The 47,661-nt window shown below is 69.8% G+C and carries 43 protein-coding genes and 3 pseudogenes; 17 read left to right on the top strand and 29 right to left on the bottom strand.

What is annotated here, in order from left to right; genetic code table 11:
- The 4 genes from AAW14_RS33795 to AAW14_RS33780 form a co-directional block, all read right to left on the bottom strand.
- Window positions 1-313 (bottom strand): 2-oxoglutarate dehydrogenase E1 subunit family protein (locus AAW14_RS33795; RefSeq protein WP_265568258.1); only part of this gene is annotated, 313 nt, incomplete at its 3' end.
- 282 nt (window positions 314-595) lie between these two features.
- A complete protein-coding gene (locus AAW14_RS33790; protein ID WP_265568254.1) occupies window positions 596-1,702 on the bottom strand; it encodes a HAMP domain-containing sensor histidine kinase in 1,107 nt (368 codons plus the stop codon).
- The gene (locus AAW14_RS33785; protein ID WP_265568253.1) at window positions 1,699-2,436 is read right to left on the bottom strand and encodes a response regulator transcription factor; all 738 of its coding nucleotides are present in this window, start codon (window positions 2,434-2,436) and stop codon (window positions 1,699-1,701) included. Before AAW14_RS33785 ends, AAW14_RS33790 begins: the two co-directional genes overlap by 4 nt.
- Before the next feature lie 112 nt (window positions 2,437-2,548).
- A complete protein-coding gene (locus AAW14_RS33780) occupies window positions 2,549-3,235 on the bottom strand; it encodes a spermidine synthase (protein ID WP_265568252.1) in 687 nt (228 codons plus the stop codon).
- Between the two features lie 223 nt (window positions 3,236-3,458).
- Between AAW14_RS33780 and AAW14_RS33775 the strand changes: the two genes are divergently transcribed.
- Both AAW14_RS33775 and lon read left to right on the top strand, forming a co-directional pair.
- Window positions 3,459-4,241, top strand: coding sequence for a rhomboid-like protein (locus tag AAW14_RS33775; protein ID WP_265568251.1), 783 nt, complete (start codon window positions 3,459-3,461; stop codon window positions 4,239-4,241).
- Window positions 4,242-4,671: 430 nt separating this feature from the next.
- Window positions 4,672-7,089, top strand: a complete 2,418-nt coding sequence (lon, locus tag AAW14_RS33770; RefSeq protein WP_265568250.1) for an endopeptidase La — start codon at window positions 4,672-4,674, stop codon at window positions 7,087-7,089.
- 185 nt (window positions 7,090-7,274) lie between these two features.
- On the opposite strand, the gene AAW14_RS33765 is transcribed toward lon, so the two are convergent.
- On the bottom strand, window positions 7,275-8,093 hold the full coding sequence (locus AAW14_RS33765; protein WP_265568249.1) for a lysozyme: 819 nt from the start codon (window positions 8,091-8,093) through the stop codon (window positions 7,275-7,277).
- Between the two features lie 283 nt (window positions 8,094-8,376).
- Here AAW14_RS33765 and AAW14_RS33760 point away from each other — a divergent pair, with 283 nt between their 5' ends.
- Entirely contained in the window at window positions 8,377-8,928 is a 552-nt protein-coding gene (locus AAW14_RS33760) for a MarR family winged helix-turn-helix transcriptional regulator (RefSeq protein WP_416223418.1), read from the top strand.
- A 23-nt stretch (window positions 8,929-8,951) separates the two neighbouring features.
- Here the strand turns inward: AAW14_RS33760 and AAW14_RS33755 are convergent, their stop codons facing one another.
- A complete protein-coding gene (locus AAW14_RS33755; protein ID WP_265568247.1) occupies window positions 8,952-9,740 on the bottom strand; it encodes a protein phosphatase 2C domain-containing protein in 789 nt (262 codons plus the stop codon).
- A gap of 359 nt (window positions 9,741-10,099) precedes the next feature.
- On the opposite strand from AAW14_RS33755, the gene AAW14_RS33750 reads away from it, so the two are divergent.
- From AAW14_RS33750 to AAW14_RS33730, 5 genes are read left to right on the top strand one after another with little or no spacing between them, the layout of a single operon-like run.
- A complete protein-coding gene (locus AAW14_RS33750) occupies window positions 10,100-13,081 on the top strand; it encodes a nitrate- and nitrite sensing domain-containing protein (protein ID WP_265568246.1) in 2,982 nt (993 codons plus the stop codon).
- Entirely contained in the window at window positions 13,078-13,581 is a 504-nt protein-coding gene (locus AAW14_RS33745; RefSeq protein ID WP_265568245.1) for a roadblock/LC7 domain-containing protein, read from the top strand. The genes AAW14_RS33750 and AAW14_RS33745 overlap by 4 nt, the downstream gene beginning before the upstream one ends.
- Entirely contained in the window at window positions 13,578-13,976 is a 399-nt protein-coding gene (locus AAW14_RS33740) for a DUF742 domain-containing protein (protein ID WP_265568244.1), read from the top strand. Before AAW14_RS33745 ends, AAW14_RS33740 begins: the two co-directional genes overlap by 4 nt.
- Window positions 13,957-14,604 (top strand): GTP-binding protein, encoded by a 648-nt coding sequence (locus tag AAW14_RS33735; protein ID WP_265568243.1) that lies wholly within the window; start codon window positions 13,957-13,959, stop codon window positions 14,602-14,604. Before AAW14_RS33740 ends, AAW14_RS33735 begins: the two co-directional genes overlap by 20 nt.
- Window positions 14,605-14,627: 23 nt before the next feature.
- A complete protein-coding gene (locus AAW14_RS33730; protein WP_265568242.1) occupies window positions 14,628-15,881 on the top strand; it encodes a styrene monooxygenase/indole monooxygenase family protein in 1,254 nt (417 codons plus the stop codon).
- Here the strand turns inward: AAW14_RS33730 and AAW14_RS33725 are convergent.
- The 4 genes from AAW14_RS33725 to AAW14_RS33710 form a co-directional block, all read right to left on the bottom strand.
- Window positions 15,854-17,038 (bottom strand): C40 family peptidase, encoded by a 1,185-nt coding sequence (locus AAW14_RS33725; RefSeq protein WP_265568241.1) that lies wholly within the window; start codon window positions 17,036-17,038, stop codon window positions 15,854-15,856. The two genes, AAW14_RS33730 and AAW14_RS33725, sit on opposite strands and share 28 nt — an antisense overlap.
- Window positions 17,039-17,140: 102 nt before the next feature.
- On the bottom strand, window positions 17,141-17,455 hold the full coding sequence (locus AAW14_RS33720) for a hypothetical protein (protein WP_265568240.1): 315 nt from the start codon (window positions 17,453-17,455) through the stop codon (window positions 17,141-17,143).
- A gap of 48 nt (window positions 17,456-17,503) precedes the next feature.
- Window positions 17,504-18,238 (bottom strand): TetR/AcrR family transcriptional regulator, encoded by a 735-nt coding sequence (locus tag AAW14_RS33715; RefSeq protein WP_265568239.1) that lies wholly within the window; start codon window positions 18,236-18,238, stop codon window positions 17,504-17,506.
- A gap of 244 nt (window positions 18,239-18,482) precedes the next feature.
- Entirely contained in the window at window positions 18,483-19,412 is a 930-nt protein-coding gene (locus AAW14_RS33710) for an AurF N-oxygenase family protein (protein WP_265568238.1), read from the bottom strand.
- A gap of 137 nt (window positions 19,413-19,549) precedes the next feature.
- On the opposite strand from AAW14_RS33710, the gene AAW14_RS33705 reads away from it, so the two are divergent.
- Window positions 19,550-20,656: a ferritin-like domain-containing protein gene (locus AAW14_RS33705; protein ID WP_265568237.1), complete on the top strand. Its 1,107-nt coding sequence runs from the start codon at window positions 19,550-19,552 to the stop codon at window positions 20,654-20,656.
- Window positions 20,657-20,691: 35 nt separating this feature from the next.
- Here the strand turns inward: AAW14_RS33705 and AAW14_RS33700 are convergent, their stop codons facing one another.
- The 4 genes from AAW14_RS33700 to AAW14_RS33685 all read right to left on the bottom strand — a co-directional run bounded on the left by AAW14_RS33700 (window position 20,692) and on the right by AAW14_RS33685 (window position 24,881).
- Window positions 20,692-21,243: a DUF3291 domain-containing protein gene (locus AAW14_RS33700; protein WP_265568236.1), complete on the bottom strand. Its 552-nt coding sequence runs from the start codon at window positions 21,241-21,243 to the stop codon at window positions 20,692-20,694.
- 119 nt (window positions 21,244-21,362) lie between these two features.
- Window positions 21,363-22,838 (bottom strand): penicillin-binding transpeptidase domain-containing protein, encoded by a 1,476-nt coding sequence (locus tag AAW14_RS33695; protein ID WP_265568235.1) that lies wholly within the window; start codon window positions 22,836-22,838, stop codon window positions 21,363-21,365.
- Window positions 22,835-24,202 carry an FtsW/RodA/SpoVE family cell cycle protein gene (locus AAW14_RS33690; RefSeq protein ID WP_265568234.1) on the bottom strand — a complete coding sequence of 456 codons (1,368 nt, stop codon included), beginning with the start codon at window positions 24,200-24,202 and terminating at the stop codon, window positions 22,835-22,837. The genes AAW14_RS33695 and AAW14_RS33690 overlap by 4 nt, the downstream gene beginning before the upstream one ends.
- A gap of 172 nt (window positions 24,203-24,374) precedes the next feature.
- A complete protein-coding gene (locus tag AAW14_RS33685) occupies window positions 24,375-24,881 on the bottom strand; it encodes a protein-tyrosine phosphatase family protein (protein ID WP_265568233.1) in 507 nt (168 codons plus the stop codon).
- 96 nt (window positions 24,882-24,977) lie between these two features.
- Between AAW14_RS33685 and AAW14_RS33680 the strand changes: the two genes are divergently transcribed.
- Entirely contained in the window at window positions 24,978-25,781 is an 804-nt protein-coding gene (locus AAW14_RS33680) for a nuclease-related domain-containing protein (RefSeq protein ID WP_265568232.1), read from the top strand.
- A gap of 76 nt (window positions 25,782-25,857) precedes the next feature.
- Here AAW14_RS33680 and ligD read toward each other — a convergent pair whose 3' ends face one another.
- Window positions 25,858-26,739 carry a non-homologous end-joining DNA ligase gene (gene ligD / locus AAW14_RS33675; protein ID WP_265568231.1) on the bottom strand — a complete coding sequence of 294 codons (882 nt, stop codon included), beginning with the start codon at window positions 26,737-26,739 and terminating at the stop codon, window positions 25,858-25,860.
- A gap of 51 nt (window positions 26,740-26,790) precedes the next feature.
- Between ligD and AAW14_RS33670 the strand changes: the two genes are divergently transcribed.
- On the top strand, window positions 26,791-27,981 hold the full coding sequence (locus AAW14_RS33670; protein ID WP_416223417.1) for a Ku protein: 1,191 nt from the start codon (window positions 26,791-26,793) through the stop codon (window positions 27,979-27,981).
- Between the two features lie 149 nt (window positions 27,982-28,130).
- On the opposite strand, the gene AAW14_RS33665 is transcribed toward AAW14_RS33670, so the two are convergent.
- Entirely contained in the window at window positions 28,131-29,891 is a 1,761-nt protein-coding gene (locus tag AAW14_RS33665; RefSeq protein ID WP_265568230.1) for a beta-ketoacyl-[acyl-carrier-protein] synthase family protein, read from the bottom strand.
- Window positions 29,892-30,331: 440 nt separating this feature from the next.
- On the opposite strand from AAW14_RS33665, the gene AAW14_RS33660 reads away from it, so the two are divergent.
- Both AAW14_RS33660 and AAW14_RS33655 read left to right on the top strand, forming a co-directional pair.
- Window positions 30,332-30,646, top strand: coding sequence for a putative quinol monooxygenase (locus tag AAW14_RS33660; RefSeq protein WP_265568229.1), 315 nt, complete (start codon window positions 30,332-30,334; stop codon window positions 30,644-30,646).
- 565 nt (window positions 30,647-31,211) lie between these two features.
- On the top strand, window positions 31,212-31,844 hold the full coding sequence (locus tag AAW14_RS33655) for a response regulator transcription factor (protein ID WP_265568228.1): 633 nt from the start codon (window positions 31,212-31,214) through the stop codon (window positions 31,842-31,844).
- A 365-nt stretch (window positions 31,845-32,209) separates the two neighbouring features.
- Here the strand turns inward: AAW14_RS33655 and AAW14_RS33650 are convergent, their stop codons facing one another.
- The 3 genes from AAW14_RS33650 to AAW14_RS33640 all read right to left on the bottom strand — a co-directional run bounded on the left by AAW14_RS33650 (window position 32,210) and on the right by AAW14_RS33640 (window position 34,348).
- Window positions 32,210-32,884 (bottom strand): hypothetical protein, encoded by a 675-nt coding sequence (locus AAW14_RS33650; RefSeq protein WP_265568227.1) that lies wholly within the window; start codon window positions 32,882-32,884, stop codon window positions 32,210-32,212.
- Between the two features lie 186 nt (window positions 32,885-33,070).
- Window positions 33,071-33,613, bottom strand: a complete 543-nt coding sequence (locus AAW14_RS33645) for a DoxX family protein (RefSeq protein ID WP_265568226.1) — start codon at window positions 33,611-33,613, stop codon at window positions 33,071-33,073.
- A gap of 33 nt (window positions 33,614-33,646) precedes the next feature.
- A complete protein-coding gene (locus tag AAW14_RS33640) occupies window positions 33,647-34,348 on the bottom strand; it encodes an NAD(P)-dependent oxidoreductase (RefSeq protein WP_265568225.1) in 702 nt (233 codons plus the stop codon).
- A 491-nt stretch (window positions 34,349-34,839) separates the two neighbouring features.
- Here AAW14_RS33640 and AAW14_RS33635 point away from each other — a divergent pair, with 491 nt between their 5' ends.
- Window positions 34,840-35,103 (top strand): hypothetical protein, encoded by a 264-nt coding sequence (locus AAW14_RS33635; protein WP_265568224.1) that lies wholly within the window; start codon window positions 34,840-34,842, stop codon window positions 35,101-35,103.
- Between the two features lie 150 nt (window positions 35,104-35,253).
- Here the strand turns inward: AAW14_RS33635 and sigJ are convergent, their stop codons facing one another.
- Together sigJ and AAW14_RS33625 are read right to left on the bottom strand one after the other, a co-directional pair.
- A complete protein-coding gene (gene sigJ, locus AAW14_RS33630) occupies window positions 35,254-36,135 on the bottom strand; it encodes an RNA polymerase sigma factor SigJ (RefSeq protein ID WP_322741149.1) in 882 nt (293 codons plus the stop codon).
- Between the two features lie 102 nt (window positions 36,136-36,237).
- A complete protein-coding gene (locus AAW14_RS33625) occupies window positions 36,238-36,408 on the bottom strand; it encodes a hypothetical protein (RefSeq protein ID WP_265568223.1) in 171 nt (56 codons plus the stop codon).
- A gap of 711 nt (window positions 36,409-37,119) precedes the next feature.
- On the opposite strand from AAW14_RS33625, the gene AAW14_RS33620 reads away from it, so the two are divergent.
- On the top strand, window positions 37,120-38,799 hold the full coding sequence (locus AAW14_RS33620; protein ID WP_265568255.1) for an SWIM zinc finger family protein: 1,680 nt from the start codon (window positions 37,120-37,122) through the stop codon (window positions 38,797-38,799).
- 700 nt (window positions 38,800-39,499) lie between these two features.
- Here AAW14_RS33620 and AAW14_RS33615 read toward each other — a convergent pair.
- The 3 genes and pseudogenes from AAW14_RS33615 to AAW14_RS39920 form a co-directional block, all read right to left on the bottom strand.
- The gene (locus tag AAW14_RS33615; RefSeq protein ID WP_265568259.1) at window positions 39,500-40,597 is read right to left on the bottom strand and encodes a hypothetical protein; all 1,098 of its coding nucleotides are present in this window, start codon (window positions 40,595-40,597) and stop codon (window positions 39,500-39,502) included.
- 424 nt (window positions 40,598-41,021) lie between these two features.
- Window positions 41,022-41,171, bottom strand: a pseudogene (locus AAW14_RS39925) (IS110 family transposase); the annotation flags it as partial.
- Window positions 41,172-41,178: 7 nt separating this feature from the next.
- Window positions 41,179-41,292 (bottom strand): annotated as a pseudogene (locus tag AAW14_RS39920) (IS110 family transposase); the annotation flags it as partial.
- Here AAW14_RS39920 and AAW14_RS33605 point away from each other — a divergent pair.
- Window positions 41,285-41,449 (top strand): hypothetical protein, encoded by a 165-nt coding sequence (locus tag AAW14_RS33605; RefSeq protein WP_265568222.1) that lies wholly within the window; start codon window positions 41,285-41,287, stop codon window positions 41,447-41,449. The pseudogene AAW14_RS39920 and the gene AAW14_RS33605 overlap by 8 nt on opposite strands.
- A gap of 600 nt (window positions 41,450-42,049) precedes the next feature.
- On the opposite strand, the gene AAW14_RS33600 is transcribed toward AAW14_RS33605, so the two are convergent.
- On the bottom strand, window positions 42,050-43,594 hold the full coding sequence (locus AAW14_RS33600; RefSeq protein WP_265568221.1) for a hypothetical protein: 1,545 nt from the start codon (window positions 43,592-43,594) through the stop codon (window positions 42,050-42,052).
- A 450-nt stretch (window positions 43,595-44,044) separates the two neighbouring features.
- Here AAW14_RS33600 and AAW14_RS33595 point away from each other — a divergent pair.
- Window positions 44,045-44,182, top strand: a pseudogene (locus AAW14_RS33595) (IS5/IS1182 family transposase); the annotation flags it as partial.
- 202 nt (window positions 44,183-44,384) lie between these two features.
- Here the strand turns inward: AAW14_RS33595 and AAW14_RS33590 are convergent.
- The 4 genes from AAW14_RS33590 to AAW14_RS33575 all read right to left on the bottom strand — a co-directional run bounded on the left by AAW14_RS33590 (window position 44,385) and on the right by AAW14_RS33575 (window position 47,341).
- Entirely contained in the window at window positions 44,385-44,894 is a 510-nt protein-coding gene (locus AAW14_RS33590) for a hypothetical protein (RefSeq protein WP_265568220.1), read from the bottom strand.
- Between the two features lie 62 nt (window positions 44,895-44,956).
- Window positions 44,957-45,454, bottom strand: coding sequence for a hypothetical protein (locus tag AAW14_RS33585; RefSeq protein ID WP_265568219.1), 498 nt, complete (start codon window positions 45,452-45,454; stop codon window positions 44,957-44,959).
- A 29-nt stretch (window positions 45,455-45,483) separates the two neighbouring features.
- Entirely contained in the window at window positions 45,484-46,809 is a 1,326-nt protein-coding gene (locus tag AAW14_RS33580) for a hypothetical protein (protein WP_265568218.1), read from the bottom strand.
- Window positions 46,810-46,876: 67 nt separating this feature from the next.
- On the bottom strand, window positions 46,877-47,341 hold the full coding sequence (locus AAW14_RS33575) for a hypothetical protein (protein ID WP_265568217.1): 465 nt from the start codon (window positions 47,339-47,341) through the stop codon (window positions 46,877-46,879).
- Window positions 47,342-47,661: the final 320 nt, after the last annotated feature.

Here is a 47,661-nt window from a genome sequence, read left to right as displayed (position 1 = left end):
CGGCCGACGCCTGCGGCGCCGCGGGAGCCGCAGGAGCGGCAGGCGCCGCGGCGGCGGGAGCGGCCTGGGTCGGCGTGGTGGTCTCTGCGGCCCCCGCGGCCGCAGTACCCGCCGGAGCCGAGGAGGCAGCCGCCCCCGGCTTGTAGTCGGCGAAGAAGTCCCACCAGGCGCGGTCTACCGAATTCGGGTCCTGGAGGTACTGCTGATAGATCTCGTCGACGAGCCACTCGTTCGGACCGAACGCAGCTGCGGGGTTCTTCCCGGCTTGGTCGTCGGTCGAGATGCTCGAGTTACTGGGGGACTGTGGCGACACGGCGGCAACCGCCCTCTTCCGCTTCACAAGGTGATTGGACAGCGGGAATAAAGGCTACGCCTCCCCGGCGGTGAAGGTCAGGTCGGGCCGGTTCATCGTCGCGTAAGTCACATCGGAGGGCGTGTTTCGGGGGTGGAAATGGCGGGAAACAAGCGAGGTTCCGTTGTGAAAGGGGTACGACGGCCACGACCCGGCGCGGGGGATGCGCGGGCCTCTGCCTGATCACACGTGTCCACCGGTGCGGACACGCATGGATCTTGTTGCTCCGCTTCGAACTTTACGTCAACTCGACAGGGATGGCTCTCCCGGAAGGGTGACCTGGATCCGGCAGCCGCGCGCGGATTCGGCCACGCCGATCCGGCCACCGTGCAGGTCCACCGCCCACCGGGCGATCGCCAGGCCCAGACCGGTTCCGCCGTCGCTGCCCGGCCCGTGCGGCGCGCTCACGGCGCCGCGGTTGAACCGCTCGAAGACCCGGTGCCACTCCGACTGGGGGATGCCCGGGCCCTCGTCCAGCACCTCGAGCTCCAGGGACTCCGCGGCGGTACCGCGCCGGGCCTTCACGGTGACCCGCCCGTGCGGCGGGCTGTGCTTGACCGCGTTGTCGATCAGATTGGCGACGACCTGGTGGATGCGCTCCGGGTCCGCGTGTGCGGTCAGCTCCGGCGGGGAGACGTCCAGGTGCAGATGGACGTCCGTGCGCGTGTGGCTGCCGGAGCCGGAGGCGATGCCCGCGCGCGCGGTGGACACCATCTGGGCCTCCTTGAGGACGCCCGAGAGGTACGGCCACACCTCGAAGCGGCGCTTCTTCAGCGGGACCACGCCGTTGTCCAGGCGGGAGAGGTCCAGCAGGGTCTCCACCAGACGCCCGAGGCGCTCCGTCTGCTTCAGCGCCGTGCGCATGGTCTCGGGGTCGGCCTCCGTGACGCCGTCCACGATGTTCTCCAGCACGGCGCGCAGGCCCGCGATGGGCGTGCGCAGCTCGTGCGAGACGTTCGCCACCAGCTCCTTGCGCTGATGGTCCTGGGCCGCCAGTTCGTCGGCCATCAAGTTGATCGTGTGGGCCAGGTCACCCAGCTCGTCCCGGCGGTTGTCCCGCACCCGGCGGGTGTAGTCGCCGTGCGATATGGACCGGGCCACCGTGTTCATCTCGTCCAGCGGGGCGGTGAGCGAATGGGCCACGAACTGCGTTATCAACAGTGTGGCAATCATCGAGAAGACCGTGATGAAGCGCAGTTCCGTCGCGGTGCGCACCGCGATCATCAGCAGACCCGTGGTGATCAGCACCGAGATGATGACCAGCGCACCCAGCTTGGTCTTGATCGAGAACGGGCGTACGCCGCCCCAGGGCTCCCCGGGACCTCTGCGTGGGGCCTGCCCGCCGCTCATGGCGTCGGGGTCTCCAGCGCGTAGCCGACGCCGTGCACGGTACGGATGCGCTCCGCGCCGATCTTCCGCCGAAGGGCCTTGATATGGCTGTCCACGGTGCGCGTGCCGGACGCGTCCGCCCAGTCCCACACCTCCGCGAGCAGCTGCTCGCGCGAGAGCACGGCGCGCGGTGTGTTCGCCAGGCAGACGAGCAGATCGAACTCGGTGGGCGTCAGATGGACGTCCTCGCTGCGCACCCGCACCCGGCGCTGTGCGTGGTCGATCTCCAGTTCACCGAGGCGCAGGATGCCGCTGCGGGGCGTCGCGGCCGCCAGCGCGGCCCGCTCCACCCGGCGCAGCAGCACGTGCACCCGGGCCGCCAGCTCGCGCATGGAGAACGGCTTGGTCATGTAGTCGTCGGCGCCGACGCCGAGCCCGACCAGCATGTCCGTCTCGTCGTCCCGCGCGGTGAGCATCAGCACCGGCACCGGGCGCTGCGCCTGCACGCGACGGCAGACCTCCAGGCCGTCGAAGCCCGGCAGCATGATGTCGAGGATCAGCAGGTCCGGCTGCCAGGCCTCGGCCGTGTCGACGGCCGCCGGTCCGTCGCCAGCCGTTTGCACGAGGAATCCCTCGGCTCGCAGGCGGGCGGCGATGGCGTCGACGATCGTCTGGTCGTCCTCGACCACCAGAACCCGCCGCTGAGCGCCCGGGGTCGCCGTCGTGCCGTTGTGCGAGGTGTGTGTCTGCTCCATCGCCCGCCCCTGGGGTTGCTTTCCGGAATCCGTGGGGTGATCCCATGACTGCGTTTGACGCTTGAATGATCCGCGCCAGGGAAGCAGGGTACGGGGAGTTACCGCCGGTCGGCTATCCAGGTCCGACCGCGAGGTGCACGACGTCGGGAACGCCCCGGGCAACGGGCACCTCTTCGGTACGCACCCTCTGGAACCCGGCATTCCGGAGGGTTCCTTCAAATTCCGGAGAGGGCTGCGCCGACCATAGCGCGAGCACTCCACCGGGCCTCAACACCCTTGCGCAGCTTGCGAGTCCGGCCGCCGAGTACAGGCTGTCGTTGTCCTCCGTGACGGTCCAGCCAGGTCCGTTGTCGATGTCGAGGCACAGCGCGTCGTACGTGTCCGATGTCTCATTGACGTGCACGACGAGGTCGGCTGCGAGGATGCGGGTCCGCGGGTCGGCGAGCGCGTCCGCGGACAGCGCGGACAGGGGGCCGTCGAGGTGCCAGTCGATGACGGCCTGCTCCCGTTCCACGACGGTGATGCGGCCCCAGCGCGTGTTCACCGCGGCGTGCGCCAGCGAGAAGCCGACGCCCAGTCCGCCGATCAGCACACTCGGCTCCGGGCGCCCGTCCAGAGCGTCGTACGCGGCGTCGACGAGCAGCCGCTCCGAGCGACCGTCGGAGGTGTCCATCAGGAAGCAGCCGTTGGCGATGATCTGCAGCAGTTCACCGTGGCGCCGCAGGACGACCTCGCCGTGCGGGCCCTCGCGACGGTCCAGGACCTCGGGGGTGCCGTGAGTGTCGTACGGATGAGGCATGGACCACATTCTGATGACGAACCGCGCCATGGACGAAGGGTTTTCGCCGGGGGCAAACGTTCGGCCCGGGTGGCACGAGTCGTTACCATCCCCTCACGCCCCGACCCCCGGACGCGCCCAACACCTAGGAAGTTGCTGTGAATCGCGTCTCCCGGGGCGTCGGTCGTAGACAGCGCCCCCGCTCGCAGCGAAGGGTGGAACGTGACGGAAGGAGTGCCGCGCTTTGGAACGTACGGTCTCGGCGGCTGACGCCACGCTCACGGCCCCCGAGACGGGCGCGCCACTCCTGGACGGCATGCCCCGCCAGCGCACGGTGGCCGCCCGTCCCGTCCCGGCCGCCCTCGTCGCCCCGGCCCCCGCGTGCAGGACCGGCCCGCCGCCCTGGCTGCTGCTGCCGACCCCGACGGGCACGCCGTTCACCTTCGGGTACGCCGTCCTCCTCACCCTGACGTCGCTGTTCGCCGACTTCGCCGATCCGTCGCTCCTGCAGGCCCTGTACCAGGGGTCCAGCACCGATGTGGTGCACCTGGCGAGCAGCCCGGTGCTGGTGCTGGTCGCCAGCGCGCTGTGGATCGCGGGCGGGCTGATGTCGTCGTACTCGCTCGTCTTCCTGGTGGTGCTCACGGCGCTGGAGCGACGGATAGGCGGCGCGCGCACGGCCGGTGTCTTCCTGCTCGGCCATGTGCTCGCGACCCTGGCCACCGAGATCCCGGTCGGCCTCGCGGTGCTCGCGGGTGATCTGCCCGACGCCTCCCTGCACCGACTCGACTACGGGATCAGCTTCGGCGTCGCCGCGAGCCTCGGCGCGCTGGCGGGTCTGCTGCGGCCCTGGCTGCGCTGGATGACGCTCATCGTGTTCGGCGGGCTCCTGCTCCAGGACCTGGTCGCGTACCTGGACCCGCTGAGCAACTGGGGCCATCTGCTGTCCCTGGCCATCGGCATCGGGACATGGCCGCTGGTACGGCGCTGGCAGCGGACCGGCTCCGAGGTGCCGACAGCCGCGTAACTGCGGTCGTCCGCGGCGCGGTTGGGTCAGGGGTGCGTACGGCGTCGTCGTGGCCGCCGCCCGGAAGCGCGGAAGGCCTCCTCGTCCTCGTCCTCGTCCTTTCCTCGTCCTCGTCCGTGTCGTGTCGTGGACGACCTTCTCGTCCGCACTCGTGCGCGCCGCCGGGCGGTCGGCCGGTCGGGCTTCGGCCCGGGAAGTCCCGGGCCCTTCGGAGTGTTGGGTCGGCAAGGAAGTCGGCAAGGGAGTCGGCAACGGAGTCGGCAACGGTGCGGACGGCGGGCTGCCCGTGCAATACGGCTCATCGCCGCTCACCGACATCTCGCCAACACCCCCGCGTGTGATCGCTCAGAGCGAACGCATCGCGGGGAACAATCGCTTCTCCCCAGGCATTGAGTCGATGTAGCTCAACTTGACTGCCGAAGGGGAGATCATGGCTTCGACGTCCACACCGCTCAGCCTGCCCGTGCTGCCGCTCGACGGCGAGGTCGTGCTGCCGGGGATGGTGGTTCCTCTGGACCTGAGCGACTCCGAGGTGCGCGCTGCGGTGGAGGCTGCCCAGGCCGCCGCCCGGTCGGAGCCCGGCAAGCCCAGGGTTCTTCTGGTGCCGCGCATCGACGGGACCTACGCGAGCACTGCTGTGCTCGGCACGGTCGAGCAGGTCGGCCGGCTGGCCGACGGTGACCCGGGCGCCCTGATCCGCGGCCGCGGCCGCGTCAGGATCGGCGCCGGGACCACGGGCCCGGGCGCGGCGCTGTGGGTCGAGGGCACGAGGATCGACGAGAGCGTTCCCGATCCGCTGCCCGGCCATGTCGCCGAACTCGTCAAGGAGTACAAGGCGCTCGCCACCAGCTGGCTGAGGAAGCGCGGCGCGTGGCAGGTCGTGGACCGCGTCCAGGCGATCGAAGACGTGTCCGCGCTCGCCGACAACTCCGGCTACTCGCCCTTCCTGACCACCGAGCAGAAGGTCGAGCTCCTGGAGACCGCCGACCCGGTGGCCCGGCTGAAGCTCGCCACCCAGCAGCTGCGCAACCACCTCGCCGAGCAGGACGTCGCCGAGTCCATCGCCAAGGACGTCCAGGAGGGCGTCGACAAGCAGCAGCGCGAGTTCCTGCTGCGCCGTCAGCTGGAAGCCGTCCGCAAGGAGCTGCGTCAGCTGAACGGCGACACCAAGGAGGGCGAGGAGTCCGACGACTACCGGGCCCGCGTCGAGGCCGCGGACCTGCCCGAGAAGGTGCGCGAGGCCGCCCTCAAGGAGGTCGACAAGCTGGAGCGGTCGAGCGACCAGTCGCCCGAGGGGTCCTGGATCCGCACCTGGCTCGACACCGTGCTCGAGCTGCCGTGGAACGAACGCACCGAGGACGCCTACGACATTCGCGGCGCCAAGGCCGTCCTCGACGCCGAGCACGCGGGTCTCGAGGACGTCAAGGAGCGGATCACCGAATACCTGGCGGTGCGCAAGCGGCGCGCCGACCGGGGCCTGGGCGTGGTCGGCGGGCGGCGCGGCGGTGCCGTGCTCGCGCTCGTCGGGCCGCCGGGCGTGGGCAAGACGAGCCTCGGCGAGTCCGTCGCGCACGCCATGGGGCGGAAGTTCGTCCGGGTCGCGCTCGGCGGTGTCCGCGACGAGGCCGAGATCCGCGGCCACCGGCGTACGTACGTCGGCGCGCTGCCCGGCCGGATCGTCCGTGCCGTCAAGGAGGCCGGTTCGATGAACCCGGTCGTCCTGCTCGACGAGATCGACAAGGTGGGCTCGGACTTCCGGGGCGACCCGGCCGCGGCCCTGCTGGAGGTCCTCGACCCGGCCCAGAACCACACCTTCCGGGACCACTACCTGGAGGTCGAACTCGACCTGTCCGACGTCGTGTTCCTGGCGACGGCGAACGTCCTGGAAGCCATCCCAGAGGCCCTGCTCGACCGTATGGAGCTGGTCCGCCTGGACGGCTACACCGAGGACGAGAAGGTCGTCATCGCCCGCGACCACCTGCTTCCGCGGCAGCTGGAGCGCGCGGGGCTGGCCGGGGACGAGGTCACGCTCGACGAGAGCGCGCTGCGCAAGCTCGCCGGGGAGTACACGCGGGAGGCGGGCGTACGGAATCTGGAGCGGCAGATCGCGCGTCTGCTCCGCAAGGTTGCGGCCCAGCACGAACTGGACGAGAAGGAGCTGCCGTTCACCGTGCGGGACGAGGACCTGCGCGGGCTGATCGGGCGTCCGCACCATGTGCCCGAGTCCGCCCAGGACCCGGCCGAGCGGCGTACGGCCGTCCCCGGTGTGGCGACCGGTCTCGCGGTCACCGGCGCCGGTGGTGACGTCCTGTACGTGGAGGCGTCGCTCGCGGACCCGGAGACGGGCGCGGCGGGTCTGACCCTCACCGGTCAGCTCGGCGACGTGATGAAGGAGTCGGCGCAGATCGCGCTGAGCTTCCTGCGCTCCCACGGCGCAGAACTGGAGCTGCCCGTCGGCGACCTCAAGGACCGCGGCGTGCACATCCACTTCCCGGCGGGCGCGGTCCCGAAGGACGGCCCGAGCGCGGGCATCACGATGACGACCGCGCTTGCCTCGCTCCTGTCGGGCCGTCTGGTCTGTACGGACGTGGCGATGACGGGAGAGGTCTCGCTGACCGGCCGCGTCCTGCCCATCGGCGGGGTGAAGCAGAAGCTGCTGGCCGCCCACCGGGCGGGCGTGACGACCGTCATCATCCCCAAGCGCAACGAGCCGGACCTCGACGACGTGCCCGCCGAGGTGCTGGACAGGCTGGACGTCCACGCCGTCACGGACGTCCGCCAGGTCCTGGAGCTGGCACTCGCGCCGGCCGTGAACGGCGCGGCGCCGGAGGTTCCGGCGGCGGCGTGACGGACGCTGCCGGATGAGGGGAGGCCCGGGTTCCGTGAGGGAGGCCCGGGCCTTCGCCTTGCGTCACGCGAGCACCCACGTCACCTAAGCACCCACGTCACCTAAGCACCCACGTCACCTAAGCACCCACGTCATGTGAGCACCGCGTCACATGAGCACCCGCGTCACGCGTCGGTGAGCGGGCACTAGCCGTTCGCCAATGCCTGCACCCGGTCGAGCGCGCCGTTGAACTTGTCGTGGTCCCCGACCGTCGGACCGGACGACGTGTACTGCCACATCGTGTAGTAGCCCCAGCCGGCCGGCAGCGTTCCGGGGTCGGCGGCGTACCGTGCGATCCACAGGGGGCTGGCGGAGGCGAAGCCGCCGTAGTTGCCGGTGCACTGGGTCCACCAGCTGCTGGCCGTGTAGATCACAGCGTCCCGTCCGGTGCGCGCCCGGTAGGTGTTCAGGAAGTCGGTGATCCAGCCGACCATTGCGCTCCGGGACCTGCCGTAGCAGGCGGCCCCGTACGGGTTCCACTCGATGTCCAGCGCGCCCGGCAGCGTCCTGCCGTCGCGGGACCAGCCGCCGCCGTGGTCGACGAAGTAGTTGGCCTGTGTGGCTCCGCTCGTGGTGTCCGGGGTCGCGAAGTGATACGCGCCGCGGATCATCCCGACGTTGTACGGGCCGTTGTACTGCTGGGCGAAGTAGGGGTTGGTGTAGTACGTCCCTTCGGTCGCCTTCGTGTAGGCCCATCTGACCCCGCTGCCCCACAGGGTCGACCAGGCGACGTTGCCCTGGTAGCCGGCGACGTCCACGCCTTCCGTCTGCGTGGCGAGGGTGCCGGCCGGCGTGCCGTGCCGGCCGTCGTGCGCGAGGACGCCCATGCCCATGTAGGCGGTGCCGCGGACGGGCGTGCCCACGGCGCGGGCCGGGAGGGTGAACAGGAGGGAGAACGCGACGAGCAGGATTCCGGCCGCGAACAGACGCGGGCGCCGGACCGATTCGGGTCTGTGCACGGGCATACGTGCCTCCGAAAGGCTCGGTGGAGCTCCGGGGAGCTCGGTGGGGGGATCGCTCGGACACGCCCGTGCCGGGTGTGGGGGGTGCGGGAGACTGTCGGCTCCGTGGATGGCGTGGGCATGCCAGTGGTTGCCTGAAAAGGAAGCTACGCACGTAGAACGAGGCTGGGAAGGGGGGCCGGGGGCTGCCGTTGGTCTACGCCTGCGAAATACTGGCGGAGCTGCGGCAAATGGCGAGGTTTGGCAGAAACTTTCAGGATCGGGAAACCGGGTCAGGGGTGCTGACGTGCACGAGGGCGAAAACGGCGAGGAGCGTTCGGTCGAATCCGGCGCACCCGGAAATGGTATGAACCAGTCCGGGAGGGTGCCGAGCAGTGCCGCAGGGGAGGCCGCGCCCGCGGGCGGCGCGAATCAGGAGTTCCTGTCGCTGGAACGGGAGCTGACCGTGTTCCTGCGGCGCGCCCGCGCCAGCCAGGGCGAGATGGCCCGTGAGGTCCACCCGGACCTGGAGTCCGCCGCGTACGGCCTCCTCGTCCGGCTCGACGAGTGCGGCCGGCAGCGCGCCACGGAGCTCGCCTCCTACATCGGCGTCGGCAAGGCCACCATGTCCCGCCAGCTGCGCGCCCTGGAAGAACTCGGCCTGGTCGCCCGGGAACCCGACCCGGCCGACGGCCGCGCCTGGCTCGTCCACCTCACCGAGGAGGGCCGCGGCCGCGTCGGCCGCGTCCGTGACGCCCGCCGCAACCGCTATGTGAGCCAGCTCGCCCACTGGGACCCGCGCGAGGTCGCGGAACTGGCCCGGTTGCTGCACCAGTTGAACCGGGGCATGGAGAAGTAGCGGTACGGCCGCCCGCCCCGCCCTCACGGCTCCACGTAGGCCACCGTCGCGTCGTCGTGCGTTTTGCTGCGGCCCAGGAAGATCCGCTCCTCACGGTCGGCGCTCTCCAGCACCCGTACGCGCTCCACCAGTGCGGCCGCCCCCTCCTTGCGCACGAACGTGAACAGGTCCGTCCAGTCGCCCTGGCGGAACTTCTCCGTCCAGCGCGTCGCGCCGTCCGTCAGGGCGACGAGGGTGCGCACCGCCGAGCGTGGCAGTTCGCCCGTGACCGCGCGTGCCGCCACCGACGGGTCCGCCGCCGCCGTGAAGAAGCCGCCCTCCTTGTTGCGCACCGTCGTGTCCGCGATCGCGTCCGTCGCCAGGCTCGCGCGCGGAATCCGCGCGAGGCGGTCGTCCAGGAGGGCGCTGACCGCGCCGTCGGGGGCCTCGGCCAGGAGGACGGAGTCCGAGAGGACCAGATACTCCACGGCGGCCTCGGACCAGCGGGCGAGGACCACGGTGGCCTGCGGGGTGCGCGGGTGAGAAAGGTCACAGGTAGTCGCGTGCGCGTCGGCGGTGTGAAGGATGGCGCGGGAAAGGGCCTCCGGCAGCGACAGATCCTGGCGGGAAACCGACAGTTCGGTCAGCGCGCCGCCGAGCCGGGCGCAGAACCAGGGGACCGAGTGAAGACAGCCGTCGTCACCTGGGGGCGGAGTCACTCCGTCCAGGACGACCAGTGCCCCTCCCTGTCCTGAAGCAGGAAGGGCGAGCGCGGCGAAGTCCTCGTTGGGGCGAGCCGGATCCCCCGGTTCGGAAATCAGTTCAGTGCGCATTCGGCCAGTCTGCACGACCCCTTCACAAGGTCCACGAAAGGCTGGCAACGGTTGCCGAATCGGTGCGACAGGCCAGGTCAGGCGCCTGATTTGACCTGGAATGCTGGGTTCCGATGAGGCGTGGTGGCGAATACTGTCAAAGTGCGTCGCCGACGTCCAACCGGCCCGCCGTACAAGCCACCCGCACGGGTCACAGGAACTTGCCCGCCAACTCCCCGCCAGGGTTCACTCCTTCGGGTGGCGGGTCAGGCGAAGCGGGACCTCTGCCCACCGGCACTGGGAGGGTCGGAAGCCGCCGTACCGGGACGACACTCCAGTTGACGGACCGTCACCCGGGCCCATGGGTACACGAGTGAGGAATGCGAGCACCGGTGCAAAAGACGCGGCCTCGGCGTACAGGCAAGCAGACGGCTCCCGAACGAGGGCCCTCCTCCGAGTCCGCGGGCAGCGGCCGTCCCGCCCATGTCCGCAACCGACTGATCGTCGCGGTGGCCGTGGTCGCCGCCGCGATCGCCGGCGCCGGTGCGCCCGGCATCGTCGCCGCCTCGGGTCAGCTGAGCGAATCGCAGAACCTGGTGACGCTCACCGAGCAGACCCAGGACGCCCTCAGCCTCGCCCATGCGCTGGCGGACGAGCGCGACGGCGTCACCTCGTACGTGGCCGCCGGCCGCCCCAAGTCCAAGGCGCCCGACGAGCAGCAGAGCGCGCGCGTCGACCGGCAGATCGACGAACTGCGCACCAATCCGGACATCTCCGGCGGTCTCCGCCAGGACCTCGACGACGTGGACGCCGTACGGAGAGCGGCGCTCACCGGGAAGAGCAGCGCCCTCGAGGCGCACCAGGCGTACTCCACCGTCATCACGGAACTCCACGCCCTCGCCGACCAGCTGGCCGAGAAGATGCCGCCCCGCGCGGGCTCCGGCGCCTACGCCCTCGCCCAGCTCGACAACGCCGTGCAGCAGTCGGCCGCCGCCCGCGGGCTGCTCCTCGCGGCCCTGAACGTTCCGCGCACCACCCAGACCGTCATCAGCCCGGTCACCGGCCTGCCGATCACCACCGGCAGTTCCTCTTCCGCCGACACCAAACAGCGCGACGCGCTCAGCGCCGCCGCCCAGCAGGCCGCCGTGCGCTCGGACGCGGCCGTCGCCGACTTCCGCGACAACGCACCCACGGCGGCCAAGACCTCGTACGACTCCACGGTCACCGGCCCCGAGGTCACCTCCGCCGAGAAGTACCTCAAGGCCCTCACCGACCAGCCCACCCTCTCCGACAGCGACCTCGGCTTCAGCACCAAGAAGGTCGACGCCTCCCTCTCGGCCCGCGTGGACCTGATGCGCGGCGTCGAGTCCTCCCTCTACGAGAGCCGCGACAAGGACCTCACGCGGCTGCGTGACGACGACGTCACCGCGCTGGAGATCCGCATCGCCGTCCTGGGCGCGCTCATGCTCGTCGCCGTCGGCATTGCCATGGCCGTGGCTCGCAGCCTCACCCGCCCGCTCGCGGTCCTCCGCCTCGGGTCGGCCCGTGTGGCAGCCGATCCGGGCGCCGAGGAACCGGTGAAGTTCACCGGCCGCAACGACGAGTTCGCGCAGGTCGTCCGCTCCGTCAACGCGCTGCACGCGCACGCCGTCGCCCTCCAGGAGCGTCTGTCGACGCTGGAGACCGACCGCAAGCACCTCGTCGGCCAGCGTCAGACGATGGCCGACGAGCGCGCCGCGCTGCGCGCCGAACTGGCTGAGGCCGCAAGCCACCTGCAGCAGATCCGGCACAGCATCCACTCCACCTTCGTCAACCTCGCCCTGCGCACGCTCGGGCTGGTCGAGCGCCAGCTCTCCGTCATCGAGGGACTGGAGGAGCGCGAGCATGACCCGGAGCGGCTCTCCACGCTCTTCAAGCTCGACCACTTCGCCACGGTCATGCGCCGCCACAGCGAGAACCTCCTTGTGCTGGCCGGCGCCGAGCATGTGCAGCAGCACGCCGGGCCCGTGCCGCTCGTCGACGTAGTGCGCGCCGCGGTGAGCGAGATCGAGCGGTACGAGCGCGTCCGCATCGCGACGCTGCCGCCGCACGCGCACATCGCCGGGTTCGCCGCCGACGACCTCTCGCACCTGGTGGCCGAACTGCTGGAGAACGCCGCCTCGTTCTCGCCGCCGGATGTCGCGGTCGAGATCTCGGGCTGGCTCCTGGAGAGCGGCGAGGTGATGCTCTCCGTGCAGGACGAGGGCATCGGCATGGCCACCGACCGGTTGACCCGGCTCAACGCCCGGCTCGCCGACTTCGACCCGGACGACGCCTACGACCAGGAGAGCGGCGACGGCCTCGGGCTCGGCCTGTACGTGGTGGCCCGCCTCGCACACCGGCACGGCGTCCGCGTCCAGCTGCGGGAGCACAAGCAGGGCGGTATCGCGGCGGTCGTCGTCCTGCCGAGGCCCCTGCTCGCCCCGGCCCCGGCGGCGGCCGTGCCCACCGCGGGTCCGGCGACGGCCGGTATGACGGCGACGTCCCTGCCCGGGGCAGACGCGGAGGTCAACTCGAACGCCCTGAGGGGCCGTGCGCGCATCAGCCTCCAGGAGCCGAAGGGCGACGAGGACCCCCTGATCGCGGCGGCGGAACAGGCCGTACGGGACCGCGAAGGCGATGGAGACGGCAACAGCACTGGCGTCGGCGACCGTGCGCGGGAGGACGGGACCGTGCGTCCCGCGGTCATGCCTCCGCGGGAGCCCGTGGACGTGGCCCGGGACACGGTCCCCGCCGAGACCGGTCCCGAGACCACGATGGAGCTGCTGCTCCCGTTCCCCCGGGCGGCCGAACAGGCACCCGCTTCCGCCGCCGACATCCCCGCCCAGGCGTCGGCGGATCCGTACGCCATCGGCCCCGATGCCCACGAGCGCACCGCCGACGAGGGCGAGCCGGAGCCCGCGTCCTCCACGCCGCAGGCGCCTGTGCCGGAACCCCCGGCACCGCCGGTACCCCAGGCACCTCAGCCCCAGGCACCTCAGCCCCAGGCACCTCAGCCCCAGCCCCAGGCATCCCAGGAGCCCGAGGCCCCCCGGGTCACCGCCAAGGGCCTGCCCAAGCGCACCCCGAAGATCTCCGCGCCCGCCCCGGCCGCGCGTCCGCGCACCGGCGGTGTGGACGCGGAAGCGCTACGCCGCAGGCTCGGCGGCTTCCACCGGGGTGCCAAGGAGGGCTACCGCCACGTCGAGGCGGAGATCGCCGATCACGCGGGGGAGTCCAGGACGCCCGGGCACCGGTCCACGGCACCACCTCAGAACGCAACACCCGGAACCGCACAGGACGTTGACACATCGGGGGGCACAGTCGAGGAGGCAAGCAGTTGACCGCGTCCAGTACCTTCGGACTGAGCAGTGAGGCCCGCAACCTGCACTGGCTGCTGACGAACCTCGTCGAGGAGGTGCCGGGGCTGTTGTCGGTCGCGGTCGTCTCCTCGGACGGCCTGCTTCTGCTCTCCTCCGATCCAGGCCGCAACGCGCAGGCCCGCGCGGTCTCGGAGGACAGGGCCGGCGGCCCCAGGGGATCCTCCGCCGACCTCGCCACCGTCGTGTCCGGAATCGGCAGCCTCACCATCGGCGCCGCGAAGCTGATGAACGCCGGCGGCGTCAAGCACACCATGGTCGCGATGGACGAGGGCAGCCTCTTCGTCATGTCCATCAGCGACGGCTCGCTGCTCGGCGTGCACGGCTCCGCGGACTGCGACATGAGCGTGGTGGCCTACCACATGGCGCTCTTCGTCGGACGCGCCGGCCACGTCCTGACGCCCGAACTCCGCAGCGAGCTGCGCAAGTCCCTCGAGGCCGAGTCGGCAGGGAGCGTCCGATGAGCACGCCGAAGAAGCTTCCCGTGCGCGGCGACCGCAAACCCGCCCGCGTGCGCCCCTATTCACTCACCGGCGGCCGGACCCGCTTCGGCCACGTCCTGCTCGTCGAGACCTTCGTGGCGGCTCTCGAGGCCCCGGAAGAACGGCGTGAGCTGACGAATGGTTCACTGTCGACCCGAGTGATGCCCGAGATGCGGGCCATCGTGGAACTCTGCCGTCGTATGCGCACGGTGGCGGAGATCGCGGCGCTGCTGAAGATGCCGCTCGGAGTGGTCCGTGTGCTCCTCAGCGACCTCGCAGACCAGGGAAAGATCCGTGTGTACGGCACCGGTCACGGCCCCGGACAGCCGGACCGCGCTCTGCTGGAAAGGGTGCTGAGTGGACTCCGTCGTCTCTGACGCCGCCCCGGGCGTCTCCCCGCTCCACGTCGACCGCGATGAGTCGGAGCGCCTGCAGTCCTGGCAGACGGACCGCACGCGCGCCCCGATCGCCACGAAGATCGTGGTGGCCGGCGGCTTCGGTGTCGGCAAGACCACCCTGGTGACCGCTGTCTCGGAGATCACGCCCCTCCAGACGGAGGCGCTGATGACCGAGGCCAGCGAGGACACCGACGACCTGAGCGAAACTCCGGAGAAGCTCACCACCACGGTGGCGATGGACTTCGGCCGGATCACGCTCGACGACGACCTGGTGCTCTACCTCTTCGGCACACCGGGCCAGCAGCGGTTCTGGTTCATGTGGGACGACCTGGTGCGCGGCGCCATCGGTGCGGTCGTCATGGCCGACACCCGGCGGCTCGCGGACTGCTTCCCGGCACTCGACTACTTCGAGAGCAGCGGGCTGCCGTACATGGTCGCCGTGAACCACTTCGACGGCAGTGAGCGGTTCGAGCCCGATGATGTGCGCGAGGCCCTCACCATCCCTGCACATATACCTGTCATGATCATGGATGCGCGCCGCCGGATCTCGGCGATCGAGACCCTTCTGGCCCTCGTCGGCCACGCGCTCGACGTCACCCCCGAGTAGTCCTGAGTAGGAGCAACACCCGCATGCGGAAGATACTCGTCGTCGGAGCCGGTCAGTCCGGACTCCAGCTCGCCCTCGGCCTCCAGTCGCACGGGTACGAGGTCACCCTGATGTCCAACCGGACGGCGGACGAGATCCGCGCCGGCCGGGTCATGTCGACGCAGTGCATGTTCACCACCGCGCTGCAGCACGAGCGCGACCTCCAGCTGAACTTCTGGGAGTCCCAGGCGCCGAAGATCGAGGGGCTCGGTGTGTCCGTGGCCGTCCCCGGCTCCTTCGACCCGGGCCCCTCCCAGCGGGCGATCGACTGGGTGGGCAGGCTCGACGGGTACGCACAGTCCGTGGACCAGCGGGTGAAGATGGCCGGCTGGATGGAGACGTTCGCGCAGCGCGGCGGCCAGCTGGTCATACACGGTGCGGCGGTCTCCGACCTCGACTACTTCTCCCGTACGTACGACCTGGTGCTGGTGTCGGCCGGCAAGGGCGAGCTGGTGTCGATGTTCGGACGCGACGCCTCGCGCTCCCCGTACACCGAGCCGCAGCGTGCCCTCGCGGTCGCGTACGTCCACGGTCTGGGCCCCCGCCCGGAGCACCCGGAGTACGACGCGGTGCGCTGCAACCTGGTACCCGGGGTCGGCGAGCTGTTCGTCATGCCGACGCTGACGAACTCCGGCCGTGCGGACATCCTCTTCTGGGAAGGCATACCGGGCGGTCCGCTCGACGTCTTCAAGGGGGTCAAGGATCCCGCCGAGCACCTCTCCCTGACGCTGGAACTCATGGAGAGGTTCACGCCGTGGGAGTACGCGCGAGCCACCAAGGTGGAGCTGACCGACGCGAACGGCACGCTCTCGGGGCGCTACGCGCCCACTGTCCGCAACCCGATCGGCCGGTTGCCCGGCGGCGGCCTGGTGCTGGGCGTCGCCGACGTGGTCGTGGCGAACGACCCGATCACCGGCCAGGGCTCCAACTCGGCGTCCAAGTGCGCCGCCTCGTACCTCGCATCCATCCTCGAACACGGGGACAAGGAGTTCGACGAGGCCTGGATGCAGGGGACCTTCGACCGGTACTGGGACACCGCCCAGCACGTGACGAAGTGGACCAACGCGATGCTCGGTGTGCCGCCCGAGCACGTGCTCAACCTGATCGGGGCCGCGGGTGCGATGCAGCCGGTGGCCGACCGGTTCGCGAACGGGTTCGACAACCCGGCCGACTTCGAGAACTACTTCTATGAGCCGGAGAAGACGGAGGCCTATCTGGCCTCGGTCGCCGGAGCCTGACCCGCTTCGGGCCGGCGATCCGGCTCACGGCTCAACCCGTCACGCGCCACGGCTCCGTCCTGGGGAAGCGTCGGCGATGCGTACTCGGTCAGGGGCTGACCGGCGGGGTCCGGTCGCACGGCTCCGAGTACGGGGTAGGCCGCGATCGGGGACACCTCGACCGTCGTCCCCGGCCGCGGCGCCTGGACGACCATCCCGTCGCCGAGGTACAGGGCCACGTGCGTGGCCTCCGGGAAGTAGACCACGAGGTCCCCGGGGCGCAGCTCCTTGAGCGATACGTGCGGCAGCGTGGCCCACTGCTCCTGGCTGGTGCGGGGGATGGCCCGTCCGGCGTGCTGCCAGGCCCCTGAGGTCAGCCCCGAGGAGTCGTACGCCGTCGGGCCCTCGGCGCCCGACTCGTACGGCTTCCCGATCTGCTCGACGGCGTACCGCAGGGCCCTGTCGCCCGCCAGGGTCGGCGCCCGCTCGGGGCCGAGCGCTCCGGACTCCAGGAAAGTGCGCTGCGCTGCCGCGATTCCGCTGCGCTCCCACTCCGCCAGCCGGGTCAGCTGGTCGTCGCTCAGCGAGGCGAGCAGCCTCTCGACTCCCTTCAGCCGTACCTCGACCTCGTCGTGCGCCTTCTTCTGACGGTTGGTCAGGGAAAGCTGCTCGTCGAGTGCCTTGCGCGCCGCGCGCGCCAGTTGGTCGGCCCGCCTCTCGCTGTCGGTCAGCTGACGTACGCTCTCGGCCCGCCCACGCGCCAACTGCCCGATGACATGGCCCTCCTCGAGCGCGTGCTGCGGATCGCGGGCGAGCAGCAGACGCACGTACGAGGAGATGTCGGTGCTGCTCTGGTACTGGTGTCGCGCGAGCCGGCCGACCTCGCCGCGGCTGCTCTGCAGGTCGAGCCGGGCCCTGGCGAGCCGCGCGTCGAGCAGTGCCACCTCGTCCTGGTGCTTCTTCAGCTGAGCGATGGTGGCGTCGTAGCTCTCGGTGGCCCGTTCGGCCTGCCAGTAAAGCTGCTGAAGATCCGTCAGCAGCTGGGAAACCGAACGGGACGTCCGCTGACCTGCCGCGTCGCCGCCCGGGACCGGGGCGGCCACCGCGGGTGCCGGAACGAGCAGCGCCGAGGTGGTCACGACCGCCGTACAGGCCAGGCGCAGCAGCATTCCTGACATGTCATCACCTCCGATGCGGGGGTGGTCCGTCCACCTCGCACCGGCAGGATGGGACGCGAGCCACCGGGGCGCGCGCCGGGTGGTCGGTTCGGCTCAGCGAGGTCACTCGTCGGCGGCGTCCCGCTCCTCACCCGGCGTGGCGTCTGGCCTCGGACGCGGCTTGGACCACGGCCACCGCAGTCGGCCGCCGCCGGCCCCCTCGGGGTCGTACTCGTACTTCCAGCCCGGGTGGAGACCGAGTCTTCCGGCCGGGCCCGCCTGGACGCGCCGGTAGACGAGGACGGTCGGCGGGCCTCCGGCCGCGTCCGGGACCGGGACGCGGTACGTCTTCGGGGGATGGCCGGTGGGGCCCAGCAGAACGGGCAGGACGCGCCCGTCCAGGGGGCCGCCCACGAACGGGGTGTCTTGGCTCTTCACGGCACCAGTGTCCCTGTCGCGGCCCGAGGTCCGGCGCGCGGCACAGGGTCAGGGCGGCCCCAGCAGGTGACCCGCGTCGCCGACCACGGGCAGTACGCGACGGACGAGATCGCCGATGGGCCCCTCGGCGCTCTCCAGGGCCAGCGCGCCCCGGATCACCGCGGCGGTCTGCGGGTCGCGTCCCGCGCCGGCCACCAGGCAGGCCACGAACTGCTCCACGAGCCAGTCCCGCAGTTCGTCGACCGGCGGCTGCTTGTCCTCGTCGAGCCAGATGAGGGAGGCGGCCTCGACCGCGGTGATCCACATCCGTACGGTCATCCGCAGCCGGGCGCCGGGCCTCTTGACACCCAGATGGCTGAGAATGTGCTCGGCGGCGGCCCGCCGTACTCCGTCCACGATGGCGGTGGTGCGGGACGTCTCCACCACGCTGCCACCCTGGAGCAGGGCGCTGAAACCGGCGTCGTGCCGGCCGACGAAGGCGAGATAGCGGTCGAGGGCTCGGCCCAGCCGCCGGGTCAGCGGTCCCTCCGGGGGCTCGGCGAAGCACTGCTGGAGCTCCTCGGCTGCGGAGCGCAGGGCGGCCTCGTACAGCTGCTGCTTGCCGCCCGGGAAGTAGCGGTAGACCAGGGGCCGTGAGACTCCCGCGGCCTCCGCCACGTCGTCCAGCGAGACCTCCTCGGGCGCGCGGTGCGCGAAAAGGGACAGCGCGGCGTCCAGGAGCTGGCTGCGCCGCTCCTCGACGCTGAGCCGGCGGTACGCGCGGATGGGAACCTCGGAGGTCATGTCCCGCAGCGTAACCGTGTCGTCCTGCGGGACGGCGACGAGAGCGGGCCGAATCCGCGCGCTGATCCGACGCGAATGGTCAGACGCGAATGGTCGGACACCGCCTCCCGCCCGAGTCCCGTCGACCTCCGCAGCCGTGGCCCGTCCCGCGCGGCACACCAGTGGCGTCCGGGCCGTACCGCTGCGCAGCCCGGCCGCGTGACGGTCTGTCTGGTGCGGCACGTGGGCCACGTGGTCGTGCGGCTCAGGCCAGCAGCCCGGACGACCTCCACAGCCGTCGGCCCACCCCGCGCAGCACACCGATGTCGTCCAGGAAGTCCGTCAGCCGCTTCGCGCCCGTCTGCATGACCTCACGTCGGTGGCCGCTCGCCTTCACCTGCGCCAGGGCCTCCCGCTTGTCCAGGCCCACGTTCGGGTAGACCTCGGGGTTCACGAACGCGACCGAGAACACCCGTGCGAACTCACCCGAGGTGACCCGGGTGAACTCCTGCGACCAGCGCGGGGCGGTGACCATCTGACGGCGCAGTTCCTCGCGCGCGTACCTGACGTGCCGGGCCTCCTCGACCACGTGAATGCGCGTCACCCCGCGGACCAGCGACTGCACCCGCTCGTCGGGGAAGGTCAGCCGCTGCATCCAGTCCAGGACCTCCTCGCCGAGAAGGGTGGCGGTGAAGGAGCCCGGCGTCGTCGAGATCGTCTTGAAGACGCGGCCCAGGTTCCGGTGCGCCCGGCTCACCGGGTACCAGGGCGTGTCGCCGTGCGCGATCAGCCGGGCGAACATCTTCGAGTGCCGGCACTCGTCCTCGATCTCGGTCAGGGCGTAGCGCACGTGCGCGCTGGTGGCCGCCTTGTCGTAGATGTGCCGGACCAACAGCTGCATCAGGATGATCTCGAACCAGATGCCGAGCGAGGCGAGTGCCGCCGCCTCGTGCTGGGAGAGCAGGATCCGCTGCTCCTCGCTCATCCGCTGCCACAGCGGTGTGTCGTACAGCGACACCAGTTCCGGCGGCCAGAACCACTTGCCTTCCTCGTAGGGCGTGTCCCAGTCCAGTTCGCTGTCCGGGTCGAAGGAATGTTTGGCGGAGGAGTCGAGCAGTCGCTTCGCCACCTGCTCCCGGTCCTTGAGCAGGCCGAGCGCGTCGCGCAGCACATCGGCTTCCGTCACGGTCGTCATCGCTGTTCCCCACCACCTCGTCGAACGGGCCGCCGTTACCAGCGGTCACGTCTTATGAGACTGCTTGTCAGCAAGGACGTCAATCCCCTGTGCCGCACTTGTTGACGGCGCGTCTACCGCGTGTGAGCGTGGGCGGTATGCCGACGCACGAGCTGTACGCCATGGACCCGGGGGATTCCCTCTGGCAGGTGCCCGCCAGTGGCGCCGCGCGCTTCAACTGGGAGTACGACGACGGCCGCGACCGTCTGCTCGCCCTGTACCAGAAGGGCAAGGACAAGCAGTGGGACGGGCAGAAGCGGATCGACTGGGACCTCGAGGTGGACCCCAACGATCCGCTCGGCACCCCGGACGAGGCGATGACCCTGTACGGGACGCCGTACTGGGCCCGGATGACCGACCGGGACAAGGGCGAGCTGCGGAAGCACTACGCCTCCTGGCAGTTCAGCCAGTTCCTGCACGGTGAGCAGGGCGCGATGGTGTGCGCGGCGCGGATCGTGGAGTCCGTCCCCGACCTGGACGCGAAGTTCTACTCGGCGACCCAGACGATGGACGAGGCGCGGCACGCGGAGATATATGCCCGCTTCCTGCACGAGAAGGTGGGCATGGTCTACCCGATCAACGACAACCTCCGGTCGTTGCTCGGCGACACCCTCGGCGACTCGCGCTGGGACATGCCGTACCTGGGGATGCAGGTGCTCATCGAGGGCCTGGCCCTTGCGGCCTTCGGAATGATCCGCGACACCACCGACAAACCGCTGCCGAAGCAGATCCTGGCGTATGTGATGCAGGACGAGGCCCGGCACGTGGCGTTCGGCCGCATGGCCCTGCGCGACTACTACAAGCAGCTCACGGACGCGGAACTGCGCGAACGCGAGGAATTCGTCATCGAGGGCTGCTATCTGATGCGCGACCGGCTGCGCGGGGTGGAGGTGCTGGAGAACTTCGGCATTCCGAAGGCGGAGGCCGAGGAATTCAGCGAGAACTCCGAATTCCTGCGGCTGTTCCGTCAGTTGCTCTTCAGTCGCATCGTGCCCTGCGTCAAGGACATCGGCCTGTGGGGCAAGCGCCTGCAGCAGGCCTATGTCGACATGGGCGTCCTCGAGATGGGGAATTCGAACCTGGACCTTCTGATGGCCCAGGACGAGGAGATCGCCGAGAAGCTGGACGTGGAACGGTTCGCCGCGGAGGACGAGGAACGCGTCGCGGAGGTGACAGAGGCGATCGAGGCGGGGGCGGAGGGCTGACCGCGGGGGCGGAGGCTGACCGCGGGTGCGGAGGGCTATCCCTCCGCGGCCGTCACCGGCTCGGGCTGCGCGGCCGGCTTGCCCCGAGTGATCGGCTCGGCGGCCGCCACCGGCTCGTACGGCCCCGGAGGGAACGCCGTCCGCAGGGTGAAGGCGTACGGGGTCGCCCCATGGGCGCGTAGGTGCAGCAGGCGCTCCTCGGCCTCCGCCACCGTCGGGCGCCGGCCCGTGGGCACCCACCACAGGACCGTGACCGCCTCCGCCAGGCGCTCGAACCATTCCCGTCGCCGCGAGAGCAACTCACGGTGCTGCCCCTGGTACATGAAGGCGGTCAGCGCGTTCGTGTCCCGCCAGGTCGACATGTTGACGATCAGCCAGTCGTCGCCGAAGACCGGTACGTCCGTGGCGTTCCCGGAATCGCTCTGCAGGCGCCAGACGAAACCGTCCGAGGCGTCGGCCACCGCGTTCACGGGGTCCAGGGCGTCCACGAAATCCTTCAACTGAGGTGAGTCCAAGGGGGCTTTGAGGCGGGCGATGTTGACCTGGGCGAGTTCGTAAGCGGCTGCGGAACGATCGTGTACGGTCATGGACCGGACGTTAGGTCGGCGGCCCGCCGTGCACCAGCCCCCGTCTCAGCACGCGGACCGCTTCCATGGCCGGACCCGCCTCGGTGGGCGGTCCCAAGCCTCAGTGGGCGGTCCCCGGCTCAGTGCCGCATCCGCGGGTGTGCGTTCAGCACGGCCTCCATCACGGCCTTCGCGATCGGCGCCGCGTCGCCGCCCCCGCTGATCTCCCCGCGCCGGCCCGCCGCATTCTCCACCACCACGGCGACCGCCACCGCCGGCTCCGGCGCGTCGTTCGCCTGCGCCCAGGAGATGAACCAGGCGTACGGCTTACCGGAGTTGCCGACGCCGTGCTGGGCCGTGCCCGTCTTGCCGCCCACCATGGCACCGGGGATCGCCGCGTTCCGGCCCGTGCCCTCCTCCACCGTGTCCAGCATCATCTCCCGCAACTGCTCGGCGGTCTGCGCGCTCATCGCCCGATGCAGGGTGCGGGGGGCGGTCGTCGAGACCGTCTCGCCCTGCCTCGTCGTCGTCCTCTCCACCAGGTACGGCGCCTTCACCTCGCCCCCGCCCGCCACCGCCGCGGCGACCATCGCCATCTGCAGCGGGGTCGCCCGGGTGTCGAACTGGCCGATCGAGGACAGCGCCAGCTGCGCCGGGTCCAGCTTCCGGTCGAAGGTGCTCGGCGCCACCGGGAACGGAATCCGCAGAGTGCGGTCGTCGAAGCCGAAGTTCGCCGCGGCCTCCCGCATCGTCCGCAGCCCGGTCTCCACCCCCAGCTTCGCGAACACCGTGTTGCACGACCACGCGAAGGCGTACCGCACGGACGCGTCCGCGCAGCCGTCGGCCTCGTTGGTCAGCCGGGTGTTCGAGCCGGGCAGTTGGTAAGGGTCCGGGGACGTCGTGTGCGCGTCGAGGTCCGTGACCACCCCCGCGTCCAGTGCCGCCGCGGCCGTCACCACCTTGAACGTCGAACCGGGCGGATACGTCTGCTGGATCGCCCGGTCGAGCATCGGCCGCGCCGCGTCCCCGGTCAGCCGCGTCCAGGCCCGGGCGACGGCGGTCCTCGACCCGGACAGCTCCGCGGGGTCGTAGGAGGGCGCCGACACGAGGGCCAGGATCCGTCCGGTCGAGGGTTCGACCGCGGCCACCGCGCCCGTGCGCCCGGCCAGTTGCCGGTAGGCCGCCCGCTGCGCCGCCCCGTTGAGGGTGGTGACGACGTTTCCGCCGGGGTTGCGGGCCCGGGCGACGTCGTTCCACAAGGGCACCGTCGACAGCAGCGGGTCGGTGCCCGCGAGCAGCGCGTCGTGCGTGTTCTCCAGCTGCGTCGTCCCGTACACCTGCGAGGCGAAGCCGGTGACCGGCGCGTACAGCGGGCCGTCCGTGTAGGTGCGCTCGTAGCGGAACATCCCGGCCGTGTCCCGCGAGCCGGTCACCGCGCGGCCGTCGACCACGATGTCGCCGCGCGGCGAGCCGTACCGGACGATCGCCTGCCGCCGGTTGGCGGGATTGTCTCCGTAACGGGAGGACTCGAAGATCTGCACCCGGGTCGCGTTCGCCAGCAGCGCGATCAGGAGCAGTGCGCACAGGGCCGCCGCCCGGCGGATGTACCCACTCACGGCGCCGCCGTCCCGTCGTACTGGCTGCGGGCCGAGTCGCTGATCCGGATCAGCAGCGCCACGATGATCCAGTTGGTGACGACCGACGAGCCGCCCTGGGCCAGGAAGGGCATCGCCATGCCCGTGAGCGGGATCAGGCCCGTCACCCCGCCCGCGATCACGAACACCTGGAGCGCGACGATCGACGCGAGACCGATGGCGAGCAGCCGCCCGAACGGGTCGCGCAGCGCCAGGCCCGCCCGGTAGCCGCGCTCCACCAGCAGCGCGTAGACGAGGAAGAGCGCGGACAGGCCCGCGAGGCCCAATTCCTCGCCCGCCGTCGCCAGGATGAAGTCCGACTTGACGGCGAAGCCGATGAGAATGGAGTGGCCGAGGCCCAGCCCGGTGCCCAGCGCGCCCCCGGCTGCGAAGGCGAAGAGGGACTGGGCGAGCTGGTTGGGTCCGCGGCCCGCCTCGATCGACGCGAAGGGGCGCAGCCAGTCCTCGACCCTGCCGTGCACATGCGGTTCGATCCCGCTGACGGCGAGCGCGCCGAGGAGCGCGAGCAGCAGGCCGACGGCGACCCAGCCGGTGCGGCCGGTGGCGACGTACAGCAGCACCACGAACAGGCCGAAGAACAGCAGCGAGGTCCCGAGGTCGCGCTCCAGGACCAGCACTCCGACGCTCAGCAGCCAGATCGCCACGACCGGGCCGAGAACCCGGCCGGTGGGCACCTGCAGCCGCCACACCCGGCGGCCCGCGAACGCCAGCGCATGGCGGTTGGCGGCCAGGTACCCGGCAAAGAAAACCGCGAGCACCACCTTCGCGAACTCGCCCGGCTGGATGGAGAACCCGGCGACCCTGAGCCAGATGCGGGCGCCGTTCACCGCCGGGAAGAAGATCGGCAGGGTGAGCAGGGCGAGGGCGGCGACGACGCAGACGTACGTGTAGCGCTGGAGCACCCGGTGGTGGCGCAGCAGGACCACTACTGCGATGAAGAGGGCCACGCCGACCGTCGACCAGTACAGCTGGGCGGGGGCCGCCCGGTCGCGCGGAGTCTCCAGGTCGAGACGGTAGATCAGCACCAGGCCCACGCCGTTGAGCAGCACGGCGATGGGCAGCAGCAGGGGATCGGCGTAGGGGGCCCGCAGACGCACCGCGCAGTGCGCGAGCAGCGCGAGCACACCGAGCCCGGCGCCGTAACGGGTCGCGCCGGGCGGGAGGGTGCCGTACTTCGCCAGGCCGACGGCGCAGTAGCCGTACACGGAGATCAGGACGGCGAGGAGAATGAGGGCGAGCTCGGTGCCACGGCGCCGGGGCAGACGCAGGGCGGGAGCGGGGGCGTCCCCCGTTCTCGTCGTTGCTGGCATTCCGGGCTGGATCATGTGCGGAACGTAGCAAGGGGGCGGCCCCGATGTCCCGTTAAATGGTCACAATCGGTCCGTTCCGGTACACCTTGCGGTACCCCTCCGGGTACACCTTGCGATCCTGTCCGCAAGGAAAGGAAGCGGATTCGCCGTGGCCGGCACCTCCGCTCGGCGCGGCCGGCCAGGGGCCTCATTCGGCGAGGTCCTCCAGGAGACGGGCCGTGCCCAGACCCGTCCGCAGGTAGTCCACGAACAGCTCGTTGTGCAGCGCCCAGGGCCCGCGACGGGCGCGGATCATCCGGATCGCCTCCTCGGCGGTGTGACCGGCCCGGATCAGCGTGTCGGCGATCACCAGCCCCGACCGGTTGTACCCGTGGTAGCAGCGGACGAGGACCCGCCTGCCGTCCTCCAGGGCGTCGTCGGCGGCCTGCGCGAGCCGTATCACGCCCGCGAGCTGCGTCCCGTCGAGCGGGCCGTCCGGAATCGGCCACACATGGTGCTCCACCCCGTCGTCCGGCCCGTGTCCCGGCAGCCGCAACAGAGTCAGGACCAGATCGAACTCATCCCGTACGACGGCGAGTTCCGTCTCCCCGGAGCGGCCCCTGAACTCATGGCCGCCCATCCACAGTCCTGGCACGATCTCGCTCCACGGGCTGTCCGGAGCGGGAACCTCGGGTTGCTTTCTGCGGGTCCGCAACGGCGCCTCCCACCGACTCCCCAACTGCTCACAAGGTAACCGGGTTCTTGCTCCTGGAGCACCCTGCCTGTTCCCATGGTCCAGGGGTGATGGTGCATGAGTGGACTGCGCGTCATACCGACCCGTCGCCAGGGGCAGGAACGCCTGTACGTGTGCGGCACCGACGGGAGGAACGTCGCCTGGTACGACCGTGAGGCGGGCCGGGTCAACCTGCTCAGCGAGGATCTGAGGCAGGAGGTGCTCGACGCGCTCGCCCCGTTTCTGACGGGCCCGGTGGCAGTGGGGCCGCCGCCAGTCCCCACACCCGCGGAGCTGGCGCGGCTCTCCCTGCACCCGGACGACGACCTCGCGCCGAACCGGCCCGGCGAGGCACTGGTGATCGCTCTGGACCGCGACCCGGGGCCCGCCCGCCGGCTGCGCCCGGATCCGCGCCACCGTGCGCTCGCCGCCGAGCAGGCGGTCGGCGAGGCGCTCGACCGGCTGGAGGGCGCGGGCTGGCGCACCCTGCACTCGGTGCCGCTGCCCGGCGGTGACCGCATCCACCACCTGCTGATCGGCCCCGGCGGCCTCTTCGCGGTGCGCTCCCTCTACGCCCGCAGGCAGCGGATACTTGTCGCCGACCCGATGGTGACGGTGGGCCGCCGGGAGCCGCGGCCCCTGCTGCGCCGAGTGCGCGCCGACGCGAGCCGGGCGTCCTACGTCCTGACGGCCGAGGTCCATCCGGCCCTGGTCCTGCTGGAGCCCGCCCGTCTTGAGATCACGGTTCCGCCCGGGGAGATCCGCGTCCTCCAGGACACGGACGTTCCCGGCCTGGCTCGCCTGGGCGGCATGCTGAAGCCGGCCGACGTGGAGGCCCTGCACGCGATGGCACGGGACCGGCACACGTGGCTGAGGGTTTGACGGCACGGTCGGGTGTGGGGGCGGTCGGGGCGGCGGTGCCGGACGGTCGGGCGTGCGTGGCGGGTGTGTGGGGCGGTCAGGGCAGCGGCGTGGCACGGTCGGGGTCGAGGAGCGGGGCCAGCAGGTCGCCGTACGCCTGAAGGCGCGGGCCGATGTCCGAGGCGTGGAAGACAAGACTGCCGGGAGAGGCGCAGTCCGTCACCTCCTCCCAGGTCACCGGCGCCGACGCGGTGGGCTCGGCCCGGGCGCGCAGCGTGTAGGGCGTCGCCGTCGTCTTGCGTGCCGCGTTCTGGCTCCAGTCCACGAAGACCTTCCCGGGCCGCAGACTGCGGGTCATACGGTGGACGACGAGACGCGACATCGCCTTCTCCGCCTCGAGGGCGAGCTGTCTGGCGTACTCGGTGGTGCGCCGTGACGGCGTGCACTCCACGGCTGCCAGCAGGTGCAGCCCCTTCGAGCCGGACGTCTTCGCATACGCCTCGATCCCGTCCGCCGCGAGCCGCTCGCGCAGCCACAGGGCGACCTCGCAGCACTGGACGACGGTGGCGGGCGCCCCCGGGTCCAGGTCGAAGACCAGCCGGTCCGCCTCGTCGGGCGCGTCGATGCGCCACTGCGGGGTGTGGAACTCGGTGACGAGGTTGGCCGCCCACATCAGGCTCGGCAGGTCCTGGATCAGCACCATGCGGGCCGGACCCTCCGCGCGGGGCACCTCGGCCGTGGTGACCCACTCGGGTGTACCCGGCGGCACGTTCTTGGCGAAGAAGACCTGGCCGTCCGGGCCGTCCGGATAGCGCAGGAACGACAGCGGGCGGTCGCGGAGGTGCGGCAGCATCGCGTCCGCCGTGGTCGCGTAGTAGTGCAGCAGTTCGCCTTTGGTGAAGCCGGTCGCGGGATGGACAACCTTCTCCAGGTTGCTGAGCGCGAGCCGTCGCCCCTCCACCTCTGTGATCGGCGTCATACGATGAGAATCCCATGAAATCGCGTGATAGCTAGGGAAAAGGTGCGGCTCGTGCGATCCATCTGGAACGGCACCATCTCGTTCGGTCTGGTCAGCATCCCCGTCAAGCTGATGAACGCCACCGAGAACCGCTCGATCTCCTTCCGCCAGATCCATCTGGAGGACGGCGGCCGCATCCGCTACCGCAAGTTCTGCGAGCTGGAGGACCGCGAGGTCACGCAGTCCGAGACCTGCAAGGGGTACGAGGACGCGGACGGCACCGTCGTCCCGATCGCGGACGAGGACCTGGCACAGCTGCCTCTCCCGACCGCGCGGACGATCGAGATCATGGCCTTCGTACCGGCGGAGCGCATCGATCCGCTCCAAATGGACGCGGCGTACTATCTCGCCGCGAACGGCGCCCCGGCCACCAAGCCGTACGCACTGCTGCGTGAGGCGCTCAAGCGCAGCGGGAAGGTGGCGATCGCGAAGTTCGCGCTGCGGGGCCGCGAGCGGCTCGGGATGCTGCGCGAGTTCGACGACGTGATCGCCATGCACGGGCTGCTGTGGCCGGACGAGATCCGCGGGGCGGAGGGAGTGGCGCCGGAGGCGAGCGTCACCGTGCGTGACAGGGAGCTGGATCTGGCGGACACGTTGATGGAGACGCTGGGGGAGGTGGACCTCGACGACCTGCACGACGAGTACCGCGAGGCGTTGGAGGAGCTGATCGCCGCGAAGGTGGAGGGCAGGGAGCTTCCCGCGGCCCCCGAGCCCGAGGGCGGCAAGGTCCTGGATCTGATGGCGGCCCTGGAGAAGAGCGTGCGCGCGGCGAAGGAGTCGCGGGGCGCGGATACGGGCCGGGCGGCGGAGGTCAGACGCCTGCCGGCGCGGAAGTCGGCGCGTGCGGCGCCGAAGGAGGTCGGAGGCAAGAAGTCGACCGCGACGGCGAAGAAGACGGCGGCAGGGAAGAGTACGGCGAAGAAGACGACGGCGGAGAAGACGACGGCGCAGTCGAGGTCCGCGGCGAAAAGGACGGCTGCCAAGTCGACCTCGGCGAGGCCGACGGAGACCGCCAGGAAGACGGCGTCAGGGAAGAGTACGGCGGAGAAGACGACCGCGAAGTCGGCGTCCACGGAGAAGTCGGCGTCCACGGAGAAGTCGGCGGCGGCGAAGACCACTGCGAAGAAGACCACTGCGAAGAAGACGACGGCGGCCAAGAAGACCGCCGCCAAGAAGACGGCGGCGCGCAAGCGGACGGCGTGACGGACGGCGTTGACGGACGGCGTGATGGACGGCGTGACGGACGGCGTTGACGGCGGCATACAGGCTCCGGGCGCCCTTCGTGCTGCCGGGATGTGTGCGGGCGATCCGGAAGCGGAAGGCGGAAGGCCGCCCTGGGCCCACCGCGCTGACTAGCGCACCCTCCGCAGTGCCAGAACGGCGTTGTGGCCGCCGAAGCCGAAGGAGTTGCTCAGGGCCAGGTCGCCCGTGGAGGGCAGGGGGCGAGGGGTTCCCCGGACGACGTCCAGGCGGATCCGAGGGTCCTGGTCCGTGCCGCCGATCGTCGGCGGGATGACCCCGCGGTACAGCGTCAGGACCGTGGCGACCGCCTCCACACCGCCCGCCGCTCCCTGCAGATGGCCCAGGTTGCCCTTGTTGGCCGTGACCGGTACCGCGCCGCCCAGCACCGCCCGCAGCGCGGCTGCCTCCGCGAGGTCGCCGTCGGGGGTGGCCGTGGCGTGGGCGTTGACGTGGACGACATCCACGGCGTGGGCGTCCGCGTCCTTCAGCGCCCGCCGCAGGGCGAGCGCGACCCCGTTGCCCGAGGGGTCCGGAGCCGCCATGTGGTGGGCGTCGGCGGACAACCCCCAGCCCGCCGCCTCGCAGTAGACACGCGCGCTGCGTGCCCGCGCGTGCTCCTCCGCCTCCAGCAGCAGGAACCCGGCGCCCTCGCCGTTCACGAAGCCGTCGCGGTCCTTGGCGAAGGGACGGGACGGCGAGACCTCTCCCACCCCGTGGTTGGACAGCGCGCGCATCGAGGCGAACGAGGCCATGATCGCGGGGGTGACCACCGCCTCCGCACCGCCGGCCAGGGCCACGTCGACGTGGCCGTACCGGATGCGGTCGATGGCCTGGCCGATCGCCTCCGTCCCCGACGCGCACGCGCTGGTCACGGTGCGTGCCTCGCCCGTGATCCGCAGGGCTAGCGAGATCTGGGAGGCCGCTTGGGACGGCACCGTCATGGGGGTCGTGAGGGGGGAGACGGCGCGCGGGCCCCTGTCGCGCAGCGCGCGGTCGCCGCCGACCAGGACCGACGCGTCGCCGAGGATCGCGCCCACCGAGACGCCCACGCGCTCGGGTTCCAGACCGCTCTCCACCGTTCCCGCCGTGTCGAACCCCGCGTCCTGCCAGGCTTCCCGCGCCGCGAGCACCCCGAACTGGGCGGCCCTGTTCATCCGCCGCGCCTGCGGCCGGGGCAGCAGCCCGGCGGGGTCGACGGGCACCGTGCCGGCCACCCGGACGGGCAGTCCCGCGAACTCCTCACCGGTCAACTCCCGTATGCCGCAGCGCCCCTCGATGAGCCCCTGCCACAGCTCGGTCACCCCCATGCCCAGCGGGGTGACCGCCCCCACGCCGGTGACCACGACCCGCCGCGGCGCCGCACCGCGGGCCGAGCGACGCGGGCGCGCGTGGTGCCGTACGAGATGCCCCCGGAGCACGGCGTTCTCGGCCCGCTCGCGCAACTCCGTGTCGCTCAACGGCGGTTCGGAGGTGTTCTCGAGATCGCGGTGCCAGACGCCCCAACGGCGCACGTACGTCTCCTCGACCGCCCGGGGGTCGACGGCGCGCAGGGACGTGACCCGTTCCCCGTCGCGGAAGGCGGTCCCGTCGAGGTCGGCCGACGTGAGCAGCGGGACGGCGGCGACGTCCACCCGGTGGCCGGCGACCGTCACGCGCCGGGAGCGGGCGAGGACCTCGTCGTGGTCGGTGCCGCCCAGCGGGGGGCGCAGCGTCATCCGGATCGTCTCGGGGTCCTGAGGCACGGTGTGCATGACGACATACCAGGAGTGCTCGGCGGCGTCCTGCTCCGACGGGTCGAGCAGATCTCCGGGGATGACTTCGGCGGCGGTGACGGTGTGGGGCCGGAGGGAGCTGTCGGAGGAGTGGCGCATTGTTCGTCTGCTGCTTTCTGTGGCTGGTCGAGTCCATCGCGGGGGCACAACCACGGAAATTGCAGTTGTGCCGCTCCGGCAAGGTGCCGTATTTCACAGACAGGACCAGGGTGAATCCCAACTCATCTTTCATCATGGCTTGTTCACCCTTGAACCAGTCAACTCCTGTGCGGAAACTCACCGATCGAGGGAAAAGAGATCAGGGATTTCGGCCAAGGGGATGTTGGAAATTCCCCGATCTTGTCGAATTTCTGTACGAAGGCTTCCCGTCGAGGACGAGCGGCCGTTCACGAACGAGCGCGGCGGGGGAGGGGGCGCGCGGCTCGCCCATGAGCCGCCCGTGCCTCGCCCGCTCGGTGGCCCCCTGCTCAGGCCTCATGATGGTCTGGCGTTGACCGCGATACAGGTTGACCGGGATACAGACGGAGAGGGGCCCTGGCATGTTCGGATTGTTCGTACGCTTCACCTGCAAGGACGAAGCGGCGGCGGCTGCGTTCGACGACCTGGTGGAGCGGACGGGTGAGCAGATCCGCGCGAACGAACCCGGGACGGTGATCTACGCCGTGCACCGTGTTGACGGACGCCCGTTGGAGCGCGCGTTCTACGAGCTCTACCGGGACAAGAGCGCTTTCGAAGAACACGAGTCGAAGGCCTACGTGCGTGCCTTTCTCTCCGAGCGCGACAAATACGTCTCTGCCACGGAGGTTGACCGCCTCGACCTCGTATCCGGCAAGGGCGTGGAAACTGAGCACTGAGCACCGGAGGGCGACCAGCGGCACGTGGGCCTCAAACGGGTTCGGCACCGCGGAGAGCGGGCGGCTGTCCCGCACGAGTGTGGGCGAGTGGCCGACTCGTCCATGTACTGCCGCGGATGGCACGAAGCGCGAGCCCCGGGCTCCCGCCGTCCGCGGTGCCCTCGCCGCTCACAGCACGCAGATGCGACCTCCGGCACTCGGCGCTGTCGACCTGGCTCAACTCCGGCGAGTGATCACGCGCGTAGGCTGCGCGGCTGCCGGGACGCCTCGCCCGTCGCCGGCGCTTCGCCCGGGTCGGCTGGAGGTCGAGGCCGTCGTCCGCTCCGAGGTGCGCATCTCCCTCGCCGGCGTATGAGCGGAGGTGATCTCTACCGCATACCCTGCACAGGGGCTCCGACGGCACCCGGGCCAGGCAGGCTCGGGCGGCGCCCGACGCGGGGCTGCCCCTGATGGGCTAAGCCCGCATGCGGGTACGTGACGATGCGGCGATTCTGAAGACCGCGTGGTGGGTCACCCGGTTCGACGCCCGCCTCCTGGCCAGAGCCCCTATCTACCAGGAACCTTGATGAGTCGACGACCGACGCACGTACATGTAGCGGTCATCTCCGACTGCCCGCTTCTTCGGCAAGCCCTTCTGCAGCTGATCGACGATGCGCCAGACCTACAGTCAGTGACCCCCGCCAGGAGCGCCGGCGCGCAGCGCTACGAGGTCGGCAGCGCGGACGTGGTACTCCTCAACCTGCAGGATCCCATCAGGGACGTGTGCGACCTCATCGCGCGATTCCGCCAACAGGGATACAAAGTCATAATCCTTTCGCCGTCCAATGCGCGGACAGACCTCGTCCTGGCGATCGAGGCCGGCGCCCGCGGCTACCTGAGCCAGAAAGTCGGCGAAATAGAGCTACTGACGGCGGTCCGCACAGTAGCGTCCGATCGAAGCTATTTTTCGGCAAACTTCAGCGATCAGACTGCGCACGAACGTCTCCGCCGTATCACAAGCCGAGAAAGACAGATCCTGGACCTTGTCGCAAGTGGCGCCACCGACCGTGAAATTGCTTCAAAGCTAAACATCAGCGTGCACACGGTTCATTCGCATCTGGACCGGTTGCGGAGCAAGACGGGAGTCCGTCGCCGCGCTGACCTCACTCGCCTGGCACTGGAGCAAGGTGCAGGCGGTTTCGCTGTGGACGAGGGGTAGTTTTCCCCACATGCACGGGCTGTTCTGCCTCTTGTTGCATCCAAGTGGGTGGACTGAGTCTGGAGATGTTTGCGCGAAGGCCCACGTACGCCTCCAGGCTAAGCGAAAAGCGAGCCACACGGACCGTTGAGGTGAGGGATATGCAAAAAAGGGCTCTCCAGAGAATAGGTGTCGCAGTGGCAACCGCCTCCTGTGTGGCTGCCCTGGGAATCTCGGCGTCCCCAGTCGCCGCCGCTCAGCCAACCAGCTACCCTTCGTATTTTTGCAAAGGGCAGCACCATAAGAAGGTCTGCTACACGTACTCGTACAAGAAGCAGATCAAGAACGGCGAGATTGTATTCGTCCCAATTTTGGTGCCCGCGCAGCTACCACAATTGCCGCAGCAGCCGCAGCAGCCGCAGCAGCCGCAGCAGCCGCAGCAGCCGCAGCAGCCGCAGCAGCCGCAGCAGCCGCAGCAGCCGCAGCAACCCCAGCAGCCGCAGCAGCCGCAGCAACCCCAGCAGCCGCAGCAACCGCAGCAACCCCAGCAGCCGCAGCAACCCCAGCAGCCGCAGCAACCCCAGCAGCCGCAGCAGCCGCAGCAACCCCAGCAGCCGCAGCAGCCGCAGCAACCCCAGCAGCCGCAGCAGCCGCAGCAACCCCAACAGCCGCAACAGCCGCAGCAGCCGCAGCAACCCCAACAGCCGCAGCAGCTGGTGCAGCCGCAGCAACCCCAACAGCCGCAGCAGTTGGTGCAACCGCAGCAGCCTGAAGTGCAGCAGCCGCAGCAGCCTGAAGTGCAGCAGCCGCAGCAGCCGGAGGTGCAGCAGCCGGAGGTGCAGCAGCCGGAGGTGCAGCAGCCGGAGGTGCAGCAGCCGGAGGCCCAGCAGCCGGAGCAGGAGATCGCGCCTGTCGAGTGAGACAGGGAGAAGGAATCTGTGGCTGCCGCCGCTGGACAGTGCAGACGGGCCTGAAAGTGACGGCTGTCGCAGCTCCCTCCCCGTCAGTCCGCGACAACGACAGAGAGCGGGACCCAGTGAGACTGGGTCCCGGTCTCTCATGGCGGCGTCCGCCCTGGCCAGGGCTTGACCGTTGGCGCAACGTCCAGGTTCCAGACCGCACCGTCTCCGCGTATGTCAGGGGAGGGCATGCCGTGAGCGGCATGTCTCCGACCTGCTGTCGCTGGACGGGGAGTTGACCGGTCTCCGTGACCGTGCCGAGCAGGCTGCCGACCGAGAACGCCGTCGTCACCGCGGTGCGCGACCAGCCGGTTTCGAGGGTGATCCGCATCGCCGACACGGTGAAGGCGCAGGACAGCCGCTCGACGACGGGGCGGTGGTCCGCGTCAGGACGACCAGGTTGACGACGATGCCGGGCAGGAGCACGAGCAGGACGGGGACGAGGACGTTCTTCGAGACCGACGGCCCCGTGCTCAGCAGTCCCCAGCGAGAGATGGCGACCGAGGCTGCCAACGAGGCCCACAGCGCCGTTTCGAGCGCGGCGAGCCACTCGCCATTGCGTATGTGGAAACCGCTGGCCATCAGCGAAACCACTGCGATGCCGATGCTCGCGAGCGGGGTGGTCCACTGGCCGTGGCCGAGCAGCCGAGGCCCGACCAGGCCGACGGCGGCAGCGACCTCGGCGGCTCCTATGACGATCGTGAGGCCCCGCGGCAGGTCGTCGAAGCCGACCCAGCGTTCGATGCCCCGACCGATCACCTTGGGCAGGCCTGCGGCGAGGAAGAACAGCGCGAGGAAGCCCTGCGCAGTCCCCAAAGTGAGGTCGAACATGGTGGTCTCCTCCCGGTCGTGGGGGTCGACGACTCATTCCGGGCTCTTGCCGAGGGCCTCGCGCCGTATGAGCTGCCACAGGGTCGGGGCGCCCGCGGTGGTGGTCACGGCTACTCGCCTGCCGCTCCACCGCCGGTCCCCGGCCTGCGCCAGGAGGCAGGCGGCGAGGTCGGCTCGGCTGGTGAAGATGCCGTCCGCGTGGTCCTCCTGGAGGCGGTAGTCGCTCACCGTCTTCGCGTCGAAGAGTCCGGAGGGTCGCAGGACCGTCCAGTCGAGGTCGCTGTCCGCGAGGAGCGTCTCCATCGCGGTCATGTCGGCGTAGGTCGTCTTGCCGATCGTCCGGGTGATCAGCGGCTGCAGCACCCGGTTGAGCACGATGCCGCCGTCCGCGTGTGGACGTGGGTCGAGGGCGCTGGAGCTGACTGTGACGATTCGGGTGACACCGTGTCGGCGCATCGCGGCGACGATGTTCGCGACGCCTGCGCTGTAGATGCTGATCGGGTCCCGGCTGAAGGGCACGCCGAGCATCGAGAGCACTGCGTCGGCACCGTGGACGGCCTTCACGACGTCGTCCTCGACGTAGACGTCGGCCTTGACCACGTCGAGATGTTCGTGGGCGAGCGGGAAGACGTCGGGGTGACGGGTGACCGCGGTCACCCGGTGCCCGGCTTCCAGGGCTTGGCGGGTGAGTCGGCGGCCGGCTTTGCCGTTCGCACCGAAGAGGATGAGCTTCATTCGGGTACCTCTGTCCCGTTGGGCGATGGTTCCGAGGTGAAGTCGGATCAGCCGCCGTCGATGTGACCGTGCAGGGCGCGGCGGCTACGGCCGCCCGGCTCGATCCGGCTGAGGCACAGGGGCCGCCGCGGCCGCGCCTGCAGATGGGCGCCCGTCAGTCGCCGTAGGCGCTCGGGGCCGAAGCTGCACCCGCGGCCGGGTGGACGACGGACACGTCCAGCCGGGCGAGCCGCTCCAGCTTCGCCGGTAGGCGCGCAGGTCCGAGTCAGGAAGGTCGTCGATGGGCCGGCCGTCGTAGATCACGTCGCCGGTGTGCGGCGCCCTGGTGCGCTCCTCGAGGAGGGCGATGCAGATGACAGACCGTCAGCGTGCGGTTGCCCAGATCGGTGGTGTCCCCGTCCTGCAGTTGGCGGGTCGTCGCCATCGGTTCGATCCGGTAGGTCCGCGGGTCGAACCCGGGCTCGGGCAGGGTGTTGAGCGGCAGCCCGGGGATGGGCCCGCTCGCAGGATCGAGGCCCGAGCCGCTCGTGGAGTTCGGGTCCGTAGAGGCTTGCCCGGGCTCCCGCATCGAGGACGGCGGCGGCGGTCGGGTGGGCCGCGCCGTCGGCGAACTCGCAGGCCCCGCCGATGTCTTCCAGGTGGGCGTAGGTGAGTACGACGCGCGGTTCTCTCTCGAACGGTTGCGGAACGTGCTGTCGCAGTCCGGCCACGCCCAGGCCCGCGTCGACGACGACGTCGCGGTCCGCTCCGCGTAGCCTCAAGAATCTCGCCCCGAGCAGCGCAGCGACATTCGGTTCGCCGATCGGGACGACGCCGTCGTCCAGTTCCTCAAGCTTGTACCAGAGCTTCGTCACGGCGGGTCGCCCGCCCGCACCACCGCTCAGGGACGCTGCCGGTGGTTCTCATCAGCGGATCGTCAGGCTGGAGAGCTTGGCTGCGTCCAGGACCAGATCGATCTCGGCGATGCGATCGGAGATGACGGTCATGCCGACTACCGCGACCACGCCCGATCGGGTCCTGGCGATGATTCCGGCGGCGCCGTTGACCAGGGCCGGCTGGCACAGCGTGGCGAACCGAGGACCGTGCGTCGCGGCGTGGGCGGCGACGTCGGCGGCGCCGGTCAGCAGCGCCGGCGCGAGCCAGGTGCGTGATCCGGTGTCGACGCGGAAGACCACGTCGGGGTCGAGCAGGGCGAGGAGTGCCTCGAAGTCGCCGGCCCGGGACGCGGCGAGGAACGCGTCCACGACCCGGCGCTGGGTGCGCAGGTCGGCGTCGGGCACGGTCGCGGTCCCGCGCAGCCGCCGCCTCGCGCGGCTGGCGAGTTGGCGCGCCGCCACCGGAGTACGGTCCACGATCGGGGCGATCTCGTCGAACGGGACGCCGAACATGTCGTGGAGCACGAACGCGAGCCGTTCGGCGGGCTCAAGGCTTTCCAGGACGACGAGCAGGGCCAGCCCGACCGAGTCGGCCAGCAGACTCGCCTGCTCCGGGTCAACCGTCTCGTCGGTGCTGACGACCGGCTCGGGAAGCCAGCTGCCGGTGAACTGCTCGCGTCGCGACCTCCTGGTACGCAGCATGTCGATGCAGACCCGGCCGACCAACGTGACCAGCCAGCCGTCAATGCTCTCGATGGCGCCGGCATCGGAGCGGGTCGTCCGGATCCATGCCTCCTGGAGGGCGTCGTCGGCGTCGGTGAGCGTGCCGAGCATCCGGTACGCCACCGCCCGCAACCGCGGCCGGTGCAACTCGAACTGCTCGGCGAACCAGACCTTGTCGTCCATCTTCATCCCGCTCTCCCCGATCCGCTCTCCCCGATCCGCTCTCCCCCATCCCGGCCTCCCTCATCCCGGCCTCCCCCATCCCGGCCTCAGCCGTACCGGCCGACGCTGTCACGACAGATGCGGCGAGTTGGCATACCTCGGCTCCCGCATCCGCCGGTGGAGCACCCGAGCCGGTAGCGGCGGCAGGATCGTGGTCCGCGCACGCTCGTCGACCACGCGGGCGCGGCGCCTCCCGGCGGCGGCCCGGTTCTCGACGTTGCCTTCCGAGATGTCAGGCATCGACTGTCCTCCTCGTCATTTCGACTCCCCTCGCGTACAGGCAGGCTCAGGCACTAGGTCGGATCGAGGCAGGGAAACGTGACACGACGGAGTGCGTCTGCCTCAGCTGTACTGCTCCGCCGGCTCATACGGGAACTGGGGCTGCGGGCCTGTCAGCCGCGCCCGTGGCGGCCGGCCACAACCGAGGCCGATCCGCAGCACTGCACCCCCGATCTCGTCGAGGGGGTGAAGGGCCGGCCCATACCGGCGGGATCGAGACGTCATTGCCGGGGCGGCCGTGCAGCTGGTGAGCCCGCGCCGTGCCTGGGCGACCTCCGGCCCCTGCGCTTCGATCAGCGACCGGCACTGCCGCACGACGTTGTGAGTGACTCGGGCAGGAACGACTTCCTGCTCCTCGGACGCCGGCCAGCGGCAGCTCGGTGGTTGGATCGGTGTGTATAAGCACTTCAGCCGTGCCCACTCGTGGTCACAGTCCAGCAGCCGCTCCGGTTTGCTGCGAGAGCCGGAGCCTCGGGTGAGTCGCCGTCCGTCCTCGGGGTGGCAGCCGAGGACTGCGAAGGCCACGAGACCCGGGGAGGGAAGAGTGACCGGCCGACCGCCCCCGTCACCGGTCGAGTTGAAGGTCAAAGCCACCGAAGCCGCCGCTTGCAACCACGGCTCCCCCTAGGCTGGCGGAGCATCAACTGCGCAGCCACGGCAGGGCGGAAAAAAATCACGCGCGGCCTCACCGAGGCGAACCTCAAGACGCTGGCCGGTGCTCGTTCCTTCGAACGTGGCCTCGGGTACCTCGACGCGGTGTCGGGGGTCGAGGTCGGTGACGGCTGGGTCACCGCGAGCGTCCACGGCACGGAACGGTATGAGGTGGAGCTGACCCTGGACGGGCCCGGTGGCCTGGTCGGCGAGTGCGACTGCCCATACGGCCTGGAGGGCAATTTCTGCAAGCACCTGGTCGCCCTCGGCCTGGCGGTGCTCGCCCAGCGGGAGAGCCTGCCGCGGCAGCGGAAGGCGGCCCGGGAGCGCGCGCGGGACCTCGACGGGTGGCTGTCCGCCCTGTCCAAGGACGAGTTGCTCGCTCTGCTGCGTGAACAGATCGACGACGACCGGCAGTTACGGAGGCGCCTGGAACTGCGGGCCACGAGCGCCCGTGGGGACCTTGCCGCGGTCCGGTCCCGCATCCGCGAGCTACTCGACATCGGCCCCTTCGCGCAGTACGGGTACGTCGAGTACGCCGATGCCCGCGCCTACGCCGACCAAGCCGGGCAGGCGGTGTCCGCGATCGGCGCGCTGACCGGCTCGGGCCGGGCCGCCGACGCGATCACCCTGGCGCGGGAGACGATGCGGCTGCTGGCCGAGGCGGTGCAGAGCGTCGACGATTCGGACGGCCGGCTCGGGCAGATCGGTGCAGACCTCGCCGATGCCCACCTCGACGCGTGCCGTGCGGCACGCCCCGGCCCCGAGGCGCTCGCGCGCTGGCTGGTCGGCCATGCGCTGGGCGACTTCGACGGAGGCCCGACCGACATCGATCCGCTCGATTACGAGGAAGTCCTCGGCGAAGAGGGAATGGCCGTCCTGCGGAAGTCGGCGGTCGAGGCGTGGCGGGGCAACCGTCGCGGCTGGGCGGAGAAGTACCTGATGGAGCGTCTGGCCAAGGCAGGAGGCGATGTCGACACGGTGATCGCCGTGCACGCGGCCGACCTCTCACCGAACGGTCACACGCACCTGGTCATCGCCCGCGAGCTGGACACCGCCCGGCGCTCCGATGAGGCCCTACGCTGGGCAGAACGCGGCATCCGGGAAACCCGGGACCCCGCCGCCGTCGACACCGCCCTCGTCGACTATCTCTGCGACCGCTACACGCGGGCGGACCGGCTGTCGGATGCCCTCACCGTTCGCCGCGACCACTTCGGTGCCCGCCACTCACTGCTTACGTACCAGCAGCTGCGGGCCGCCGCGCAGGCCGCCGACTGCCGGCCGGTCGAGCGCGAGGGGGCGCTGGACCTGCTGCGCGCCGACGCGAGGCGGCGGCAAGTGGGCCGGTACGGCGGCCCGGTCCTGGTCGACGCCCTGCTCGACGACAAGGACATCGACACCGCCTGGCAGGCCGCCACCCAAACCGGAGCTCACGACCGACAGTGGCTCACCCTCGCCGACCAGGCACGGGTCACCCGTCCCGCCGACGCGCTCGGCGCCTACCTGCGCCTGGCCGAGCCACTGACCAAGCAGACCGGCAACCCGGTCTACGAGCAGCTCGTCAGCCTGCTGCTGAGCATCCGAGACTGCCACCGCCGCCTGGACACGCCGGACGAGTTCGCCATGTACGTCACGGCCCTGCGCACTGCCCAGAAACGCAAGCGGAACCTGATGCGCCTGATGGACGAACACGGTCTATGAGCCGGGGGGCGTCTCGAGGGCCCAACCAGCGCCCACGCCAACCTCGCACCCCTGCGGCCGGAAGGTGCTCTTCATGCTCCTCACGCGGCCGGAGCCCCAGCCGCTTGTGGCGGACTGCACTGGTGGGCGCCCGCGGCACCGACGTGGGTCCCCTTCACTCCACCAGCGGGGTGCATCGCTCGACGCCCGCCGAGCGGTGCACCGGCGCTCCTCGGTGGCCGTGCTCGACAGGCTCCTGCGGGCGCGGACAGGCGAAGACTCCGCCTATGCGCGCCCGCATGCCCGGTGACTGAAGTGCATGGCCGAAGTAGTTCGGCGGGGACGAACCTCGCCAGTCGTGCGCCCTCCCTCATCGTCGCGGTATGAGTGTCGACACCGCCGACCACGGCTGTCTCCTCTGCCATGCTGATGACGCTGTCCTTCCGCGCGACGTATGGGGGATGGCACGCGCCGCCGGTCGGGCGGGAGGACAAGACCGTGATGGGCCTTTGGCCGGGCTCCTATGAGGTCACACACGCCCGGCCGGTCGCGCGCAGGTCGGCACCGCCCGCAGCGGCCGACAAGTCATCAACAGGACGGCATGCGCCGGTCAGATGGAGGGTCAGACCCGTCGGACGGTGCCACCGTCATCCCCACAGTCGGACGTGGAGGCCGGCGTTGCCTCACCAGAGGTGTCTACAGGAGGAGGGTTGACGAACAACTACCCCCTACAGCCGGGGACGCTGTTGGGCGGGGCGCAGTTGTTCGGGTGGTTGTGGCGCACCTTCGAGTCCTGCAGGGTTACGGTGCCACTGAATTTGAAGATGCCACCCCCGTCGCTGAAGGCGGTGTTGCGCTCCACCTCAGAATGACGCAACGTCAAGTTGCCGCGGTTGCCGATGCCGCCGCCAACAGTGCCCGCGATGTTCCCGCTCACCGTGGACTGATTCAGCGTGGTCGCGCCGGCGTTGAAGATACCGCCGCTATCGGTCGCTGCAGTGTTGTCGAGAACTCGGGAGCGGTACAGTGTCGCTGTTGTACCGGATTCAATTTCGATGCCGCCAACGTCGCTGAAGGTGTTCCCCGCTGCGGAGTTATGTTTCACCGTGGAGTCACTCATTGTCAGCGTGGACGTCACCCCTGAGAGGTCCATGCCGCCAATAAAGGCAGCGCTGTTGTTACTCACTGTGGACTGGTCCAGGGTCAGCTTTGTCTGGTTGGTTTCGATGCCGCCGGCAACGAATGTGGCGGTGTTGTTGCTTACCGTGGAGTGGTTCAGTGTCGTGGTGCCGTGATTGTCGTCGATGCCGCCTCCGAAACCGAAGGTGCCAGTAGCCATGTTGTTGCGCACCGTTGATTGATTCAGCTTCAGGGTGCCGTGGTTGTTTTCGATGCCGCCCCCTCCGTTGGAGGATCCGGTGACGGCGTTGTTGCGCACTGTGGAGCCGCTCAGCGTTACCGTGCCGCCATTGTTGAGAATTCCCCCGCCATTACTGCTGGAGCTGCCGTGAGTGATGGTCAGGTTTTTCAGCTCGACTCGGAAAGCTCCGTTGATCGTCACGGTGGTGCCTGTGTCATGGCCGTCGAGGACGGCGTCTTTGAGTCCGATCAACGTCAGGTTCGTATTGATGACGAAGTTGCCGAAGCAGACGCCTTTGATGACCAGCGTCTCTCCCGGTTGAGGGCTGATGAGGGCGGATGTCAGAGCGTTGGGATTGTGGTTGCAGTTCACCACGGTGTGATGGTTGGCAGCCGCAACCGGGCTCGCCTCCACCAGGCCGAGGGTCCCCGCCGTCATCATCACGGTCATCACCGTCACGCAACGCCGGCACCCCCTCCCGGCTACTCGCACGAACATGCGTTTCCTCCGTATTCATGCAAGGCAGTTTTGACGAACCTGCCTTACTCTCGCTTTCACCCAGGGAGCGGCCCGAGGGCATCGACGGGGAAGGGGTGTCCACCCTGACGACCGATGTACCGGACGGTGGCTGCAGCGCCCGTCGAACGGCCGTGCCTGGTGACCGATACGGCCTACGGACGGCACCCGAGTGGATGAGTACCTGGGACGGCCATAGCGGTGCCCCACCGGGGTCTCGTCTCGTGAAGGGTTGCCCAGCCCTCCTCGTTGGTGGGGCTGACGGCAGGAACGTACTCACGCGGACGGCGCAACGGCTTTGGGCGGAAGCTTCCATGGGGCGAGAGATCGGGGCCCGTAAGCTGTTGGCGACTCGGGTGAGCCGGGCGGCCTTGCGGACCTTGCGGTTGTGCAGCCAGGTCTCCAGCCGGGACGGGCCGATCCGGCGGATGGCGGCCGGTGTCTGATAGCAGCTCAGCAGGACCAACGGGCCGAGGTTGCCGACGTCCAGTGTTCTCTCCAGAGCGGGAAAGATGCCATTCCGGTTCGTCGTTGGCGACCCGGCGGGACAGCAGCCGTCTGCCCTCAGAATCGATCACCACGCGATGGTGGCGGGTCTTGCCTGCATCCACTCCCGCCCATAACTGAGGCATGGCCACTCCCGCGAGTTCGGCGCCTGCGCACTTGCCCTCAACGACCTCGCGGGAGCTGTTGCGGGTGCGGCCCACTCCGCTCACCGGCGACGAGGTGCAGCGGTTGCGCGGTCTGCGGTCTGCGGTCTGCGGTCTGCGGGCCCGGCTCCACGACCGCGCGTGAAGCCGGTCCGTGTTCAGCGGAGAGTCAGCGCGACGGGCAGGGTCATGGTCTGCCGGCAGGTCGTCTCCCTCGGCCGGACCTATGCGGGGCAGACCGTGACCATGCACGTAGCGGAGTCGACGATCACTGTGGAACTGGACGGCCAGGTCCGGGTCATGCGTGACGATGAAGGGCTCGGTTCTGAACGGGATCGTGCGAGGGCGGTACGCCCGGTACTTCGCTGCCCCGTTGGCCGATGCCGAGCGCGGCTGAAGGAGAGATCTCATGCCCATGCCGCAATCCATGAGAGCGCTCGTAGCCGAAAAGGTTGGCGGGCTGACGAGTCGGCCGACGGTGGAGCCCGCGGCCGTCTGCAACAACCGGTCGTGGTCTCCGGCGCCCTCTCTACCCATCGGCAGACTGACCCGGCAGCGCTGACGATCCCGCTGCAGGCACGCTCGGTTATCCACGAGACCAAAGCGGTCCGTGGCTTCTGGCTGAACCGCTCTGCTGTTCCCAGGCGAGTGCCCCCGGCGGGGCGCTCGGAGCGTGGACGAAGGCGGAACTGCGAGTCGACGGCGGTCAGTTGCTCATTCGGGCGGAGGTGGGCGAGCGTGATCGTCAGGTGCCGTAGCGGTGAGTTCCTCGGGACTGCTGCGCTTGTGGCGGTGAGGAGGCGGAGGCGCTGGTGGGCGAGGCGGCCTTGGTGACCGGGGCGGTCGGACCGTGGCTCGTGCCGGCCGACGGGGTGCTGGGCGACGCGGACGGGGATGTACTGGTCGTGGGGGTGGCCGAGGGGGGCGTCTGGCCGAGCGGTGTCAGTACGGCGTCGGTCACCAGGCCGTCTGCGTTCGTCGTGAGGGTGACGGGGTCGGCAGCGCCGAGGAGCTGGTTGCAGCCCAGGTTGGTGAACGTCTGGTTGGCCCGTGCGGCGAGGAAGGCGAAGAGGTTCGGTGCCGCGGCCGGATCCGGCGAGGGCGCCTGCTCGAAGAGCGCCTTGTCCTTGAAGATGCGTTGGACGCCGGCCGGGTCGCGGAAGAGGGTGGTACAGAAGGCCGCTCCGTCACCTCCGGCGCGGGCACCGACCGCGGGCATGTTGACTCCCGCGCGGTACGCGTTGGTCTTCGCGACGCTGCTGTGGCCGTCGACGAGTGTCATCGGGTCGTTCTGCGGGACCAGCGCGATCGGTGCCTTCTGGTTGGCCGCGGCGGACAGTTCGTCCAGTGCAAGGGCGGAAGCGGCGTGGCCGTCGCTGGACTGGTCGGGCGCGGTGAACGGCTTGCAGCCAAGAGCCGGGTCCATGAACTGGGTCAGCAGCAGGTTGTCGCTGCCGTTGGCCAGGTCCGTGGGGGTGCTGGTGGTCGTCGACCTGGTCTTGCCGTTGTGACGGTGGCGGCGGTCGCCACGGTTGGCAAGTTGCCCGGCTTTCTTGAGGGCCGCCCTGCTCGCGGCGTTGTTCTGTGCGATGCGGCCGTGTGCGTCAGCGAGGTAGTGGGTCACCACGTTGTCGCTTCCGTCCTGGTCCACGACGGAGAAGTCCCGCGTGGTCGGGCAGGGCAAGCCGTCCTTGGCGGTTCCGAGCGTCGGAACCTTGAGGTGCCTCTTGGCGATCTGGGCGTTGGCGGCCCGGAAGAAAGCCGGCGCATTGCAGTACCCGAACTGGCCGAAGACGGATTTCTGCAGGCCATTGACGCATTTTCCTTGGGCGAGGCTGTCGGAGCGACCGCTCGTCCGCAAGGTGAGATTGGCACTGTTGAAACCGAACCAGATGCCGACGGTCGAGCCGTTCGGCACTGAGGGCCGGGCGGTCCGCGCGGCCGGTCTCGTTCCTTTGTCGATCACCAACGGGGTGTAGATGGTCAGTTTGCCGTCCCGGGTGAGGATCGCTGCTTCCACGAACGCCGACTGATTGGGGTTGGCCTCGTGGCACGGTCCCTGTGCCGGATCGGTTGCGACGAGTCGGTACGGCGTGGCCAGGCCGCCGGCGGTGAGGGGCTGATCGGGGACCAGCAGCGTGCAGTTCGGATCGGGCTTGCCGGCCGGCGTGGGCTGCGCGGAGGCTCGCCGGCTCCCTTGCGGGTGGCTCTGATCACGGCTTTCTGCAGCGAACACCGAACCCGCGACGACCGCCAGAAGCACCGGCCCACCGATCAGAGCGAGCGACAACTTCGACCTTTTCCAGCGTCGGGCGTGCTCTCGCCGCGAACTGCGCGACGTCTGGGTCAAGTTCTTGCGGGGCACTGAGCTGCTCCTCACTGTCCTTCCCTCCGTTGGGAGGAACCCACGGTCGCGCGGGGCACACGATGGTCATGGCGGTGCCGACCCTTCCGGGCGGTACGGAGGGACACCCCGATCACCCGGCACGACGGATCTATCCGCGGTACGTTCCGGGTCTTCGGAAGGTTCAACGGCCGCACCAGCCATTACCAAGCCTTGACGGAGCGACCATCGGCTGATCGTTCAAGAACGAGTCCGCGGAGGTCGACGCCGTCTGCAACGCCGAATACGGGCAGGCCGTTCGGCCCGGCCGACGGAGTGACCATGGTGCCCGTCCGGGCGGCGAAACCGCGGCCCTCGGTAGCCGCGCCAGCGCCTATGAGGAAGCCGGCGGGACCTGCCCACCGGTACGTCGCCGCAGCCATCGAGGTCCTGGCCGCCCTCGCACCGACCCTCACCGAAGCGATGAAGACCGCCTCCACCAGGGCATTCGTGATCCTGGACGGCACGCTGCTGCCGATCGATCGGATCGCCGCCGGCCTCACAACTTCACTCGCCCGACTGGACCCACCGCTGGTTCAGCGCGAGCAGGTCCTGCTACGTGCCCGGCCCGGAGCGATCCCCTCCCGGCGGGCTACTCACTGGCGAGCGGCACAAGACTTCGCCCCGGCGATGGCCGCGGCCGGGCTTCGGTCCGATCAGGCCGGGGGCTGACAGATCGAGCTGCATGCGAGGTTGATCACAATTTGAACAGGACCCCGCGCCATGTCCACCCCGCGCCGAGGACCGCCTCCTGCAGAGGCGCCTTCAGCTCCGCGGAATCGAAGAGGAACTCCTCCGTCTTCTGCAGGCGGCCGTCGGCCCCCCGCTCGAGCGTCCAGCGCCGGGAGACCGTCTTCACCTGCCCGCGGGACTGCTCTGCCGGCAGCGCCAACCTGGGTGTACTTCCGATCCAGGTGACTTCCCACTCGCGGTCGAGAGCGCGGACTTCGAGGCTCTGCGGGACCAGGCGCATTCTGATCTGAAGGGTCCGGCTCACCTGGGTCCGGGCGAAGAAGGTGTGCCAGGCCGGATCCCGGATACGCCATTCCGCAACCAGATCGGCCCCCTCAGCGGCACCATCGCGCACAACAAAAGGCGTGTCCGGCCCGCTGACTTCGAGCAACGCCGCCCGGACCTCTTTGATGGATCGCGGCGCGACGCCGCCTTTCGGGCGCTTGGTACCGGTGAATATGTCGAAAAAGCCCATCAAACTACCACCTATGAACGTCTAGTCGCTCGACGTGAGATCTCCGGCTGCGGTGGGACACGCTAGGACACCGTCCCGGTGTCCGGGCCGACCGTCCGAACGAATTCCTGGAAATCCGGCAGAACGGTGTCGTGCTGTGCCGCGGTGGTGGTCAGGTACGTCCGGATCACCGCTCGCTTGCGCGGGTCGTCGGCGTCCAGCATGGCCAAGTACACCTGGGACTGAACGAGATCACGGCGCACACCGCCGACGACGGCCGAGAACGTCAGCCTCTGTGTCAGCGCGGGCGCGGCCTCGGAGCCGACCTCGTGTCGGTTCACCACCACCACTGACTCGGCGACTTCGTGCAAGCGCTGCACCGACTCATCCGCGAGTTCGGGCAACCCCACCGTGTCAGGAGGGAACTCGCCGTCGATGGTGATGTTCGCGGTGAAACCGGCGTCAGGCTCCGGATGAAGCGCGACAAAGGCAGCCTCGGGGGCGCCGACCTCGTCCGGAGGGGCCGGGCGCCAACCGTCCGGCAGGCGGAATTCGATCGGTACCGGCAGGGTCGAGGCCATGAGGGTCGTTCCTTCCACAAAGTGGTCCATCAGAGCAAACTGGTGAAGTCGTCCTTGAGTGAGCTCGCGGCATCGCCGACGGCGTCGACCGCGCCTCCTACGGCATCGGCCGCATCGCTGGCCGCGGCGCTCACCTTGTGCGGGTCGACGGTGAACTCCGCGCCCACGGCGCCGCCGAGGCCGAGCGCGACGCCCACCTTCGCACCGATATGGAACTTACCGTCGTCTCCCTTGCCAAAGGTCACCCCGGCCTCCGCGCCCGCACCGGCCCACCCCTCTGCCGTGGCACCGGCGCCTATACCCGCGACCTCGCCTCCCCCGGCGACACCGGCCTTCGCCCCGGCGAACGCCTTCGCTTTGGCATTGAGGCCGTCGAGACCTGCCCCGGCACCGGCCTGGGCTTCGGCACCGTCGAAGCCGGTCCCCCGCACGTAGGCGCCGCCGAGATACCCGTACTCGGCTCGCCCTTCCACCAGGGCCCGCGCTCCCGCAGAGGTCTCGACGGATCCGGAGATGCCCTTGTCTGTCATGGCGCCGGACGCCGACGCCCTGGCCCCCACCTCAAGGTCGCCAACCGTGGAGAGCTCCAGGTCGCCGTTGGACAGTGTTCCTTTCCCGGTCAGGTGCTCGAGGTCGGCGAACACCTTGGCCGAGCCTTCCTTTCCGTACTTCGGACCACTGGCGGAGGCGCCGGCGCTGGGCCCCGTCACCGTGCCCTTGCCGTGCCACTGCCACCCGTCGGTCTTCGTGTGGGCCTTGTCCTCGGGCGGCTCCTCGGCCTTGTATGTGCTGAGGTCACCCTGCGCCTTGCCGTTGAAGCCGTTGAGGGTGCCGTCGGTGACGTCTGTATCTACTACCACGGTCTGGAGAGCGAACTCGACGTCCTTGTCGGCGTCGCCCACGTCCTTCACGTGCTGGTCGATGCTGGCTTGCCAGGAGGCTACGGACTTACGGACACTGTCCTGGTAGTCGGGGTCGTGTGCCAGTGCCTGGCGGTCCCCTGGGCTGAGCTTCCCGGTGTCGTACGAGACCAGGCCCTGGTCCGACACCTTCATCCCTGCGGCGATCGCGTCATCCCGGGCTGACTCCAGCTTTTTGCGCAGGTCCACGAACTGGGTGTGCGCATCGCGGAGGAGCGAGGCGATCGCCTTGGCCTCGACCTGGGCCTTCTGGAACTCCTTGAGCGTGATGCCGAGGCGCTTCTGGGCGGCATCCCCGCTGAACCCCGTCCACGACGGACCGAGGGTGATGCCATGCACGTTCTTCCCGTACGCCGTCTCCTGCTTGTGGAACTCCTTCGCCATCCCGTCCCAGCGGTCGGCGGCCGTGGTGAGCGTGGACAGGTCGGTTGTCATGATCTCGTGGTACGTCGGCATGGGTCCCCGTTGAGTGCGATGGCGTACGAGTCGAGTCAGGAAGAGGTCAGTTCTGCGGCGGCTGTGAGTACTGGTCGAGCACCGACGGCCTGCGCACTCCTGCGGCGACATCGACATCCGTGCCTTGCAATGTGGTGTTGGCGGCTCGCAGTGCCCCCTTGTCTGCCGACAACAGGTTCATGAGGTCCTGGACCTGCTCGCCCCACGTCTTGTGCGCCTTCTGTACGGCTCCGGACGTCAGCCAACCGTGCCCGTCCTTCGCCCCGAACGCCTTGACCACGGCGCCCGTTTCGTGGTCCGTCCAGGCCCCCGCCGCGCGAGTGCCCGGCTCGATGTCACGCTCAATCGCATTCGCCGCGGCCTGCTTCTCGGCAGGCGACGACGTCAGCCCCGACTGACCACCGAAGGAACCGCCCCCACCTCCCGGATCGGCCAGTTGGTTCAGCCGCATGCCGACCTGCTGGGCAGCCGCGTTTCCGGTTATGTGCCGCTCTCCTGCTGTGCCAGCCACGAAGTCTTTGCCCCCGTCCAAATGTTCTTAGCGTGCACCTGCCAGGATAGGATCCGCTCATTGCCTCAAGGGTGACGGGTACCGATCTGTGACAAGCCCATCGCATTAACCAACTTAGACGGTGTCCTATGTGGTGAGGCGGATCAGTCGCTTGTAGCAGCACAGTGCGGCGGCGAGGCCCAGAAAGGCCAGACACCTCATGGTGCTAACGAGTCAAGCGGCAGCGGCCATCGGGACGGGAAACGCCGTCTGTTCGTCGAACAACTCGTGGTCTTGCAGACAGCGGTAGAGCTGTCCGAGCATCCGGTTGAAGAGATTTC

The organism is Streptomyces hygroscopicus (assembly GCF_026168105.1).
Taxonomy (GTDB): Bacteria; Actinomycetota; Actinomycetes; order Streptomycetales; family Streptomycetaceae; genus Streptomyces; species Streptomyces hygroscopicus_D.
The sequence above is the reverse complement of the archived record's forward strand: the minus strand, read 5'-3'. Positions and strand labels throughout refer to the sequence as shown.

Bases quoted from the DNA above. Each gene is read 5' to 3' on its own strand.
- AAW14_RS33780 (WP_265568252.1), bottom strand. From the start codon at position 3,235: ATGCCTCATCCGTACGACACTCACGGCACCCCCGAGGTCCTGGACCGT.
- AAW14_RS33740 (WP_265568244.1), top strand. From the start codon at position 13,578: ATGAGCACGCCGAAGAAGCTTCCCGTGCGCGGCGACCGCAAACCCGCC.
- AAW14_RS33690 (WP_265568234.1), bottom strand. From the start codon at position 24,202: ATGATCCAGCCCGGAATGCCAGCAACGACGAGAACGGGGGACGCCCCC.
- AAW14_RS33725 (WP_265568241.1), bottom strand. From the start codon at position 17,038: ATGTCAGGAATGCTGCTGCGCCTGGCCTGTACGGCGGTCGTGACCACC.
- AAW14_RS33765 (WP_265568249.1), bottom strand. From the start codon at position 8,093: ATGCCCGTGCACAGACCCGAATCGGTCCGGCGCCCGCGTCTGTTCGCG.
- AAW14_RS33755 (WP_265568247.1), bottom strand. From the start codon at position 9,740: ATGCGCACTGAACTGATTTCCGAACCGGGGGATCCGGCTCGCCCCAAC.
- AAW14_RS33705 (WP_265568237.1), top strand. From the start codon at position 19,550: ATGCCGACGCACGAGCTGTACGCCATGGACCCGGGGGATTCCCTCTGG.
- AAW14_RS33785 (WP_265568253.1), bottom strand. From the start codon at position 2,436: ATGGAGCAGACACACACCTCGCACAACGGCACGACGGCGACCCCGGGC.
- AAW14_RS33660 (WP_265568229.1), top strand. From the start codon at position 30,332: ATGTTCGGATTGTTCGTACGCTTCACCTGCAAGGACGAAGCGGCGGCG.
- AAW14_RS33665 (WP_265568230.1), bottom strand. From the start codon at position 29,891: ATGCGCCACTCCTCCGACAGCTCCCTCCGGCCCCACACCGTCACCGCC.
- AAW14_RS33640 (WP_265568225.1), bottom strand. From the start codon at position 34,348: ATGAAGCTCATCCTCTTCGGTGCGAACGGCAAAGCCGGCCGCCGACTC.
- AAW14_RS33645 (WP_265568226.1), bottom strand. From the start codon at position 33,613: ATGTTCGACCTCACTTTGGGGACTGCGCAGGGCTTCCTCGCGCTGTTC.
- AAW14_RS33605 (WP_265568222.1), top strand. From the start codon at position 41,285: ATGGCCACTCCCGCGAGTTCGGCGCCTGCGCACTTGCCCTCAACGACC.
- AAW14_RS33715 (WP_265568239.1), bottom strand. From the start codon at position 18,238: ATGACCTCCGAGGTTCCCATCCGCGCGTACCGCCGGCTCAGCGTCGAG.
- AAW14_RS33750 (WP_265568246.1), top strand. From the start codon at position 10,100: ATGCGAGCACCGGTGCAAAAGACGCGGCCTCGGCGTACAGGCAAGCAG.
- ligD (WP_265568231.1), bottom strand. From the start codon at position 26,739: ATGACGCCGATCACAGAGGTGGAGGGGCGACGGCTCGCGCTCAGCAAC.
- AAW14_RS33650 (WP_265568227.1), bottom strand. From the start codon at position 32,884: ATGAGAGACCGGGACCCAGTCTCACTGGGTCCCGCTCTCTGTCGTTGT.
- AAW14_RS33625 (WP_265568223.1), bottom strand. From the start codon at position 36,408: ATGCCTGACATCTCGGAAGGCAACGTCGAGAACCGGGCCGCCGCCGGG.
- AAW14_RS33655 (WP_265568228.1), top strand. From the start codon at position 31,212: ATGAGTCGACGACCGACGCACGTACATGTAGCGGTCATCTCCGACTGC.
- AAW14_RS33730 (WP_265568242.1), top strand. From the start codon at position 14,628: ATGCGGAAGATACTCGTCGTCGGAGCCGGTCAGTCCGGACTCCAGCTC.
- AAW14_RS33790 (WP_265568254.1), bottom strand. From the start codon at position 1,702: ATGAGCGGCGGGCAGGCCCCACGCAGAGGTCCCGGGGAGCCCTGGGGC.
- AAW14_RS33580 (WP_265568218.1), bottom strand. From the start codon at position 46,809: ATGACAACCGACCTGTCCACGCTCACCACGGCCGCCGACCGCTGGGAC.
- AAW14_RS33635 (WP_265568224.1), top strand. From the start codon at position 34,840: ATGGGCCCGCTCGCAGGATCGAGGCCCGAGCCGCTCGTGGAGTTCGGG.
- AAW14_RS33680 (WP_265568232.1), top strand. From the start codon at position 24,978: ATGAGTGGACTGCGCGTCATACCGACCCGTCGCCAGGGGCAGGAACGC.
- AAW14_RS33700 (WP_265568236.1), bottom strand. From the start codon at position 21,243: ATGACCGTACACGATCGTTCCGCAGCCGCTTACGAACTCGCCCAGGTC.
- AAW14_RS33590 (WP_265568220.1), bottom strand. From the start codon at position 44,894: ATGGGCTTTTTCGACATATTCACCGGTACCAAGCGCCCGAAAGGCGGC.
- AAW14_RS33585 (WP_265568219.1), bottom strand. From the start codon at position 45,454: ATGGCCTCGACCCTGCCGGTACCGATCGAATTCCGCCTGCCGGACGGT.
- lon (WP_265568250.1), top strand. From the start codon at position 4,672: ATGGCTTCGACGTCCACACCGCTCAGCCTGCCCGTGCTGCCGCTCGAC.
- sigJ (WP_322741149.1), bottom strand. From the start codon at position 36,135: ATGAAGATGGACGACAAGGTCTGGTTCGCCGAGCAGTTCGAGTTGCAC.
- AAW14_RS33710 (WP_265568238.1), bottom strand. From the start codon at position 19,412: ATGACGACCGTGACGGAAGCCGATGTGCTGCGCGACGCGCTCGGCCTG.